This is a genomic window from Arthrobacter sp. HY1533 (assembly GCF_027568515.1).
Taxonomy (GTDB): Bacteria; Actinomycetota; Actinomycetes; order Actinomycetales; family Micrococcaceae; genus Specibacter.
In genome coordinates, this window is the sequence record NZ_JANKZF010000007.1 from 1 (window position 1) to 55996 (window position 55996).

Genomic DNA, 55996 nt, shown 5'->3' on the forward strand with positions numbered 1-55996 from the left:
ACCGCCTCAAGGACCACCAAATCGACTCACTACCCTCGACAAGAACCGAGAGTACGGCAGAATAGTTCCATCAACGTGGCTCACAATTCACCCCACAAAACGGCTCACTATTCGACCAGCGCTGACACCCCAACGGCGCCAAGGCTACTGCTTGAATAGGCAAACCAAATTCCGTCCCCAGTGGCAGTTTTGAGCTGCGCCTGAAGAGACGGGCCACAGGCGCATTCTGCCAGGGAGGAATCGCTCATGGTGCCGCAAGCGGTTTGGCCAGATGCTCGGTCGTACCCCACCTATCGCGGCCCAGGAGATTGCCCATCAGCGTCGTCACGTTCGCAACCCCATTCTCGCGAAAAATAATATTTCCTATACTATTGACGCAAGATGCCTCGGGAGAGTTCCCGAAGTGGCCTCATTCCATGATCGGAGACACCCATGGCGGTCCGCCCGCAGTTCAGTCAGTTGCACATCGATTGCCCGGTTGAGGCACCCCGCTGGGCTGTGCTGGAACGCGACATCATGGCCCGGCTGGATGCAGCGTCGGAAGAATTCGTTGCCCGCTACACCCGTGACGACGGCACCCTCATCTGGCGTGACGAGTGGCCCGGCATGGACGGCTCCGACGATCCCTACGAGGCCTTCATGTACCTCGCACTGCTCTACAGCCTCGGCGGCAGCGAGCAGGTGTACGAGACCGCCCGCAAGATGTGGGACATGATCACCTGGCAGTGGACCCAGTACGGTCAGATCGATCGCGAGTTCGACGGCTACTACGACTGGATGCACCACGGCGAGGCCAACCTCTTCCACTACTTCTTTGGCCTGGCCAAGCCGTCATCACTTGTTGATCGCCAGCGTGCCGAGAACTTCGCCAAGATGTACAACGGCGAAGACCCGCTGGCGCCCAACTACAACAAGGAACTCGGCATCATCACCGCCCCGCAGAGCGGCAGCCGCGGGCCGCGCCACGTGGTGACCGAAGAAGACCTGGACAGCCACCGCGGCGTGCTGGTGGACTACCTGCCGCCCTTTGAAGACATGGCGTCAGCCCCCTTCGACGAGGGTCGCGGCCGCGCCAACTGGCTGGACGACGACATCTTCGCCGAGGTCATCGAACTCATGAACAAGCGCACCACGCGCGGCGACGTTCCCCTCAACCTCAACGCCACCGGCCAGTTCGCCCACACCTTCATGTATTCCGGCGAGGAAAAGCACCGCACCTGGGTGCTTGAGTACCTGGGCCGCTGGGCGGCGCGCGCCGAGGCGAACCCCGAGGGCGTCATCCCCGACAACGTGGGGCTTTCCGGCGCGGTGGGGGAGTACCAGGACGGCAAGTGGTGGGGCGGCCACTACGGCTGGCGCTGGCCGCACGGCTTCCTCACCATCATTGAGCCCATCGTCAACGCCGGCATGAACGCCTACCTCCTGACCGGCGACGACGCCCATCTGGATCTGGCCCGCAAGCAGCTCGACATCAACTTTGGCCTGGGCCGCGAGGAGAACGGCAGCTGGGTTGTCCCGCACAAGCGCTTCGACAGCGGCTGGGGCGACTACCGCCCGGCCACGCCGTTCTACCCCGTGCACATGTGGGCGCGCACACTTTCTGCCGAGGACCAGAAACGCGTCGAACGCGTCCCGCGCTCAACTGACTGGGCCGAGGTTCTCGTCCCGCGCATTCCCTTCTCCGTCAAGCACTACAACGTCAACACCCTGGCCTGGTACGAGTACGCCCAGGGCCGCAACGCCGGCTACCCCGAGCGTGTGCTCGACGCCAACATCGAGCTGATCGAGCAGCAGCTCCACCGCATGCGCTCCACCGACGGTGACCCGCGCGGCTGGGACACCATGACCCACATCCAGGGCTACCCCGACACCGTTTCCTTCCAGGTGGACGGCTACGCCATCCACGCGTGGATGGAATTCAACCCCGTCTACTTCGAATCCCTCATCCAGCTCATGTGGGGAGCCCCGATGCACATCTCGCACGGCGGCTTCCAGCATGCGACGGTGCGCTATTACGACGGCGTGCTGAAGCGGCCGGGCCTGCCCGCCGACGTTGCCGCGCTGGTAGGCAAGATCGAACCTGAGGCCGTGACTCTCGAGCTGGTCAACATTGGCACCGAGACGCGCAGTGTTGTCATCCAGGCCGGCGGCTTTGGCGAGCACCAGTTCACCACTGCTGCCATCGTCAACGCGGACGGCTCGCTCGGTGAGGAAACCGCCGTCGACTCCCAGTGGCTGGAAGTGGTCGTTGAGCCGGGAAGCGGGGCCACACTTCGGCTCGGCACCGCGCGCTACGCCAACGAACCCAGCTACCAGACCCCGTGGTCGCGCCGCGAGGATTGGGCGCCGCTCATCAAGGGCCGCAAGCGCTCGTAGCCCCGTGCGCACGGAGCCACTGGAGTGCCCGCGGAGCTTGCGAAAATCGAAGCAATTAATATTGGCGCATAGGATATAGGAATCGCCGAGATTCGTGTATGGTCAAGAACACACTAGGAGCGAAGGAGCCTTTCTTTCGTTCACTCACGGAACGAAAGGAAGCACCATGAAGAAACGTTTTGCACTTGCTCTTCCGGTCGCGGCAGCGCTCATCCTCGGACTGGGTGCTTGCAGCCCGGGCAACGGTGGCGGCTCCGCCGGCGGCGACGCAGCCGGCAAGCCCGAGATCCTGGTTTGGGTGGATGCCACCCGCGAGCCTGCGGCGAAGACCTACAAGGCCGCCGTCGAGGGCAAGGTTGACGTCAAGATCGAGGTCATTGACCCGACAACGCTCATCTCGAAGATTCAGCTCTTCAACACCACCAAGAAGGGCTGGCCGGACGTGGTGTTCTCCGGCGCCCCTAACGACTTCGCCACCTGGGCGGACCCGGCCAACGGCTACGCAGCCCCGCTGAACGAGACCGTCTCCAAGGAAGTCCAAGACGGCTACGGCACGGCAAACGACTGGTGCAAGATCGACGGCAAGATCTACTGCCTGAAGAACGACCTCGCCCAGAACGTCCTCTGGTACGACACCAAGACCTTCAAGGAACTGGGACTCACCGTTCCCAAGACCATGGAGGAGTTTGCCTCCACGGCCATGAAGCTCAAGGGCACCGGCTACATCGCCGGCACAGTGGCCAACAACGCCCTCTTCAACGGCTTCCTGTGGCCCGCCGGCTGCTCCATGGCCGACGTCGTCGATTCCGGAACCATCCGCATCGCCCCCGGCTCCAAGGAATGCACGGAAGTCACAGACCTCCTGCAGCCCCTCGTTGACGCCGGCGTCATGGAAACCCAGGATCCCTTCGATGCAGGCTTCCTGAAGAAGTACCCGCAGGCCGGCAAGGTCGCCATGACCGTTGGCCCGTCATGGTTCGGCGAGTTCGTCTTCAAGCCCGCAGATTCCTGGGGCATCCCCGAAGGCCGCATGACAGCAGCCGAAATGCCCAAGTGGGCCGGCCAGGACAAGGCCTACTCCGGCGAATGGGGCGGCGGCGTGTGGGTCGCCTCCTCGCATGCGAAGTTCCCCCAGGCCGCGGCTGACGCCGTGAGCTTCCTCGCCACCGATGACTCGATCCAGAAGGATGCAGTCACCTACCCCGCCTACGGCCCCGCGCTGAAGGTGTGGAAAGAAAAGATCAGCGCCGACAAGTACTACGCTGCCGATCCCATCCCCGCGATGGCCGCCCAGGCCGAGCGCATCAGCCCGGCCGTGAAGCCGGTTCGCTTCAACGCAGACGGTGCGGTCACCTCCGTTCTGTCCACCCAGGTTATTGGTGGCGCAAAGCTCGCCACCGCCGTTACCGACTTCCAGAAGAACATGGCACAGCTTGCCGAGGCTTCCGGATACAAGGTAGTAGCCAAGTAACCACCCCCGGGCACGTTTCTGGAGGGCATGGACCAGCTCCATGCCCTCCAGGCCCGGGATTTTTCTTCTGGAAGGCACGTATTTGATGGCACGCTCACGAGTCAAATGGCAAGGGACCCTTGCCGGTTCAATCATGTTCGCCCCGTATCTGATCCTCCTGGTGGCATTCGGCATCGTCCCGGTGGTGATGGCGTTTGCGACGTCGTTGGGATCATCCCGGGCCAACCCCGCAGGTGGCCTGGCGAACTACCTGACAGTGGTCACGGATTTCCGGTTCATGCCGGCGCTCATCAACGTAACCGTGTTTGTGCTGATCTACGTGCCGCTCATGGTGGTGGTTGTTGCCATCATGTCCCTGCTCCTTGACGCCATCCGCACCAAGTGGACCGTCAGCCTGCGCGCCGCCTACATTGTGCCGGCATCAATCTCCGGCGCCGTTTCCATCATGGTCTGGTACTTCATGCTGGAACCCACCTACAGCCCCTACCGCGACCTGCTGCACGCAGTGGGCATCACGCAGGGCTCCCAGATCTGGGCCAAGCCCAACCTCATGGTCATCTTTGTGCTCATGGCCTTCGCCACCGGCGCAGGAAACTGGATCATCGTCCAGTACGGATCTCTCCAGTCCATCCCGGACGACATCCTTGAGGCCGCCAGGATCGACGGCGCGAACGGCCTGCAGATCGCACTGCGCATCAAGTTGCCCCTCATCCAGAAATACCTGGTCTACATGGGCATCCTCACCTTTGCCGCCGGCCTCCAGGTGTTCGTTGAGCCGTACCTCATCTCCAGCAGCGTCTACACAGGCCTTGCCAAGGACTGGTCGCTGAATCAGTTGAGCTACGCCTTCGCCTTTGAATCCGGTGACCTTGCGGCAGCCAGTGCCCTCTCACTCATGCTGCTCCTTGTATGCGTGGTCTTTGCGCTCGTGGTCATCTTCAAGACCGACTTCTTCGAGGAATCAGGAGTGACCAAGAAATGACGACGTCGACCCCCACCACGGAGCTGTCGGATGTACGCGCGGGGCTGGCCCCGGTGACGGCACGCGCCCCCAAGAAGATCCGGTTGGGCGCCCTCTCGGGCCGCACCGTTGTGTGGATCTTCCTGATCGGCTTTGCCCTGCTCAGCGTGATCCCCATGATTTGGCTCATCCTGGCGCCCTCCAAGACGTCGGTTGAGATCACCACCCTGCATCCCTTCGCCTTCGGATCGTTCCAGGGCTACGCGAACGCCTGGAACAACCTCATGGCGTTCCAGGATGGGCAGGTGCTCCAGTGGCTGTGGAACTCGGTCTGGTACACGGCGTTGATCGTTCTGATCTCCTGCGTGACGGCAATCCTGGCCGGCTACGCGCTCGCCACGGCACCCCTGCCGTTCCGCCGCGGGCTGTTGATCATCACGCTGATCGCCATGATTGTTCCGCCCGTTGCCCTGGTCCTCCCGCTCTTTCTGGAGATCACCGCCATTGGCCTGTATGACTCTCCATGGGCCATCATTCTCACGAGCTCGTTCTACCCCTTCGGCGTCTTTCTTGCTTACATCTACTTCACGTCCTCGATTCCCAAGGACCTGTATGAAGCAGCACGCATCGACGGTTGCGGAGAATTTGGCACCTTCATCCGGATCGCCCTCCCGCTGTCCAAGGGCCTGATGGGGATGCTGGCCTTCTTCAGCTTCACGGCGGCATGGGTCAACTTCTTCCTGCCCTACGTTTTTGTGAGCTCGGGCGAAGTCATGCCGCTGCCCGTTGGCCTGGGCGTGCTGTTCAGCTCCACACCGGCGCTGAACCCGGCCGTGGGCGCCACGATCCTGCCGATCCGCCAGCCCGAGATCGCCCTGGTGGGCCTGCTGGTCGCCATCCCGATTCTCCTGGTGTTCATCGCATCGGCGAAGTTCCTCACGCGCGGCGTTCTGGCCGGCGCCGTCAAGAGCTAGTCTGCACTTGCACGCCAATGGCCCCCTCTCTCCGCAAGGAGGGAGGCGGCCATTCGCTTTGTGTCTAGGAACCGTTGCGCGCCCAGGAGCCGTTGAGCAGGCGGGCGCCCTGGAGGTTGCGCTCACGGGAGCCCTCAATGTGGGCCAGCATGAGGGCCTGTGCCCTGTCCGCGTCGCCGGCCAGGATGGCCTCGGCAATGTTGCTGTGTTCGCGGAATGCGTGGAAGCCCGTGGCCGGCTCGTAGTAGAGCCCGAACAGCTCCTGATCCCCGTTTTCCGGGGCGGCATCTGAGGCGGTCTTGCGGTTTTGGTACAGGCGGAACAGGTGCAGGTGGCAGTGCATGCGCTCAAAGGCATCGCGGGCATAGTCGCTGCCGGAAACCTGCGCCACCAGTTCATGGAAGCGCTTGTCGTGCTCTGACATCTTGGCGTAGGCCTGTTCGACGTCGAGCTTCATGTACTCTTCCCCGCGCGCCAGCTCGGCCCTGATGGCCTCGGCGTCCTCAGGGGTGTGGCGTTGCGCGGCGTGCGCGGCCGACCACGGCTCGATGAGTGCACGGAACTGAAACAAGTCATCGACCTGCTCTGCCGTCAACAGCGCCGTCGCGGTGTAGCCGCGCAGCGGCTTCTTGGCCACGAGATCCTCGGACTCGAGCCGTGCCAGCGCCTCACGGACGGGTGTGCGGGAGACGTTGAGTTGCTTGGCGAGGGCATCGATGTTGATGTTCTCGCCGGGGGCGATCTCATGGGTGAGCAGCAGTTCCATGATCTCGGCATGGATTTCATCCGAGAGCACCGACCGGGCCGGCAGTTTCACGGGTGTTGCGCCTGATTTGTAGCTGTTGATCATGATTGTCTCTTCCCCTGTTCGCCGCGCTGCACGGCTTAGGCGGTGCCCATCAGCTCTACTGCCGGAGCATTGCGGATCCGGGATCCTTCGATGTGCTCGTACATCAATGCGTGTGCCATCTTGGCGTCGCGGGCGAAGATGGCCTGGGCGATCTTCGTGTGGCCCACGACGGTAAGGAACCCCGTCTCCGGGCTGTAGAAATCCTTGAAAACAGTGGCCACGAACTCGGGGTTGGTCTGCTGCTCGATGGAGAAGCTCTTGCGCGCCTGGTAGAGGCGGGCCATGTGCATGTGGCAGTGCATGCGGGAGAGGGTGTCCTGCAGGTATCTGCTGCTGGATGCCTTGGCCACCAGCTCGTGGAACCGGGCGTCGTGGGCGCCCATGAGGTCATAGGCCGAGTCAAAGTCGGCCGCATCAATTTGCCTGGCCACGTCCAGTTCGGCCTGGATTGCCGCCGCGTCGGAGTCGGTGTGGAGCGTCGCTGCCCGCGATGCGCCCCACGGCTCGATGAGGGCCCGGAACTGGAACATGTCGTCCGTCTGCGCCGGGGTGAGCAATGGTGTTGCCGTGTAGCCGCGGAGGGGTTGCTTGACGACGAGGTTTTCCGACTCCAGGCTGGCCAGGGCCTCACGCACGGGAGTCTGGGAAACGTTCAAGTCGCGGGCCAGTGCATCAATGTTGATGTGCTCGCCCGGGGCGATCTGGTGGTTGACGATCAGGGCCAGGATGGCGTTGTGCGTCTCATCGGTGAGCACCGTCCGGCTCGCACGACGCGGCGGTTTCTCGCTTGCCATTGAGCCTTTCCCCTGCCTCGGGGCAACGTCAGCCCGTAACGATCCAAATACTATATTTTAGCATCCGGGGTGCGGAGAACTCAGTTGGGAAGGGCCGGACACGGTGATTGAGCCTGTCGAAATCCGGGTCTCGATAGGCTCGACCACCGTGGGTCTCGACGGGCTCGACCACCTGGGTCTCGACAGGCTCGACCACCTGGGTCTCGACAGGCTCGACCACCTGGGTCTCGACAGGCTCGACTACCGCTACGCCGAGTACAGCGACTGGATTCCTGAATCGACCGACAACGAAACGCCGTTGGTTGAGCCGGCCAGGGGGTTGGCCAGGTAGACAATCGCGTCGGCTACTTCCTCCGCGGCCACGAGACGACCGTGGGGCTGGCGCGCCTCCAACCTGCGCCGCTCCTCCGCCGGATCCGCGGCCGCAGCCAGCAAGCGCCCGATCCAGGGAGTCTCGGTGGTGCCCGGGCACACGGAGTTGAAGCGCACGCCGTCCTTGAGGTGGTCGGCGGCCATGGCGCGCGTCAGCGAGGTGATGGCACCCTTGCTGGCGCTGTACAAAGCACGGTTGGGGAAGCCCGTCACCGCCACGGCGGAGCCCATATTCACCACAACGGCCGGCTGGGACTCGATGAGGTGGGGCAGCACCGCGCGGGTGACGCGGACCGTGCCCATGACGTTGATGTCCAGGACGCGCTGCCACTCGGAATCGTCGTTTTCGAGCACGGTGCCTGCGGCGCCGATGCCGGCGCCGTTCACCAGGATGTCGATCCGTCCCCAGCGTTCCAGCGTTGCCGCCACTGCCGCATCGATCGCGGCCTGGTCCGTGACGTCCACGCTGTGGCTGGCAACGGCGTCGGGCGCGTGAGGAATGGGCGTGAACTCGTCGCGGTCAAAAACCGCAACAAATGCGCCGTCGTCCACCAAACGTTCAACCGTGGCGCGGCCAATGCCCGATGCACCGCCGGTGACAACTGCAACCTTGCCTGAAAACTTGCCCATGGGTCAGTCCTTCCTAGTTCGCTGCAACAACGCGCTGGCTCTGGCGACCGAGCTGCTCGATCTCCAGTTCCATGACGTCGCCGGGCTGAAGGTACGGGAAGCGGCCGGACAGGGCAACGCCCTCGGGGGTGCCGGTCAGGACAACGTCGCCCGGCTCCAGGACCGTGAACTGGCTGAGGTCGCGGATGATCGTGGCCACGTCAAAGATCAGGTCCGAGGTGCGGGAGTCCTGGCGGTGCTCGCCGTTGATGCGGCACTGCAGGCGCAGGTCGGCAGGATCCACATGCTCCGCCGGCACCAGCGCCGGGCCCAGGGGCAGGAAGCCCGGGCCGCTCTTGCCCTTGGACCACTGGCCGCCGGAAATCTCCAGCTGCCACAGGCGCTCGGACAGGTCGTTGGCCACCGTGTACCCGGCAACGTAGTCCAGCGGGTCAACATCGGCGCCGAGCTGCCAGGCGTGCTTGCCGACGATGACAGCCAGCTCCACCTCCCAGTCCAGCTTGGGCATGCCCGACGGCGCCACGAAGTCGTCGTCCGGGCCGGCCACGGTGTGGGAGGGCTTCATGAACATGACAATGCGCTCCGGCGGCAGCGAACCACCCTCAAGTGCGTGGGCTGCGTAGTTCATGCCGATGCAGTAGATGGCGCCAGGCCGGGCAATGGGGGAGCCCACGCGCAGCGAGGCCGCGTCCTCAATGACTGGCAGGGAGGCCAAGGCGTCGGTGACCGCCTGGACGGGGTTTCCGCCCAGGAAGGCGCCGTCAATGTCGGCCGTCAGCGGGCGGAGGTCGTAGGCGGTGCCGTCAACAACGGCCACGGGGATCTCGGAGCCAACGGGGCCGAGTCGTTTGAACTGCATGGGGATTCTCCTTGGAATTACACAATGGTGGTGTAGCTGGGGGTCAAAAAGGGTGCACGTGTGGCAGGAAAGGGTGCTTTGGGGGCCTGTTTCTAGGGCAGCGGAACCCGGCTGAGGGTGACGGTGGAGACCAGGCTTTCGCCGCCGGCGATGGACACGCCGGTGCCGCCGCGGGTGTGCCCGCTGGCGCTTTCTCCCTCTCCAGGGATGACGTTCACGGGTTCCACGGCCATTGAGAATAGCCGCTTGAACCAGGGCCAGCCGGCACCCGCGTTCGCCTCCATCCACAGCCAGGCGTTCGGGTAGATTTCCCGGTCCCAGCCAAGGCGCATGCCAAATCCGTGGGTGGGGCTGGCAAAGGTCGCCGCCGCCTGGGCGTCCGGGAAATCGGTCAGTGCCCCGAACAGGCCCTGGCCGGAACCGGGTGCCGGAATCGCAAGACTGTTGGGAACAGGGCCTGCCGGCAATACCTCACCTGGGTGGCCACAGGAATCGGCGGCTGCCAGCGTTCCGGGGGCAACGGCGTCGGCCATGAACGTCCCGGCATCGACAGTGACGTAACTGTGCTCGTCCAGGAACGGCGTGCCGAAGGCTGGGTGCTGGCCCAGCCGGAAGCTGCACGCATCGGGGGACTGGCTCACCACCAAGTCCCGGACGGTGAGCTCGGCGCCGTCGAGGGTCACCGTGCGTTCAAGCAGCAGGGGAGCTGTGAATAACTGGGTGGTCAGCACGGCCCGCGAAGAGGTTTGTTCCAGGACCTGCCACTGCGCCAGTGATGCCTCGCCGTGGTAGCCCTGCATGATTCCGTCGTGCAGCCGCGCGGGGCCGGCGTTGGGGACCATGAGCTGCCAGCCGCCGGGGTAGCCGTTGGTCCAGTTCACCATGGAGTCGCTGAACTGGCCGGGGCCGCTCGTGACCTGGCCGGTGGCGGACACTGCCAGTGTCTGGATGCCGGTGGCGAGGTCGGTGACGGCGACAATGTCTGCGCCGCGCTCGGGCGTAATGACAACTTCCAGCGCGCTGGAGCGAAGGGTGATGGGCATGGTCTATCCCTCGAAATTCGGGACGGGCTGGCCGGAGGTGCCGTGGCCGTCCACCAGGAAAATGGAGCCGGCCAGCGGGTCGGTTTCAATGGATAGTCCGGCGGCTGCGGATGTCACCCAGAGCTGGTCCAGCTCCGGTCCCACAAAGGCGCAGGATGTTGGCTGGGCGGTGGGGATGGCAATGCTCTGCAGCAAGGCGCCGTCGGGCGAGATCTCGTGCAGTGCGGAGCCGGCGAATTCTGCCACCCACAGGTGGCCCCGGGCGTCGACGGCCAGGCCATCCGGGTACCCGGAAAAGGTGCCGGGCGCCGTCAGGACCACGGGTTCCGGCGACAAGGTGGACGTGAGGGGGTCAAAGTCGAAGCGCAGGATGGTGCGGTCCTGGGTCTCCACGAGGTAGAAAAACGTTCCGTCGGGGCTCCAGCCCAGGCCGTTGGGCTGGGTCAGCCCGGGCAAGACCAGGGTGGGCTCCCAGGAGGCGTCCAGCATCCACAGCCCGCCCGCCCCGGCGGCGAAGTCCATGGCGCAGCTGCCTGCCCAATAGTGGCCAGCGGGGTCCACCTTCGCATCGTTCATGCGGATGCCCTCCGGCAGGCAGTCGACGCGCTTGGTGATGTTGCCATCGCAATCCATCCCCACAAAGCCCGAGGTGACAGCGGCAACCACGCCGCCGCCTACACGTGGTGCGGCTGCGCCCACCATTTCCGGGTAGTCAATGCTGGTGGTTTCCCCGGTTTCCAGGTGCGTGTGGAAGACCTGCCCGCGGACAATGTCCACCCAGAGAACGGATTCACTCGGGGCATGCCACACCGGGCCTTCGCCGCATTCGGGGCGGGCTGAAACGGCAACGCTGACGTTTTCTTGCAAGGCTTTCCTTCCGATGGCGCCCGGATTAGGGGGCGAAGTAGCTGGGGTTCTCCGCGCGGTGCTTCTCCACCGTGACAAGAATGCGTGAGGCGTGCCGGTTGATGACCTCCAGGCCGGCCTGTTCATCGCGGTTGCGCAGGGCGTCCACAATGTCCTGGTGCTCGTCCAGAAGTTCCGGGGCGGCGAGGGCGGAGGCAAGGTTGAGTCTGCGGAGCCGGTCCAGCTGCACCTTGGTGCCCCGGACCAGGTCCCACAGACGGGGCATGCCGGCCAGGATGAAGACGTTGGCGTGCAGCTGCTCGTCCGTGTCGAAGAAGGCGTCGGCGTCCTTTGCCTCGGCGGCCGCGCGGTTGGCGGTGGCCAGCCGCTGGATTTCTGTGGTGTCCGGCTGCCCGGTGGCGATGGCCCGCTGGAACGCGCGGGTTTCCAGGGCGCTGCGGATGAACACCGCTTCCTCCACCTCATGCAGGGAAATGGGCGCAATGTGGCTGCCCACCTGCGGCACCACCGTGATGAGCCCCAGATCCACCAGACGCGTGAACGCCTCCCGGACAGGGGAGCGGCTCACCTGCAGCCACGTGGCAATGCCCGGCTCGGAAATGGGCATCCCCGGCGGCAGCTGCAGGTTCCTGATCGACTCGCTCAGCTGCTCAAAGACGGCGTCGGAGATTCGGTAGCGCTTGCCGGGCTTGACCAGCGAGGGGAGGAGGGCAGGCGCGGGCAGGCCGGCGGACGGTGCTGCAGTGTCGGTGCTTTGCATGCTTGTCATCATTCCATCCTTTCACCCTGTTCAACTTGAATACTTGTGCACTAGTATACAAGTCGTTAGAGTGATTCGCAACGGTACAAAAGTGAATGTCAAAGGAGATATGACCATGAAGCTGTCCAAGAACATCGCAGCGCTTGCCTGCGCGGCGGTGCTTGCCCTGACCCTTTCCTCGTGCAGCGGGGGCGCCGGCGCCGCAGGTGAAAGCGGCGGAAGCGGAGCCGGGGCGGGCAAGAAGATTGGCCTGATCATGCTGCAGGGCGACACCTACTTCCAGGGCATCCAGACCGGCCTGGAGGAAGCCGTCAAGGCCGACGGCGGCTCCGTCACCACGGGCCTGTCCAACAACGACCCCGCCACGGAAAACCAGGTGGCGCTGAACATGATCCAGGCCAAGATGGACGCCGTGCTGATCCAGCCCACAGCCGATGAGGCATCGCTGGCCACCATGAAGGCCATCAAGGACGCCGGCATCACGCTCATTTGCTACGGCAACTGCGTGGGCGCCACGGCCGACCCCGCCAACGTTGACGGCGTGATCCAGTCCGACAACACCGCCCTGGGCACCGGAACGGGCGAGGCCGCCGCGAAGTACCTGAAGGAGAAGGTGGGCGACACCGTCAAGCTCGCCATCCTGAACTGCGACGTGGCCTCCGCCTGCAAGCTGCGCAAGACAGGCTTCCTGGACGCACTCAAGGCCGCCGGCATCAAGGTGGACGTGGTCACCGACCAGGAGGCCTACCTGACCGACAAGGCCACCCCCGTGGCCGAGAACATCCTCACCGCCAACCCCGACGTTGACGTGTTCTGGGCCTCGAACGACGGCGGCACCGCCGGCGCCGTGATCGGCACCAAGGGCTCCAAGAAGCCCGTCTTCGGCACCGACATCTCCACGCAGATCGCCGGCTTCATCCTCGAGGCCGACGGCAACCTGCAGGCCACCACGGGCCAGGACCCGGTGGGCACCGCCAAGGGAGCCTACGAAATGGCCAAGAAGGTCATGGCCGGCGAAAAGCTGGACAAGCACAGCGTTGAACTGCCCGGCATTGTGTACGACCGCGCCAACCCGGAAACCACCAACAAGTTCCTGGGCAAGTAGCCACTTGAACCCGTGGTGCATGGCGGGCCCGCACGGGCCCGCCATGCACCGGAACCAAGGATGTGACGGGCAATGAACCATGTAATTCTCAAGTGCCGGGGGCTGACCAAGCGTTTCGGCACTGTCACGGCACTGAACGCCGTGGACTTTGAACTGCACCGCGGCGAGGTCCGCGCCCTGCTGGGCAAGAACGGTGCCGGCAAGTCCACCATCGTGAACCTCATCTCCGGATCGCTCACGCCGGATGAAGGAACCATTGAACTGGACGGCCAGAAGGTCAGCTGGTCCGGCCCCCGGGCAGCGCAAGCCGGCGGGATCGCCGTCGTGCACCAGGAATTCTCCCTGGTGCCCGGGCTCAGCGTGGCAGAGAACATCACCCTTGGCCGCTGGCCCAAAAAGGGCGGCTTCGTGGACCAGTCCGAACTGAAGGCCATGGCGCGCAAGGCGCTGGCCCGGCTCGACGTGCCCATCCCGCTCACCGCCGAGGTGGGCCTGCTGCCGCTGGCAGACCAGCAGCTCGTGGAAATTGCCAAGGCGCTCGTGGACGAACCCCAGGTTCTCATCCTGGACGAGCCCACCAGCGCGCTCAACACCCACGAGGTCAACGCCCTGCTGGCGCTGATCCGCCGCCTGGCCGCAACCGGGATGTCCATCATTTACGTCTCGCACCGCATGAAGGAGATCCCGCTCGTGGCCGACAGCCTCACGGTGCTGCGCGATGGGCAGGAGATTGGTACGCACGACGTGGCCAACATCAGCTCCGACCAGGTGGCCGAGCTCATCAGCGGCGAGGACAAGAGCGCCAGCGACGTCACCAAGCGCGACCGCACTGCAGCCCCCGCGGTCCTGGAGGTCCGGGACATCAAGGTGCCGCACCGGCTGGGTGGCGTCTCCTTCTCCCTCCACGAGGGCGAGGTGCTGGGCATCGCCGGCCTGCTGGGCTCGGGACGCACGGAAATGCTCGAGACCATCTTCGGCCTGCGCGACGACGCCACGGGCGAGGTCCTCATCAAGGGGCAGGCCCAGCGCCGGCGCAGCCCGCGCAAGATGCTCAACCTGGGCGTCGCCTACACCTCCGAGGACCGCAAGGGCTCGGGCATCGTGCCGCTGCTGGGGATTGCGGAGAACCTGCTGCTCTCGGCCCGCGGCCGCGTGCTGCCCAAGTTCTGGCTGCGCTCGCGGGAGGAAGCCAAGATTGTGGACACCGTCATGAACTCCATGTCCGTCCGCGCCTCCTCGCCGCAGCAGGAGATCGGCACACTGTCCGGCGGAAACCAGCAAAAGGGCGTGATCGGACGGGCGCTCGCCGCCGGCATGCAGGTACTGCTGCTGGATGAACCCACCCGGGGCGTTGATCTCCACGCGAAGGCCCAGATTTACGGGCTCATCCGCGAGCTCGCCGACTCCGGGGTGTCCTCGATCTTCGTCTCATCCGAACTTGAAGAAATCGCAGAAGTCTGCGACCGCGTGCTCATCCTCCGCGACGGGCTCGTCCACGAAGAACTTATTGGTTCGCAGGGAACCGCCGAACGCATTCTGGCACTGGCCATGCGACAGGAGAACAACAAATGACCAACGCACTGAAAGACAGAAGCCTCGCCGCATCGCCGCGGGCCAGCTTCACCGAAACCCTGGGGCGGATCAAGAACTGGCAGAGCCTGGGCCTGCTCATTGTCCTGGTCCTGTTCTATGTGGCCCTCTCCCTGGCCTCGCCGCTGTTCCTGACGGTGGGCAACCAGCTGGCCATCCTGCAGAACGCCGCCTTCTTCGGCATCGTGGCCTTCGCCATGACCCTGGTGATTGTCTCGGGCGAGATCGACATTTCCGTGGGCTCCATGGCCGCGCTCTCCTCCTCCATGCTGGGCGTCCTGGTGGTCAAGCAGGGGGTGCCGTTCTTCGTAGCCGTCATCCTGGTCATGGTGGTCGCCGTGGCCTTCGGCGGACTCACAGGCGTGCTGCGCTCCTACTTCGGCGTGCCCACCTTCATCTCCACCCTGGCCCTGTTCCTGGCACTTCGCGGCCTGGCCCAGCTGCTGACCAACAACTTCCCCATGCCGATCCCCAGTGAGGCGTTCTTCTACTGGGGCACCGGCAAGCTGTTCGGCACCATCCCCGTGGCCGCGGTCTACTTTGTCATCGCCGCGATCATCATTGGCGTCGTGGCCCAGAAGACCGTATTTGGCCGCTCCGTCTACGCCGTCGGCGGCAACGCCAAGGCCTCCACACTCTCCGGCATCCCCGTGCGCCGCGTCAAGATCGTTGTCATGATGATCTCCGCGCTCGCCGCCTCCGTGGCGGGCCTGCTGCAAAGCGCCCAACTTTCCTCCGGCAACAGCACCATCGCCATGGGCCTTGAGTTCGACGCCATCGCCGCCAGCATCATCGGCGGCACAGTCCTCTCCGGCGGCAAGGGCACCATTGTTGGCACGCTCATCGGCGTGGTCTTCATTGCCGCCCTGCTCAACGGCATGGTCCTGCTCGGCGTGAACCCCTACGCGCAGCAGGTGGTCCGCGGCGCCGTGGTCCTCATCGCAGTCCTCGTCAACGTGTGGCGCACGCGCCGCGCACCCATCAGCTAAACCGTCCGCATTCCCATGGAAACAACAGCCACGAAAGGCCATCCCATGACCTCCCGTACCGATCCCGAACTCTTCGAGCTCATCAACACCAGGCTCAACACCTCCGTCATCGGCGACATCCTCGATGCCATGGGCCGCACCATCCAGTTCCTGCCGCCGGAGATCCGCCCCATGCGCCCGGGCATGCGCCTGGCCGGACGCGCCATGCCTTCCGTGGTCTCGGATGTGCACGGCCCCCAGAAGAAGCCCTTCGGCTACCTGACCGAGGCCCTGGACCAACTGCAGCCGGGCGAGGTCTACATTTCCCCGCGCATCGTCCAGCCCGTGGCAACGTGGGGCGAAATCCTCACCGCCACCTCCCAGCAGCGCGGTGCCGTCGGTGCCGTGGTTGACGGCTACTACCGAGACACCAAGCAGGTGCTCGACCGTAACTTCCCCGTGTTCGGTTGGGGTTGCTACGGCCAGGACTCCTCGGTCCGCACAGTGGTGCGGGACTACCGGGTTCCCGTGCGGATTGGCGGGGTCCTGGTGACCCCGGGCGATCTCCTCATCGGCGACATTGACGGTGTCCTGGTCCTGCCCAGGGAAGTTGAGGCCGAAGTCATCGAGGCGGCAGTTGCCAAGCTCTCCACGGAGAATGTGGTGTGCAAGGCAATTGATGCGGGCATGAGCGCCACGGAGGCGTTTGCCCGCTTCGGCGTGCTGTAAATACCACCCCCGCAAGATTCTGGACAGAGAAGGTAGTAGAACAAAGATGAGCCGCAAGCATGAAGGCCGCGTAGTAATTGTGACCGGGGGATCGGCCGGGATTGGCAGGGGCGCCGTTGAGGCGTTTGCCGAGGACGGCGCCTCCGTGGTGGTCCACGGGCTCACCGCGGACGACGTCGAAACCACAGTGGGCGCGATCCTCGCCTCGGGCGGCAAGGCAGTGGGCGTGCACGGCGACGTTGCCCTGGAGGAGACCCACCGCCGCATGGTGGAGGTGGCACTGGCCGAGTTCGGCCGGATCGACCACCTGGTCACCTCCGCCGGCATACAGACCTACGGCGACGCCGAAACCACCACGCCGGCGGACCTGGACCGGGTCTACTCGGTCAACGTCAAGGGCGTCTTCATGGCCGTCCACGCCGCCATTTCCGAGATCCGCAAGAACCGCGGGACCGTGACACTGGTGTCCTCCGTGCAGGGCGTGGCCACACAGAACAACGTGGTGGGCTACACCATGACCAAGGGCGCGCTGAATGCAATGGCCCGCGCCATGGCCGTTGACGAGGCCGCCCATGGGGTCCGCGTCAACGCCCTGCTGCCCGGCTCCGTGGACACCCCCATGCTGCGCACCTCCGCGCGGGCATGGTCGGACGGAACCGATGCGGGGGAGGATGCGCTCATCGCCCAATGGGGCACCATGCACCCGCTGGGCCGGGTGGGGCAGCCGCGGGAGATCGGCAACGTCTGCTCCTTCCTGGCGTCGGAGGCGGCCAGCTTCGTCACCGGCTCGGAAATCCGCGTGGACGGCGGCCTGCTGGCCCGCATCGCCGCGGCCCTGCCCGCCAAGGACTGACCCCGCCGCCCCTGCACCGCATGCACGGGCACATTTACTTTTGAAAACACCAAAACAGGAGTTATGCAGCAATGATCCAACTCAGTGAATTCCTTCCGCCGCGGCCCGAGAACTCGTGGAAGCTCATCCGCCAGGCTGGCGTCAGCAACGTGGTGGGCGTCCTCAATGGCGCCGAGCAGGACCAGCGCATGTTCGCCTCGGTGGGCAGCGCCGGTTGGAAGGCCGACGACCGCAACGAGGTGCCGTGGAGCGTTGCCGCGATCAAGCGCAACATTGAGATCTACGAGCAGTGGGGCTTCAAGCTCATCGCCACCGAGGACACCGCGCCGATGGACAAGGTGCGCCTGGGCCTGGACGGGCGCGACGAGCAGATCGAGAACTTCATCGAGCAGATCCGCTCGCTGGGCCAGCTGGGCATCCCCACCATGGCCTACAACTGGATGGCGCTGAGCAGCTGGGGCCGCACCGACAACGCCATCGTGGACCGCGGCGGCGCCCTGGTCACGGGCTACAACCGGGCCGTGGCGCAGGGCGGCGAGCAGTTGGCCGAGGCCGGCCTCCACACCCCCGAACAAATGTGGAGCGCGCTGGACTACTTCCTGCAGGCCGTTGTCCCCGAGGCTGAAAAGGCCGGCGTCCGCCTGGCGATGCACCCGGATGACCCGCCGCAGCTCATGGACCGTGGCGTGCCGCGCATCATGAGCTCGGTGGGGAACTTCCGCCGCTTCCTGGAGCTGTACCCCTCCGACTACAACGGCACCACGTTCTGCCAGGGCAACTTTGCCCTCATGAACGAGGTCATCAGCGGCGAGACCTCCATCCCGGCACTGATCCGCGAATTCGGCACGGCAAAGATCCCGTTCGTGCACTTCCGCGACGTGCGCGGCACCGTTGAGCAGTTCCAGGAAACATTCCACGACGACGGCCAGACGGACATGGCCGAGTGCATGCGCGCCTACGCCGAAATCGGCTTCGAAGGTGCCATGCGCCCTGACCACGTTCCCACCATGGAGGGCGAAAGCAACGGCCGCCCGGGCTACGAAACCCTGGGCCGGCTCTTCGCGATCGGTTACATCCGGGGCCTGGAGCATTCCGCCTACGGCCACCCGTCCACGCGCTAATGCCTGCACCCAACACTGTGCTTGACGCTGAGCTGGCCGAGGCCAGGACCATTCTGGAACGAATGGGCCTGGCCCGGCCGGGCGAGGCGCTGGACATTGAGCCGCTGACCGGCGGGGTGTCCAGCGACATCTGGCGGATCCGCAAGGCCGTCGGCACCTTTGTGCTGAAGAAGGCCCGCGAGCAACTGAAGGTCGACGCCGAATGGCACGCACCCATTGACCGCGGCGCGGCCGAGGCAGCCTGGCTGGCCTTTGTGGCCGACGTTGCTCCCGGCCACGCGCCTGCCGTTCTGGCGGTGGACGAGCCGAGCTTCGCCATGGCGTTGGAGTACCTTGACGCTGACACCTTCGCGAACTGGAAGAACCAGCTCCTGGCCGGACACGTCGATCCGCGCGCAGCCGCAGCCGTGGGCCGGACGCTGGGGCGCATCCACGCCGCCAGCACCCGCACGGCCGGCCTCGCGGAGCAGTTCGCGAACCAGGAACTGTTCGAGTCGCTGCGCATTGAGCCGTACCTGCGGCGCACGGCCCAGGCCGTCCCCGAGGTGCGGGAGGAGCTTGGGCGCATCATTGAGGGGCTGGAATCCACCCAACTGGCGCTGGTGCACGGCGACCTCAGTCCGAAGAACATCCTGGTGGGGGAGGGCGACGGTGTTCCTCACCCCGTGATTCTCGACGCTGAATGCGCCACCTGGGGTGATCCGGCCTTTGACGCGGCGTTCTGCCTCACCCACCTGGCCATCAAGGAACTCCACCTGCCGGCCCACGCTGCGGATCTGCGCACGGCGGCCCTCGCCTTCGAGGCGGCGTACCTCGCCGAAGTCACCTGGGAAGAGGTGGAATCCACCGGCTCACGCATCGGCCGGATCCTTCCCGCACTGGTGCTGGCCCGGATGGCTGGGGCCTCGCCCGTTGAATACCTCGAGCCTGAAGAACGCGCGGCACTTGCGGCATTGGCCATCGCCGCCCTCCGTTCCGGGGACAGCCTCTGGGACACCATGGACAACACGACAGGAAACAAGCAATGAGCAGCAACATCACGGCCGTGCGCGGCCGCGAAGTGTGGGACTCCCGGGGCCTGCCCACGGTTGAGGTCGAGATTGAAACGAAAAACGGCACCTTCGGCCGCGGCATCGCACCGGCCGGGGCCTCAACGGGCAGCCGGGAGGCCGTTGAACTGCGCGACGGCGGAACCCGGCTGGGCGGCAGGGGAGTCTCCCGCGCCGTCGAACTCGTCAACACGCTCGTGGCACCGGCCCTGTTGGGGCACGACACCGCCGACCAGGCCGGTATCGACGCGATCCTGGACGGCCTGGACGCGGACCCGGCCCGCAGCAACATTGGCGGCAACACGGTGACGGCGGCCTCGCTCGCGGCCCTCCATGCCGCGGCGGCCGTGCGCGGCATCCCCAGCTGGCAGGTGCTCAACGAGGCGCCGACGCAGATCCCGCGGCCGCAGATCCAGATCATGGGCGGCGGCGCGCACGCCGCGCACCGCACGGCCGTGCAGGACTTCATGGTCTATCCGCTCAGTGCCACCAGGATTGCCGATGCGCTGGCCCAGGTGGCCGAGGTGTACCTCTCGGTGGGTGAGATCATGGCCGCCCGCGGGCCCCGGCACGGCGTGGCCGACGAGGGCGGGCACTGGCCAGATGTGTCCGGGACCGAGGACGCCCTGGACGTGCTGGTGGCCGGCATCGAGCGGGCGGGGCTGCGGCCCGGGGTGGACATGGGCATCTCGCTGGACATTGCCGCAAGCCAGTTCCAGTCCAACGGCCTGTACCGGGTGGGCGGGGTTGACCACGGCACGGCCGAATGGATCGAAAAGCTGCTGGCCATCTGCCGCGCCTACCCTGTCATCACCATGGAGGACCCGGCCGACGAGGACGACTCCCACGGCATGCGCCTGGCAGTGGCGGGGGCCGCCACGGTGATTGTGGGCGATGACTACCTGGTGACCAATGCCCAGCGGGTGCGCGATGCCGCGGCCGCCCGTGAGGTGGATTCGGTGCTGGTCAAGGTCAACCAAGTGGGCACCGTGACGGGCGGGGCGGCGGCCGTGGTGGCCGCCCGCGAGAACGGGCTGAGCGTCATAGTCTCGGCCCGCTCCGGCGAAACGGAGGACACCTCCGTGGCGCACCTGGCCACCGGCTGGGGTGCGGACATTGTGAAGGTTGGCTCCATCACCCGCAGCGAGCGGACAGCCAAGTGGAACGAGTTGATCCGCATTGACGAGGCATTGGGTGGGCTGCCGCTGGCACCTGTGGTGACGCGGCGGGCGCAGCCCTAGGCGGCCGGCTCAGGTCCAGAGCACCGGAACGGGAAGGCGCTCACGCTTTTCGCTGCTGACGCCCAGGATTCCCTGGCGGCCCTGCTCGTGGGCAGCGGCCTGGGCCGCACCGATCTGGGCCACCAGCCTGTCCATCGCCATGCTGCCCAGCAGCTCGCCGTCCACGTTGATCGACGGCGCCCGGCTCATGCCCAGGGAGGCGATCAGCACCTCGTCGGCACTCACCACGATGTCCTCGGGCACCCGGACGCCGCGGGCCTGCAGGCCGTGCATCAGGCCCAGGGAGATGGCCGAGGAGTAGGAGATGACGGCGGTCGCCCCCGAGCGGACAACGGCGTCGACCACGCCGAAGCCGGCCGCAAAGGTTGGATCGAAGGTCCCGAACTCGCTCAGCTCGGCACGGTCGGCCAGGGCGCCGCGCACGGCACGCGTGCGCTGCTCGTTTTGCCACGAGTTGTCCGGCCCGCCGATGAAGGCGATGTTCCTGTGTCCCTGCGCGGCAAAGCTCTCGGCCAGGGCCCGGAAGGCGCCCTCGGTGTCGGCGACCACGGAAGGGACGGTGTCAATCTCCCTGTCGATGAGAACGCTGGGCTTCAGGGAGCAGATGTCCAGGATGGTTGCGTCATTGCCCTTGGGGGCCGCGATCAGGAACCCGTCAACCTGCCTCGAGAGCAGCCGCAGTGCCTCCGCGTCGGCCTCGGTGGCGACGCCGTTGACCACAATGGTCAGGTGCAGTTCGGATTCGTTCGCCCGGATTTGGGCACCCCGCACGATGGGGGTGAAAAAGCTGTTTTCCAGCGTGGGAACCACCATGGCCACCAGCCCGGAACGGCCCGAGGCCAGTGCCGTCGCTGCCCGGTTGGGGAAGAAGGCGAGCGTTTCGGCAGCCGAACGGACACGGTCGGCTGTTGACCTGGCCACGAGTTCCGGCTTGCCCAGGGCGCGCGACGCCGTGGACTTTGAGACGCCGGCCAATTTCGCGACATCTTCCAAGGTTGCCAATGCTTTCCCCAATCCGTTCCGCATGCCCGCTGTACGGTCACATGCTGTTCCGCCTTTGCGATTCTGACACAACCTACTCTATGCTTCTTGCAACCGGTACCACAACCGGTTCCACAACCGATTGCAATCATCCATCAACGAGGATCTCATGTCAGCCATGTCGCGAAAACCCTTGTTCCTGCTGTTGCCAGGACTGATCTTCATCCTGTTGGGGTTCGCGATTCCCTCCGGAATCATGCTCTTCGCCCCGCCGGGGGTGGGCACGGGTGAGATCTTTGTCCGCCTCGGCGAGATGCTCACCGACCCCTTCGAACAGGCCATCATTCTGCGCACCTTGGGCCTGGGCTTGATCGTCATGGCCATTTGCCTCATCCTCGGCTTTCCGATCGCCTACCTCCTGGCGCGGTCCACCTCGCGGTACGCCGGCGTGTGGCTTGCCCTGGCCATCTTTCCGCTGCTGCTGAGCAACGTGGTGCGCACCTTCGGCTGGATCGTGATCCTGGGCAGCAAGGGTGCCCTGGGGCAGCTCATCGTCTTCCTCGGGTTCGCCGACGAAGCACCCCAGCTGCTGTACACCGAACTTGCCATTGTGCTTGGCCTGACCCAGCTGTTCCTGCCGCTGGCCATCATTTCCTGCTACTCCGCCGTGGCCCAGGTTGACGCCGGCCTCGACGACGCCGCCCGCGGCCTCGGCGCCAGCAAGACCCGGACATTGTGGACCGTGGTGATTCCGCTCTCCGCCCCCGGCCTGGTGGTGTCAGCCACGCTCGTGTTCGCCGGCTCCGCCACCGCCTACACAACCCCGTACCTGCTTGGCGGCTCCGCCAACCGGATGCTCTCCACCGAGCTGTTCTCCTACTCGGCCGTCACGGTCGACTGGGCCTCCGCATCGGCCACCGCCTTGATCATGACGATCCTCGTGTTCCTCGTTTCCGGCGTTTCCTCCCTGGCCACTCGCAGAAAGGGGATGGTTTCGTGAAAGGCCGCCCACTGATCGGCACCTTAGCGGTGCTGGGCTACATCATCATGATCGTGCCCATCCTCTTCGTTGTGGCAATCTCGTTCACCGACAGCCAGACGCTGAGCTTCCCGCCCAAGGGCTTCACCCTGCGCTGGTTCGGCGAGGCAGCCTCCTACGCGCCGTTCACCTCGGCGCTGCTGAACAGCCTGGGCCTGGCCATTGTCTCCACGGCGTTGGCACTGGCAATCGGCATCCCCGTCACGCTCGCCATCCAGCGCGGCAAGATCCCCGGCAAGTCACTTGTCGAGGGACTGTTCCTCTCACCCCTGGTGGTCCCGGAGCTGGTGGTTGGCCTGGCCCTGTACCAGCAGATCATGGTGGGGCTGCAGCAAACCTCGCTCGTGGCGCTCGTCATTGGCCACACCATCATCCTCATGCCCTACGCGGTCAGGGTGACCGGGGCGTCCCTTGCCCTGGCCGACCCCTTCGTGGAGGAGGCCGCACGCGGCCTTGGCGCATCCCCGTTCAAGACCTTCATGACCGTGACACTGCCTCTGCTGCGTCCGGGCATCTTCTCGGCGGCACTGCTGAGCTTCATCACCTCGTTCAACAACGTGCCCATGTCGCTGCTTCTGCAGAGCCGGAAGTTCCACACGCTCCCCATCAGCATGCTCGATTACATCCAACAGTCCTATGACCCGATGATCGCTGCCATGTCGACACTTCTTCTCGCCGGAACCATTGTGATCGCCATTGTGGCTGAACGCACGGTCGGCTTCGCCAAGATCTTTGGAGGCATCAACAAATGACCATTGCAGCGGAATTCATCGGCGTCAGCCAGTCATTCGGCGACTTCCTCGCCGTCGACAACCTCGATTTGAAGATCGAGGAAGGCAAGCTGACAACCCTCCTGGGCCCCAGCGGCTGCGGCAAGACCACCACCTTGCGCATGCTGGCCGGCTACGGAACCCCCACCAAGGGCCGCATCACGATCGGCGGCAAGGACGCAACCACGCTGCCGCCGGAAAAGCGCAACCTGGGCATGGTGTTCCAGTCCTACGCCCTGTTCCCGCACATGACAGTGGCCGAAAACGTGGCGTACGGCCTGAAGATCCGCAAGGTGGCCCAGCCGGAGCGCACCAAGCGCGTCATGGAAAGCCTCGAGCTGGTGGGCCTGGCACACCTTGCCGGGCGCCGCCCCAAGGCACTCTCGGGCGGGCAACAGCAGCGCGTTGCACTGGCCCGCGCCATCGCCATCCGCCCCGCCCTCCTGCTGCTCGACGAGCCGCTCTCCAACCTCGATGCACGCCTGCGCGTTCAGATGCGCAGCGAGATCCGCCGCATCCAGGCCGAGACCAGCCTCTCGGTGGTGCTCGTGACGCACGACCAGGATGAGGCACTGGAAATGTCAGACACCATGGTGCTGATGCGCGAGGGCAAAATCATGCAGCAGGGCGCCCCCGAGCAGGTGTTCCCGGCCCCGGCCAACCGATTTGTGGCCGAGTTCCTCGGCTACGAGAACTTCATCGTCGACCCCACGCGCGGCCTGCTCACGGTCCGGCCCGAGCACCTGCGCGTGGCCTCCGGCGAGACCGAGCCTGCGCTCGCGTCCGCCGGGCTGGCGCTGCCCGCCACCGTCACCAGCTCTGCCTACCGCGGCGTCGACCTGGTCATCACCACGGCGGTTGTCAATGCCGCCGGTGAAGAAGTTCCGCTCGTTTCCACGGTGCGCCGCGACTCCCTGGCCGCCGGCTTCGCGGGCCACAACCGCGGTGACAAGGTCACCGTCTACACGCGCGAGGTAGACCTCGTCTCGCTGCCCGGCTGACACACGGCCCCGCCGCTGCGCACACCCTGCAACACCCCCCCCGGCACGACCCACCTGCAAGTTAGGAAAAGCACAATGTTCAAATCTCGACTCACCCGCACGGGTGCGATCCTTGCGGCCTCCGCCATCGTCGCAACCGTCGCCGGCTGCTCGGCAACCGCCCCCGACGCCGGCGCAGGCGCCGACGATGCGGCCGGCACCACGATCGTCGTGAGCACCTTCCCCTTCGGCGTTGAAGAGATGAAGAAGGCCATCGTCGAGCCGTTCGAGAAGTCCACCGGAATCAAGGTTGAGATCGACACGGGCAGCAACAGCGAGCGTCTGTCCAAGCTGGAACTCAATGGCAAGAACTCGGACATTGACGTCATGCTGATCTCCGACTTCTACGCCGCACTGGGCCAGGAAAAGGGTGTGTTCCAGCAGCTGGACGCCAATGCCGTCCCGAACCTCGCCACGATCCCCGACTTCGCCAAGGACCCGCAGTTCATGGGCCCGGCCTACAGCTTCCAGCTCAACGGAACCTTGTTCAACACCGAAAAGCTCACCGCCGCCAAGGCTGCCGACTGGGCACTCTACGGCGACAAGGCCAATGCCGGCCGCACGGCCCTGCCGGACATTTCCGTGACCGCCGGACAGCTCACCGTCTCGGCTGTTGGCGAGAGCTACGGCTCCGGGCCCTACGATGTTGACGCAGCCTTCAAGACCATGGCCGGCTGGGCCCCCAACACGCTGCAGTTCTACAAGTCCTCCACCGAGGTGACGAACCTGCTGCTGCAGGGAGAGATCGTGGCAGCACCGACCCTCAGCGGCTTCGCCACCAGTCTGGTCGCCGCCGGTGAGCCGATCGCCTGGACCGCACCCAGCAAGGGCCGCTACATGGCCACCAACCGGGCCATGGTTCCCGCCGGCGCACCCAACCTGCCCGGCGCGCAGAAGTTCATCGACTACCTGCTCTCGGTTGAGGCCCAGACCGCTTCCGCTGACGTGGTGGGTGACCTTCCGGTGAACCCGGGCGCAACCGTTCCCAAGCAGCTCACCGACATCGTGGGTCCGGCAGCAAAGGATCCCGTGGCGGCCGGCTACAAGACGCTGGACATGAAGACCATCGTTGCGAACCGCGATGACTGGACCAAGCGCTTTGCCCGCGAGGTCACGGCCCGCTAGGGCTGCCTGCCATGACGATAAACACCAATAGTCAGTTGAATTCTTACCTGGCACGCATCCCGAAGACAGATCTCCACTGCCACCTCATCGGCACGGTCCGGGCATCGACATTTGCCGAACTTGCCGTGCGGGAAAACCTGCCGCTGCCGGATGACGCCAAGCGCATCTTTGCCGACATCAACTCCCTGCCGCCGGACCCGGCGCTCTACCTGAACACCCGGGTCCCCGTCCCTCAGGGCCGCAGTGCGGACGAGCCCGAGGTGTCGTACTCGCTGTTCCAGGCCTCCAAATGGGTTGTCGAGTGCCTGCGCAGTGCCGATGACCTCACCCGCATCACCTATGAGGCCTTCGAAAGCGCACATTTGACCAGCTCCACGCGCCACCTCGAGCTGTTCTTCGATGCGGTTTCCCCGCAGACAGCCCACCTAGGCTACCGGGGCGTGACCGAGGCATATGCCGACGGAATTCGCATGGCCGAGCGGGACTTCGGAATGACCGGCCGGATGATTGCGGGCATCGACCGCAGCCAGAGCGGTGAGCATGCACTCTCCCTGGTGCGCCAGATGGTGGACAACCCCAACGACTACGTTGTGGGAATCGGCCTGGACAACCTGGAAACTGCGGGCCCGCCCGAGCGTTTCGAGGCGGCCTACAAGCTGGCCGGTGCGGCCGGGTTGAAGCGGACGGCGCATTCCTCCGAACACGCGCCCGTCGCCGTCAACACGACCACTTGCCTGGACGTGCTGGGCTGCGACCGGATCGACCACGGCTACTTTGTGCTTGAAGACGACGCCGTGGTGGAACGGTGCCGCGAGGAGCAGGTGGCATTCACGGGTGTCTTCACCACGTCCCGGCGCTCGTGGCGGCCGTGGCGCCGTGACTCGATCAAGGCCATGCTCGATGCTGGCCTGAACGTCATCCTCGCCTCCGACGATCCCGGGATGTTCCCGACGACGCTCGCCAACGAGTACCAGATCGCTTCGGACCAGCTCGGCCTTGGCCGGGAGAAGCTGCGTGCCATGTCAATGGCCGGCATTGAAGCCTCATGGGTTTCCGAGGAAGAGAAGGCCGCGATGCGGGCCCGTTTCACGGCCGAATTCGACGCCCTTGAGCGGGAGTTCTTCGCATAACCGGCACGGCTGCCACCCAGGCGGCATTGCGGATTGAACAGAAGAAGGCGGGTTGCCGGCCAATGTGGCCGGGAACCCGCCTTCCTGTGCTTGCCGGGGCTACTTGCCTTCGTTGCCGATGGCGCCGTCGATGGTGTCGCGGACCCCGTCGATCTGGCCTTCAAACTTGCCGCCGGTGACATCGTTGGCCAGGCCCGAGGCCTTGTCCAGGACGGTGTCGCTGATCTGCTCGCCCTGCTCGGAACCCAAGAGGTCCTTGGCCTTGTTGATGATGTCGTCAATTCCCATAGCAATATCCTCCGCAAACGTTGAATGTCTCCCCCCAATGAAGGTGACATTTTGATTCTGCACCAGCGGGCCCAATGGCGTCCAGAACGTTGCTCGTGTTTCGGCCTCCATTTTGCGCAATGCCCAAGTTCTAGCCAAGTGGCCAGTGGGTACTTGCCCCGCCGGAACGTCAGCGCATGCCCTCGCGGCGGATTGCCGTGGCAATGGCTGCAGCCCTGGTTTCCACTCCGAGCTTGGCGTAAATGTGGGCCAAATGGGTCTTGACGGTTGCCTCGGAAATGAACAGGCGCTGGCTCAGCTCCTTGTTGCTCAGGCCCTCGATCAGCAGGCTCAGCAGCTCGGCCTCCCGCGGCGTCAGCACCTCCCCGGGGTTGCGCAGCTGCTGGAACAGCCGCGATGCCACGGGCGGGCTCATGACGCTTTTCCCCTGGACGGCACCCCGGACAGCCGAGAAGATCTCCTCCGGCGCCGCATCCTTGAGCAGGTACCCCATGGCCCCGGCGTCCACCGAGCGCACAATGTCGGCATCGGAGTCGTAGGTGGTGAACACCAGCACAGCCTGCCGGCCGTTGATCCGCCGCACGGCCTTGATGGCCTCAATGCCGTCCATCCCGTCACCCATGGCCAGGTCCATCATGACCACCGCCGGACGGTGCACCTGAAAAGCCTCCAGTGCAGCCTCTCCGGAGGCCGCCTCCGCGACAACCTCGATGTCCGGCTGGGTGCCCAGGAGTGCCTTGAGCCCGCTGCGCACCACCAGGTGGTCGTCCACCAAAAGCACTGAAATCTTAGTCATTTTCGAATTCCCCCGTCGGAAGTTGGGCCGCAACAATGGTCCCCTCGCCGGGTGTGCTCTCCACCGAGAAGACCCCGCCCAGCTGTTCCACCCGCGCCCTCATGGCACGCAGACCGTAGCCCCCGGATTCCGACGGCGGGGCCGTGCGCCCCAGCTCGAAGCCGGCGCCGTCGTCGTAAATGTCCAGGGTGACGGCGCCGGGCAGGAAGCCAAGGGTGATGGTTGCCTGTGCGGGCCCGGCATGGAGCTTGATGTTTGCGCAGGCGCTCTGGACCATGCGGACCAGGGCATGCCGCACATCGGCGGCAACGGGCTGCTCGTCGCCTGTTTCCTGCACATGGACTTCGGGCACGTAGATCGAGGCGGCCTGCCGCAGCGCCTCGGCGAGCGGCACGCCGTCGGGCACGGGGGTGGCCAGGTCATGCACCAGGCTCCGGGTGTCGGCAAGGTTCTGCCGCAGCATGCTGCCGGCCCTGGCCACGTCTTCCTTGGCCTGGGGGCCGGGCCAGGACCGGCTCGCCGCCTCCAGCAGGAGCACGCTGCTGGCCAGCCCCTGGGTCACGGTGTCGTGGATTTCCCGGGACACCCGCTCACGCTCGGCCACGGTGCCGGCGCGGCGCTCGCTGGCGGCCAGCTGCGCCTGGGCCGCGGAAACCTCTGCATGCAGCCGGCGTTGTTCCCGGGCACCGTGTTCAATGCTGTCGAAGATCAAGGCCAGCATGGCGCCCAGCGCCAGGGGGCCCAGCAGCATGGCGACGTCGGTGCCTCCGCTGAGCCGGAACAGCCCGATGGAGGTGGCAACGGCCATGGCCCCTGTGGCAACATGCGCCACGGGACCCGACAGCGCCGTCCGGCACAGAAAGAACAGGGCGAAGGAGCCCCACGCAAAACTCGGTGCCAGCAGCACCAGCGCCGACCACAGCCCCACCAGGGCGAACACCCACAGGGTGCGCGGCCGGCGTCGCCGGGCCAACACCGCAATGACGGCGTAAATGGCGCACACGGCCACACCAAGGGCCAGGACCCAGAGGTTTTCCGCCGGCCTGTGCCGCATGGTGTACCTGACGGCCGACGCCACCATGAGCAGGGCAAAACCAATATGCACGACGGCGTCGATCCTCCCGGCAAGGCTTGCGGGTGCCGGCGCCTGGGCCTGGTGTGTTGCGCTCATGGTCCCTTTCCGGGGCAGTTTGGTGCGTTCCCTCCATGCTAGGGCCTGCGCCATTGCCGGGGCCTCAGCCATTTGGCTGACACCGCCAGCCCCAGGGATGAGCACGCCCTCGACAAAGGCCCGATGCCCCCGGCCGCGGACCCCGGCACGATGGATTCATGGCCGCAGCACAGGCTGCCGGCCGCCTGCCAACCCACCAAGGAGCCACCGTGAAGAAGTCCAAGACCGTCCTGTCCATTGCCGCCGCTGCGGCGTTGCTGCTCACGGCCGGCGGCACGCTGGCAGCCAACGCCGTGGTGCCTTCCGCGGCACCGGCCGCGCAGCCCGCGGCAGAGGTCCAGGTGTCAGCCGCCAACGCTGTGGCCCAGAACCGCGTTTCGGTGGGGGCTTCGGCCAAGGCGGTCGGGGCCGCGCTGGCCAAGTGCCAGGCGGACAAGCTGCCGTTCGTGACGGTGGCGCTCGTGGACCGCTTCGGCACCGTCCAGGCCATCCTGCGCGGCGACAACGCCGCCGAGCACACCATCGAGGCCGCCAAGCAGAAGGCGTACACGGCCGCCGCGTTCGGCGCCCCCACCAGCGAGCTGGCCAAGCGCATCAAGGGCAACGGCCCCAGCATCGCCGACCTGCCCGGCACCCTCTTCCTCCCCGGCGGCGTGCCGCTGAAGGTCAACGGCGTCTCCGTGGCCGGCATCGGTGTGGGCGGCGCCCCCGACGGCATGCTGGATGAGGCCTGCGCCGCTGCCGGCGCCGCGGCCCTGGCCAACTAGGCTAGCCCCATGGTGACCACCAAACCCAGGGGCGGCCGCGCGGCACTACTGGCCGCGGCCGCCCTGCTGGCCCTGTCCGGTTGCTCAGCGGTTGGCGGGACGACGGCGGGACCTTCCGTGCCGCCGTCGTCCGCGGCCACGAGCCAGGCGCCGGCAACCAGTCCCAGTGCAACACCCACCCCGCCGCCAACCACGCGGCCGGCACTCTCCCAGGAGGAACAAATGGACCTGGACCAGCAACTGGTTCTCGCCGCAAAGGCCAACGATTTGGCCCGCGTCACGGACCTCATCGAGGCAGGCGGAAACGTCAACGCGAAGGACTCCATCCAGGACTCGGCCTTCCTGTACGCGGGTGCCGAGGGCTTCAACGAGATCCTGGAACTCACGATCGCCAAGGGGGCCGACGTTTCGAGCACCAACCGCTACGGCGGGACGGCGCTCATTCCCGCCAGCGAGCACGGGCACGTTGACACGGTGCGGATCCTGATCGCCGCGGGTGTCCCGGTCAACCACGTCAACAACCTGGGCTGGACGGCCATGCAGGAGGCCGTGCTGCTCAACAACGGCGGGCCCAGGCAGCAGGACGTGGTCCGGCAGCTGCTGGATGCCGGCGCCGACCCGGACATCCGGGACCCGCAGGGGCGCACGGTCCTGGAGAACGCCCGCATGCTCGGCTTCGGCGAAATCGCGGCAATCATCGAGCAGCACGGCTAATACGGCCCGGCGGCCCGGTGCCGGTGGCAGCCTAGGCGGGATCGTCCTGGAAGGCGCGGAGCTCGACCTGTCCGGCGCAGGCCCTGGAGGCGGCCTTGGCCCACTCCAGGGCGGCGTCGGGGCCTGCCGCCTCGATGACCCAGAAACCGCCCAGGTACTCCTCAGGCAGGGTGGCCGGACCATCCGTGACGACGGCGGACTCGCCTGTGTTGTCCACGGTGGTGGCCGTCTGGATGGGCTGCAGGCCGCCGGCAAAAACCCAGGCGCCTTCGGCGCGGAGCTTGTTGTTGAAGGCCTCCACGGCGTCGATGATGGGCTGGATGACCGCCGGGTCCATGTTTTCCATGGTCGGCGCCTCGGCCGTGTTGTGGCTTACCGAGATCAGGTACTGCGTCATGCTGCGCTCCTGTTTTGCCTGGGTTTGGGTGGCTTGCTGCCACTCTACCGAGGGGCCGGCGGCCGCGGATAGGGTGTTGGCGCCTCAGCTTCGGGGCTGTGCAAGGTAGGCCCGCAGGCCCTCCTCGCCGCGGCGCATGAGGCCGTCATGGGCGTGCTTGAACACGGGGCCCGCCACCGGATCGAGAAGCCGCATCCACCGGGGCGTGGGCCGCACCCGCCACTCGATGTCCAGCCGGGTGCTGCCGTCGGCGAGGCTCGACAGGGTGACGCGGCCCCGGCCCGCCAGGTCGCCGGTGGCGTCGAAGGCAATCCTGTCCGGGCGCTCGACCAACGTGGGGTGGCAGGCGACTTTCAATGTGTAGCCCAGCGCCGCCTTGAAGTTCAGGGTGGCCGTGGTGGCCAGCAGCCGTTCCCGTGGATCGGTGCTGGGCGGGGCGGTTTGCGTGTTGGGCTTGCCCCGGGAGCAGCCGGGCCACCAGAGCTGCCACGACATGGCAGGATCGGCAATGACTTCCCAGACCTCCTCCCTGCTGTTCGGAATGGTCCAGGTGGAGCTGAGGTCATAGAGCCGGGCTGCCATGGGGAAATTCTTGCACAGCGCAGCCGAGCAGGATCCAAGAAGCCCGGACGGCGGCCGGTGCCTAGAGTGGACCTTGTAACCGACCCAAGGATGTAAGGATCTCGCCATGACCAACACGACGTTCAGCAAAGAGGAAAAGGCCGCCATGCGGGCGGCCGCAGCCGAAGCCAAGGCCGCCAAGGCCGGTGCCGACATGGAGGCTGCCTGCGCCGCCGCCATTGCCGAGATGACAGGCACCGACAAGGAACTTGCCGAGACCCTTGACCGGCTCGTCCGCGAAAACACCACCCTCACGGGCAAGACCTGGTACGGCATGCCTGCCTACGTCAACGCCGCAGGCAAGGTGGTGGTGTTTCTTCAGCCCGCCGGAAAATTCAAGGCCCGCTACGCCACGATTGGCTTCCAGGAGGATGCACAGCTGGACGAGGGCAACCTTTGGCCCACCTCCTTTGCCGTCACCAAGCTGGACGCCGCCGAACAGAAGCAGCTGGCCGCCCTGCTGAAGAAAGCGGTCGGGTAGCGTCTTGATCAGCGTCATGGTGGGCAGCCGCAATGAGCGGCTGGCACCCGCCCTGGTCTACACCTCGGTGGCGTAGCCCGGAGCTGCCGGCATCACTTCCAGCCGCATGTAGACACTGTGCGGGTCCAGCGCGTAGTCCCCAAACGGTGGGCATTCGGTGAAGCCGTGCCGCAGGTACAGCCGGCGTGCCGGAGCAAAGAAACTGTCGCTGCCGGTCTCCAGCAGCAGCTGCCCGTAGCCGCGTTGGCGGGCCTCTTCGACCACCCGCGACAGGAGCAGGCCCGCAACACCGCGGCCGCGGGCGGCCGGTGCCGTCCGCATTGACTTGATCTCGCCCTGGCCGGCATTGAGTTCCTTCAAGGCCGCGCTGCCCAACAGCTCACCGGACTCGCGCGCCGTCCAGAACGTGATGCCCGGCCGCGCCAGCGCCGAATGGTCCAGGGCATGCACGCTCTCGACCGGCGAGGTGGCGGCCATGTCCAGCAGGTGCTCATCCAGCAGGCGCCGCACATCGTCCCGCAACGGGCTGTCTATTTCTATCGAAACCATGCAATCAATTTAGTTGCTCAACCACCGGGGGTTTCGACGGGCCCAGCCACCGGGGCCGGGCGCACGAATCCCATCGGGTGTATATTTCAAAAAACCGCCCGCCACCCGCGGGCGGAATTCCGCGAGGGAGCATCCGATGGCTCACGATGGGCTCGGAATTCAGTCATGGCCGCCCGCGGCCGCCGCCCAGCTGCTCAACCAAAGCGCCGACCTGGCCTGCGTCCTGGCGCCAGACGGCACCTTCCGGGAGGCCACCGGGGACTGGGTGGCCCTGCTCGGCTGGGGCGTGGATGAACTGCGCACCCGCAGCCTCGGTGACCTCATGCACGACGGCGGAGCTGCCGCGGCACTGGCGGAACTCGGCGGCGCAACGGGAGGGCCCGGCGTCGTCCGTTTCCAGGGCAGGGCCCTGGCAAAGGACGGCTCCAGCCGGTGGCTGCTGTGGACCGCGGCGGCCGTGCCGGGGGAGGCCGCCATCCGGGCCGTGGCGCGGGACGCAACGCCGGGGCACGAGGCCGAGGCGCTGGCCCGCGAGAGCGAGCGGCGCTACCAGGACCTCATTGAATCGGCCCACGACATTGTGCAGAGCATCCTGCCCGACGGGCACTTTGAGTTCGTCAACCGGGCCTGGCACAACGCGCTGGGCTACACCCCGGAGGAACTGCCGGGGCTCACGCTGTTCGACATCGTGGACCAGGTGGACCACGACCACTGCACGCTCATGATTGGGCAAATCATGAGCGGAAAGTCGTTCGACCGTGTCGAAATCACCTTCGTGACCAAGGGCGGGGAAACCTTCCCGGTGGAGGGAAACGCGACGGGCCGCTTCCGCGAGGGCGAGTTCGTGGCGACCCACACCTTCTTCCGGGACGTCAGCGACCGTAAGCAGGCCGAAGCCCTGCAGGCCGCCTACCAGCGGCAGCTCGAGGACGAGGTTGCCGAGCGCTCCGCGGCCCTGGTGCAGAGCGAAAAACTGGCCACGCTGGGCCGGCTCAGCGCCGGCATGGCCCACGAGCTGAACAACCCCGCCGCCGCGGCACGGCGCGGCGCCGCGCTCCTCGAGGGCGCGTTCGCCAAGACGTGCGAAGCCCTGCTCAGCCTGGCCCGCGCCGCGCAAAGCCCGGCCGAGGCCGAGCTGCTGGCCCGGCTCCTGGACCATGCCGGCGAGGCCGAAGGGGAAGCCGAGACCGGGGGCGGGCGCCCGGAAACGGCGCCACTTGATCCCTTGCGCCGCGGCGACCTTGAGGCCGACGTTGAGGACTGGCTGGAATCGCACGGACTCAGCACGCTGTGGGATGCGGCGGGCCCCTTGGTGGACCTCGGGATGGATGGTTCGGGCCTGGACGAGCTCGCCGCAACCACCGAACCCGGCCACCTCGGCACAGCCATCGCCGCCCTGGCTCAGGCGCACACCGCCTACGGGCTCATCGCGCAGATTGGGCACGGCTCGGAACGGATCTCGCAGATCGTCGCCGCCCTCAAGGACTACAGCTACATGGACCGGGCACCCGTGCAGGACGTTGACATCCACGACGGGATCGAGGGAACCCTTGTCATGCTCGCCTCCAAGCTGCGGCTGGGCATCGAGGTGGTCCGCGACTACGGCCCCGGCGTGCCCCGCATAGAAACCCTGGGCAGTGAACTGAACCAGGTCTGGACCAACCTCATCGACAACGCCGCCGACGCCATGGGCGGGCTCGGCCGGCTCACGATCCGCACCCGGGCGGAGGAGGGAGGAGTGGCCGTTGAAATGGAGGACGACGGCGGCGGCATCGCACCCGACGCCGTGGGCAAGGTCTTCGAGCCGTTCTTCACCACCAAGCCGCCAGGGCAGGGGACAGGGCTGGGCCTGAACATCGTGTTCAACATGATCCGCGGCATGGGCGGCACCATCGAGGTTCAGTCGGCCCCCGGCCTCACCGTGTTCCGCGTGTGGCTGCCGCTGCGCCGCCCGGACGGCAAGGAGTCCACGCCATGAGCGAAGCGGCAGCCACCCCGCAACGCCCCGTCATACTCGCCGTCGACGACGATCCCGCAGTGCTCAGCGCGGTCCGCGGCGACCTGCGCGGCCGCTACGGCCGGCACTACCGGGTGCTGACCGCGTCCGGCGGGGCCGAGGCCATTGAGTCGCTGGAGCGGCTGAAAGTCAGGGGTGACCCGGTCGCGATCGTGGTTTCTGACCAGCGCATGCCGGAGGTGACAGGCACACGAGTGCTCAGCGCGGCCCTGGCCCTGTTCCCGGAGGTGCGCACCGTGCTGCTGACCGCGTACGCCGACACCGAGGTGGCCATCGGCGCCATCAACCAGCTGCACCTGGACTACTACATCCTCAAGCCGTGGGACCCGCCGGAGGAGCGGCTGTTCCCGGTGATCGACGACCTCCTGACGGACTGGCACGCGCACAACCAGCCCAGCTACGCCGTGACGCGCGTGGTGGGCAGCCGCTGGTCCGAGCCCACGCACCGGATCCGCGACTTCCTCCAGCGCAACCAAATCCCCATGAAGTGGTTCGACGTGGACGCCAGCGAGGAGGGGCGGGCCCTGCTGGAGGCGGCAGGCGACGACGGGCTGCCGCTGGTCATCACCCCCGACGGCACGGCGCTGCACATGCCCGACGTCGCCACGCTCGCCGCGGCGCTGGGCCACCGCACCCAGGCGGATGCCGAATCGTTCGACCTGGCCATTGTGGGCGCGGGGCCGGCGGGCCTGGCCGCCGCCGTCTACGGTGCCAGCGAGGGCCTGCGGACCGTCTGCGTTGAGCAACTGGTGGCGGGCGGACAGGCGGGGCAGTCGTCCCGGATCGAGAACTACCTGGGCTTTCCCGCGGGCATCTCGGGCTCGGACCTGGCCCGGCGGGCCGTGACCCAGGCGCGGCGCTTTCACGTTGACGTCCTGGCCCCGGCCTCCGTGGCAGGCCTGGACCTGGGCGGCCCGTACCCGCGGCTGGAACTGGCCGACGGTTCCACCATCAACTGCGGTGCCGTGATCCTGGCCTGCGGTGTGGCCTACAGCAGCCTGAATGTCCCCGGCAGCTCGGGGCTGGAAGGACGGGGCGTCTTCTATGGCGCCTCCCTGGGCGAGCGCGACACCGTGGCAGGGGAGGACATTGTTGTGGTGGGCGGGGCGAATTCGGCCGGGCAGGCCGCCGTCTACTTCTCCGACTACGCCCGCACGGTGACCATCCTGTGCCGCGCCGCGGAACTTGGCGCCAAGATGTCCGCGTACCTCGTTGACCAGATTGCCGCACGCCCCAACATTGTGGTCCGCTGCGGCGTGGCCATTGACTCGCTGGGCGGAGACGGCCGGCTCGAGTCCGTGGCCATCCGTGACGGCGCGGGCCCTGTGGAGGAACTTCCGGCGTCGGCCATGTTTGTGTTCATTGGGGCCTCGCCCCGGACCAATTGGCTGCCGCCGCAGATCGCCCGCGACGAACGCGGCTTCATCCTGACCGGGCCCGCCCTGGGCGGCCAGCGGCACAGCACGGCCGACGGCGACCGCGACCCGTATCTGTACGAAACGAGTGCGCCGGGCGTCTTTGCCGTGGGCGACGTGCGGGCGGGCTCGCTCAAGCGCGTGGCCTCGGCCGTGGGCGAGGGATCGGTTGCCGTGCAGTTCGTGCACCAGGTGCTGCGGAGCTGACCCTTGCGTTTTGCACAACCACAACGGAATGGAGCGAGTCATGGCGGTAACGCCACAGAAGGAACTGGTCCAGGAGTACTTTGAGGGATTCTCCGCCAGCGACCACCCGCGCATCCTGGCCACTCTGGCAGACGGCGTGGAATGGGTCATCCATGGCCACCGGACCACGCGCGGCAAGGCCGAATTTGACTCCGAGATTCAGGCGCCGGGGTTCTCCGGCAGCCCGGAACTGGCCATCGAGCAGCTGTTTGAGGACGGTCAGGTGGTCGTGGCAACAGGCATTGGCCGGGGCAACAGCGACGGGCACGGGCCGTTCCGCTTCGCCTTCAACGACGTCTTCACCTTCGACGGCGGGCTCATTGCCCGCGTCGAATCGTATGTGGTGCCGCTGGGCTGACGCCCGACGGCGGCAGAGGGGGTCTCGACAGGCTCGACCACCGACTGCCGCCGCCGACTGCCGCCGTGGGGGCCGTGGACTACGCCGTGACGGAGTACCCGGCGCCGGAGACGGCCGCGCGCACGGACTCGGCGCTGGCCGGACCGGCAACGGTCAGCGTGGAGGTGCCGCCGGCGACCAGCGCCACCGTGGCGGAGTCAACGCCGTCGAGCGCGGCCACGGCCTTCTGGACGGTTTGGACGCAGCTGCCGCAGGTCAGGCCCTCCACGCCGTAGGCGGTGCCTTCGGCGGGCGCGGATGCGGCCGGCGCGGGGGTGCAGCAGCCACAGGAGCTTTCGGCGGCCGGGGTCAGGGGGAGGTCGTTACGGATGTCTGTTCCGCACATATCGGTTTTCCTTTGAACGAAGGTGATGGTGTGCGTTGGGGCTGAACGGCCGTGGCGGCGGGATGGATCCGGCCGGGACTAACTTATTCACTGGCAACGTCCTTCAATATACCCCAAGGGGGTATTTATGCGCGCATTGGTGGCCCGGAGTGGCTGCGTGGCGGGAAGGCGGTGCGTCTGGAAACAGCCACGATGGCAAGGGCGATGGCGCCCAGGCCCACCATGGGCAGCGGCAGGCTGCTTCCCTCGAATGGACCCAGCAACACCGCCCCCAACACCCCTGCGGCAAAGATGGCCAGATTGAAGGCAACGCCAAGCAGCGAATTGGCCATGTCGGCATTCTCCCCACCGGCCACACTGATGGCCGTTTGCAGCTGCGGGGCCGCGCCGCCAAAGGAAACACCCCACAAAGCCAGTGCCAGCAGCACCGCCGCGGGCGAATGGGACCCCGTGAAGAAGATTCCGCCGGCCGCCAGAAACAGGAGCAGGCTGGCCAGCACCAAAAGCCTGGGTGCGCGGTCGATCAAAGCCCCGGTGATCCCCAACCCCAGCAGTGCACAGGCGCCAAAGACAGCCAGCGCCACGTCGACGGTGACGGGCACGCGGGCCGAGCCCAGGTAGGCCGCAAAATACGTGTAGACCGTGTTGTGGGCCAGCATCCAGGCGAAAATGACAGCCAGAATCGCGGCCACGCCGGGGATTGCCAGCACGCGGGCCAGGGAGATCTGGGATTCGGCGCGCTGCCCGGGGGCGTCGGGCACCAGGACTGCCGCCAACACCAAGGCCAGGAGCGTGAGGGCGGTCAACGCACCGAACGACCAGCGCCAGCCGAAGCCGGCCCCCAGCCACGAACCAATCGGGGTCCCCAGTGCGAGCCCCAGCGGCGTGCCAAGGGAGGCAATGGCCAGGGCGCGGCCGGCGAGCCCCGGGTCCGTGATGCGCCGGGCGTATCCGGCCAGCATGCCCCACAGCAGGCCGGAAAATGCCCCGGCAACAAAGCGGGCCGCCAAGGTCAGCGCAATGTCAGCTGAAAGTGCGGCCACCGTGTTGACCAGCAGAAACCCCACGATCCCCACCAGGAAAACGGGCTTGCGCCGCATGCCGCGGGTCAAGGCCATGGCGGGGATGCTCAGCAGCACCGTGCCCAGGGCGTAGGCACTGACCAGCTGCCCGGCCGTGCCAAGGGAGACATCCAGCCCTGCTGCGATCTGGGGCAGCAAACCGGCCGGCATGGTCTCGGTCGCAATGAGGATGAACCCCATTAGGGCCATGACCAACAGGGCGGGCAGGGGCAGGCGTTGCCGAACTTTCCTCGGCGCGGACGGTGCGATGCTCGCCCGGCCGGACGGTCCGGCGTCGTGCGGGGCCGGCAGCGCGGGCGCTCCACCGGGGCTGGATTGTGGGGACAAGGGGCTTTTCCTTCTGTTGCGGGGTGTCTCCAACCAGCCAACAGGGAATCCGGGGCATGGGGGAGTCCCGCTTGAGAGGGGCACCGGCAGGGACTCCCCGCGGCGTTCGCCGTCAGCTAGCGTAAGTGGCATGGACAATCGAGCGGATGTGCGTGAATTCCTCACCACGCGCCGGGCCCGCATCGCCCCGGAAAAAGTGGGGCTCCCGGCCGGCGGAAACCGGCGCGTGGCCGGGCTGCGGCGCAGCGAGGTGGCCGCCCTGGCAGGGGTGAGCATTGAGTACTACATCCGGCTGGAGCGCGGCGCCATCAGTGGTGCGTCCCCGGAGGTCCTGGACAGCATCGCCCGGGCGCTGCAGCTTGACGACGCCGAACGGGCGCACCTTTTCGACCTGGCCCACGCCGCCAACCCCGTGGCGCGCCCGCCCCGCCGCCGCACCAAGGGATGGGTGGCGCACGAAAGCCTGCAATGGGTGCTTGATGCGGTCACCGCCGGCCCGGCATTTGTCCGCAACGGGCGCATGGACCTGCTGGCGGCCAACAACCTGGCCCGGGCGTTCTACAAGGACGTCTACGAGATGCCCGGCCAACCGCCAAATCTGGCCCGGCACACTTTTCTTGATGAGCGGGCGCATGATTTCTACCCGGATTGGGAGCTGTTTGCCGAGGTGAATGTGGCGATCCTGCGCACCGAGGCGGCGCGCGATCCGCACAACAAGGGCCTGCACGATCTCATCGGTGAGCTTTCCACACGCTCGGAGGAGTTCCGCAGCCGCTGGGCCGCGCACAACGTCCGCCACCACGGAACCGGTTCAAAAACGTTCCGCCACCCGATCGTGGGCGAGCTGACGCTGGCCTATGAGGGCCTGGAGCTGGCTGCCGAACCTGGCCTGACCCTGACCATCTATGCCGCCGAACCCGGATCCGCCTCGGAGCAGGCGCTGCGGCTGCTGGCGTCCTGGGCCGCAACGGAATACGGCGACCCGGCGCGGGGCCTCACCAGGTGGACGCCACAGTCCGGGTGATGAGCTGCGGGGGAGGGGCCGGCTTAACAGGTAACAGCAGGCACTCCCTGGCTTCTCCAGCCGCGCGTAGCGTAGCCAACATACGCAAGGAGAAACCATGGAATACACACGATTGGGCCAGTCAGGCCTGAAAGTCAGCCGCATCGCCCTGGGCTGCATGAGCTTTGGCGACACGAGCCGCGGCTTCAACGAATGGGCCCTGGACGACGCCGGCGGCGAACCGATCTTCCGGCAGGCAGTGGAGCTTGGCATCACCTTTTGGGACACCGCGAACGTATACGGCTTCGGGACCTCCGAGGAGATCGTGGGCCGCGCCATCACCAAGTACTCCCGGCGCGAGGACATTGTGCTGGCCACCAAGGTGCACTTCAAGATGCACGACGGACCCGGCGGCTCCGGCCAGTCCCGCAAGGCCATCATGGAACAGGTGGACGCATCCCTGAAGCGTCTCGGCACCGACTACATAGACCTGTACCAGATCCACCGCTTCGACCCCGAGACGCCAGTGGAGGAAACCATGGAGGCGCTGCACGACGTGGTCAAGGCCGGCAAGGTGCGCTACCTCGGCGCCTCCGCCATGCACGCCTGGCAATTCAGCAAGCTGCAGTACACGGCATCGGCCCACGGCTGGACACGTTTTGTCTCCATGCAGGACCAGTACAGCCTGCTGTACTGGGAGGAGGAACGCGAAATGTTCGGACTGCTCGCCGACCAGGGCGTGGGCAGCATCCCCTACAGCCCGCTCGCCAAGGGCCGCGTGGCCCGGCCGCTGGGCGAACACACCAAGCGTTCCGACAATGACCCCGTGGGCAGCGCCCACTTCGCCAACGAGGAAGCCGAGCGCCCTGTCATTGAGGCCGTGGCCAAGATTGCGGGGGAGCGCGGCGTGCCCATGGCGCAGGTGGCCCTGGCCTGGGTGTTGAACAACCCCGTGGTCAGCGCCCCCATTGTCGGCGCCACCAAGCCGCACCACCTGCCCGATGCCGCCGCCGCCCTGGACATCAAGCTCAGCGACGAGGAGGTGGCCCTGCTTGAAAACGCCTACACACCCCGCCAGCCCGTGGGCTACTGACCCCCTGGCCACAACCGACCCGGAACTCGCTGAATATTTCGAGAACTTCGCCTTCGAGGAGGTGCCCCGCCACTCCGCCATGGCCCCGGAAACCCGGCTCATGGTCCAGCTTGCTGCGGCCATCGCCGCCCAGGGCCTCAGCCAGTTCAGGGCCCTGGCCGGTGCCGCGCTCGCCGCCGGCGTCACGCCAGTGGAAATCAAGGAGATCGTGTACCAGTCCGTGCCCTATGTGGGCATGGCCAAGGCGCTGGACTTCATCCATGCCAGCAACGAGGTGCTTTCCTCCCACGGCATTGAGCTTCCCCTGCCGGGCCAGTCCACCACCACGCCGGAAACCCGGGCGGAAGCTGGGGTGGCCGTACAAACGCTCATCGTGGGCACCGACCGCAAGGCCGCCATGCAGGCCGCCGCGCCCGCGGACCAGCAGCACATCCAACGCCTCCTGGAGGCCAACTGCTTCGGCGACCACTACACCCGCACGGGGCTCGATGTCCCCACCCGGGAACTGCTGACCTTCGCCACGCTCGTGGCCCTGGGCGGCTGCGAGCCGCAAGTCGCAGGGCACGTGGCGGCAAACGTCACCGTGGGCAACACCCGCGCCATGCTGGTGGACGCCCTCACCCAACTCCTGCCGTTCATCGGCTACCCCCGCACCCTCAACGGGCTGCGGATCGTCAACGAAGGAACACAACTTTCATGAACCTGACCCTGAACAACGGCGTCACCATGCCGGCCATCGGGCTTGGCGTCTTCCAGACCCCGCCCGAGGCCACCACGGAGGCCGTGGCCGCGGCCCTGAAAACCGGCTACCGCCACATCGACACAGCCGCCGCCTACGGCAACGAGCGCGAGGTGGGCGAGGGCATCCGCCGCTCCGGCGTGGACCGCTCCGAGATCTTCATTGAAACCAAGGTGTGGATCAGCGACTACGGCTACGAGGAGACGCTGCACGCGTTTGAGAAGAGCGCAGCCAAGCTTGGCGTGGAGCAGCTGGACCTGTTCATCCTGCACCAGCCGCTCTCCACCGCCTTCGAGAAGACCATTGCCGCCTACACGGCCCTGGAGAAGCTGCTGGCCGACGGCAGCGTGCGTGCCATTGGCGTCAGCAACTTCATGCCCAAGCACCTGCTCAAGCTGCGCGAGCAGACAACAGTTGTCCCGGCCGTCAACCAGGTGGAATTGCACCCCTACTTCACCCAGCCGGAGGTGCAGCAGGCAAACGCCCAAATGGGCATCCTCACCCAGGCGTGGTCGCCCATCGGCGGCATCACCTCCTACCGCGGCGACAACGCCAGGACCACCTTCAATGACCCCGCCATCCTGGCCATTGCCGGTGAGCATGGAAAGAGCGCTGCCCAAGTCATGCTGCGCTGGCAGCTGCAACTGGGCCACTCCGTGATCCCCAAGTCGGTGCGGCCCGAGCGCATTGCCGAGAACTTCGACGTCTTCGACTTTGAGCTGACCCAAGCCCAGATGGAGGCGCTCGCAGCCCTCGACACTGGCGTGCGCGGTGGCCCCGACCCCGACGCCATCACGCTCGAGGCCTTCGGCCGCCCCATCCCGGAAGCGTAGGGGACCAACACCATGGCAGGATTCAACGGTTCACCCGGCACGGTGCTGCGGCAGCGGTAGGCGAGGAACGACGTCGAGCATGGCACCCCCGCAGAATCCGCGGGTTCTGGGGCTACTTCTGCAGCTTCCGGGCGATTGCGCCCGCCTCACGGGCGGCCAGCCGCTTCTTCAGGAACAGGATGGGCAGCAGCCAGGTGCCCAGCGTGGTGGCAACCCACACCACCAGCGTGCCCAAGATCCAGGTTGTCACGCCGTCGATGCTCAGCCCGCCCGGGAACAGCTGCGCCACGAACAGGGCGATGAGGGTTGAAATGAGCCCGAAGCCGCCAATCGCCGCCGGGGCGTAGCGGTTGGTCATCCGGAAAACGAAGGGGCCTAGCACTGACTGCGCCACGGCGAAGACCACCACGGCCACGAGGAATCCGCTCCAGGCAAGGTTGAAGTCGGCCAGGACCCACGAGGCAACCAGCAGGCCCAGGGCTGAGGTGGCGATGTAAATGGCGGCACGAATGAGGAAGATGATCATGGCCTGAGCCTATGCGGGACACCCTGCAATCCGGCAGGGGCGCGGCGCAAACGTTGGCACATCGTTGCGCCGGGGCCCGCCAGGCGCCGCTCAGGCCCGGTTTTCGTCCATCAACCTGGCCACGTGCAACGTCAGGTACGTGGCCTCGTCCTCGGTCATGGCGTCGCCCAGGCGCAGCTCCAGGACGCTTTGCAGGCGCAGTGCCGTGGCGTACGCCTCGGGGTAGGAATCCCGGATGGCCGTGCTGAGCTTGCTGGCTCCCTCGTCGAGCTGCTTGCCGGAGGTGGCCCGGACAAAGAAGTAGCGCAGGTGCGTGATGAAGCGGGCTGAATTGACCGAGTCCCGGCCAATGGGCCGCCCCGACGCCTGTTCCAGGACATCGAACAGCTGCGCAAAAACACCTGTCATTTGATAGGTGAATGACAAATCCCCGGCGGCGAACCCGGCGTTGACCAGGTGCATGGCAATCGAGACGGCCTCGCCCTCGGCCAGCGTGACGTCCTGGGCTGCATTGACGTGGGCCAGGATCCGCCGGGCCGCGCGCAGCTCGGACGGGTAGAGGTGGGAGACCTCGGCCTCGAGCGGGTACTCAAAGTCGATGCCGTTCAACTGGCGCTTGATGGCAAAGTTGAGGTGGTCGGCCAGGGCCACTGTGAGGACAGTGCTGCGGCGGATGTCCAGTTCGGCGCGCCCGGCCTCGAGGGCCGCATCGGCCAGGGCCAGGACTTCCGGCGGGATGGAGGCCACCATGGAACCCAGCGAATCCGGGCTGCGCCCGTCCTCCGGCACGAAGGTGCGCACAATCTTGGCGGGGTCCACGGGCTGGCCGGGCTTCACCTGGAAACCCAGGCCGCGGCCGGTCAGGATGACCTCGCTGCCGCCGTCTCCGCGGGCAAGGACAACGTTGTTGTTGAACACTCGCAGGATTTCCATGCCGCTGCCTTCCCTCATTGGATGAATTGCGTGTCGGTGTGGGGGGCGGGGCCTGCACGGCCCCGCCCCGATGGAGCTAGCTTAGCGCTGCGCCGTTGCTGCCGATGATGCCGGCGTACCAGTCAAAGGACTTCTTCTTGTACCGGTTCAGGGTGCCGGTGCCGTCGTCGTTGCGGTCAACGTAGATGAAGCCGTAGCGCTTGCTCATCTGCGCGGTGGAGGCGCTGACCACGTCGATGCAGCCCCAGGACGTGTATCCGGTGACGTCGACGCCGTCGGCAATGGCCTCGCGGACCTGCACCAGGTGGTCGTTCATGTACTGGATGCGGTAGTCGTCCTCCACGGTGGGCACGCCGTCGACCTCAACGAGCACGTCCTTGGCACCGATGCCGTTTTCCACGATGAACAGCGGCTTCTGCCAGCGTTCCCAGTAGTCGTTCATGACCACGCGCAGGCCCTGCGGATCAATCTGCCAGCCCCATTCGGAGGCTTCCAGGGTGGGGTTCGGCACGCCGCCCATGATGTTGCCCGGGCCCTGCTCGGCCGACGGATCGGCCGTTTCGCAGATGCTCATGTAGTAGCTGAAGGAAACGAAGTCCACCGTGTTGGTGAGGTCGGCCGTGTCCTGCTCCGTGATGTCCAGCTCGATGCCGTTGTCGCGGAAGTAGCGCAGCATGTAGCCGGGGTAGGCGCCGCGGCAGTGGATGTCGCCGAAGGCGTAGCTGCCGTGGGCGGTGTCCATGGCCTTGACCACGTCATCCGGATGCGGGGTGAGCGGGTACACCGGCAGGGCCAGGATCATGCAGCCAATCTTGGCCTCCGGCATGATGGTCCGGGCCATCTTGGTCACGCGGGCCGAGGCCACGAGCTCGTGGTGGATGGCTTGGTAGAGGTCAGCCTCCGTCAGCTCGTCCTTCGGGGTGGGGATGCCTCCGGAGAGGAAGGGTTCGTGCAGCACCGAGTTGATCTCGTTGAACGTCAGCCAGTACTTGACCCGGCTGCCGAAGCGCTCGAACAGGACCTGGCAGTAGCGCTCGTAGAAGGCGATCATGGCGCGGTTGGTCCAGCCGCCGTACGTGCGCGCCAGGTTCAGCGGCGTCTCGTAGTGGCTGATGGTGACCATGGGCTCGATGCCGTGCTTTTCCAGCTCGTCCAGCACCCGGGCGTAGAACGCCAGGCCTTCCTCGTTGGGTTCCGCGTCGTCGCCGTTGGGGAAGATGCGGCTCCAAGCGATGGAGAAGCGGTAGACCTTGAAGCCCATCTCGGCGAAGAGGGCAATGTCCTCCTCGTAGCGGTTGTAGAAATCAATCGCCACCTGCTTGAGGTTGTCGGCCGTGGGGCCCTCGGTGGGCCGTTGGGTGATGCCCTTGGGCATGACGTCCTGGATGGACAGGCCCTTGCCGCCGGTGGCGTAGGCGCCCTCAACCTGGTTGGCTGCCGTGGCGCCGCCCCAGAGGAATCCCTCGGGGAAGGCTCCCGTGGCGGGCTTGAACGTTGCGTTGCTCATGGTGCTTTGGTCCTTTCGCTGCTGCGAGTTCGTCAGTCTTAGAGTTCAATGTCCAGGGCCGGGACGCCGTGGTCCAGGTGGCCCTGGCCCACGGGCACAACGGCCGTGAGGGTCTTGGTGTTGGTGACGACCATGATGGTCATGTCGCTGAAGCCGGCGTCCTTGATCTTGGCGCGGTCAATGGTTGCCAGCAGCTCGCCGGCCTCCACGCGCTGCCCGCGGACCACGGCGGCCGTGAAGCCGTCACCCTTCATCTGCACCGTGTCGATGCCGATGTGCACCAGGACCTCCACGCCGTCGTCGGTCTTCAGGCCGTAGGCGTGGCCCGTCTTCATGGCGACCTGGACGGTGCCGGAGACGGGGGAGTGGACGGTGTCCTGCTCGGGGATGATGGCCAGGCCGGTGCCCATGGCGCCGGAGGCGAACACCTTGTCCGGCACCTCGGAAAGGGCGACGGCGGTTCCCGTCACCGGGGCCAGGACCACAACGTTGCCGGTGGCGTTTGCCGAGGGTGCCGCGGGTGCGGCGGCGTCGGCTGCCTGGCCGGGCACGCCGGCGTCGGCCGTGTCAGGGGTTTCACGGGGGCCAAAGAAGAAGGTCAGCAGGAAGGCGATGGCGATGGCAACGCCGGTGCCCAGCAGGAGGATGGCGAAGCTGCCAATGGAGGTGAAGGCGGGCAGGCCAATCAGTGAGGGGAACACGAAGGCGCTGGCCGCGCTGCCGCCGATGCCCACGATGGCGCCGCCCACGGCACCGCCGGCGATGCCGCAGTAGAACGGCTTTTTCAGGGGCAGGTTCACGCCGTAGATGCCGGGCTCGGTCACACCGGCCAGGAAGCCGGAGAATGCCGCGGGGGCGGCAACTTCACGGCGCTTGGCGCTGTGGCTGCGCAGGGCAACGGCCAGCATGGCGGCGGACTGTGCCAGGACGGCGGGCAGGAGGGGGGCCATCATGATGGAGGAACCGGTGGTGGCGATGTCGTTGAGCATGACGGGGACCAGGCCCCAGTGCAGGCCGAACACCACGAAGACCTGCCAGAAGCCGCCAATGACGGCTCCGGCCAGCCACGGTGCGAAGCCGAACATGGCGGTGATGCCGGAGGACAGGCTGTTGGCCAGGAAGATCGTGGCCGGGCCCACCGTGAGCAGCGTCAGCGGAACCATGATGGCCATGGCCAGCAGCGGGGTCATGAAGTTGCGAATGGCCGAGGGCAGCACCTTGAGCAGGAAACGCTCCAGGTACCCCAGCAGCCAGACGGCGACAATGACGGGGATGACGGAACTGGTGTAGTTCATGACCGAGAACGGGATGCCGGCAAAGTTTGCCTGGCTGCCGTTCAGCGCCACGATGGACGGGTACACCAGTGCGCCGGCGATCGCCATGGCGGTGAACTGGTTGGCCTTGAAGCGCTTGGCGGCCGTGATGGCCAGGAACAGCGGCAGGAAGTAGAACAGGGCGTCGGCGGCCGCGTTCAGGATGACGTACGTCGAGTCCTCGGCAGCCAGCCAGCCGAACGTCGCGGCCAAGGTCAGGAAGGCCTTGAACAATCCGGCGGCGGCCAGCGGCCACAGGATGGGCTGGAAGATGGAGGAGACCATCTGGATGAAGCGGTTGAAGAGGTTGCCCTGGGCGGGGGCCTGCGCGTCGGCGCTGTCCTCGCCGCCGAAGCGGCTGATCTTGCCAAGTTCCGCGAACACGGTGGGGACGTCGTTGCCGATGACCACCTGGTACTGGCCGCCGGCCTTCATCACGGTGATCACGCCGGGGAGCTTCTCGACGGCGGCCGTGTTGGCCTTTGCGTCGTCGCGCAGCGTGAGCCGCAGCCGGGTTGCGCAGTGGGTGGCCGATGCCACGTTGCCTTCTCCGCCGACACCCTCCAGGATGTCTTGGGCCAATGTTCGGTAATTCACGGAAACCATGGCAGTCCTTTCTGTCCAGTCCGTCTTTCGGGCACAAAAAAAGACCCGAGAGCCACGTCGCCGTGGGCCTCAGGTCTTGCCTCGTTTCCGAGTAACAATCCTTACAGGCAGCATTGCCTGCAAGGGAGAGCCTACCCGTGATTGACGTCACGGGCAAGTTTCTTTTTGTTGCGGGACTGTTTTGCGAGGGCGGCCCTCGGGATCAGATGAGGCCGAGTTCGGCGAACGCCACCGCGATCCCATCCCGGTGCGGGGGCAGGGCGGTGCGCTGGGCCACGGCCAGAAGCTCGGGCGAGGAGCCCTCAATGGCCACGCCAATGCCGGCGTAGGCCAGCATTTCCAGGTCGTTCTGCCCGTCCCCGAAGGCGATGGAGTCCTCCCGCGCGATGCCCAGGCGTTCGATGGTGGCGGCAACGCCGTCGGCCTTGCTGATGCCGCGGCGGAACAGCTCCCCGGCGTGCGGGCCCTCGGCGGCAATGGAGTTTCCCACGACGTCGATGTCCCCTCCGATCTCGGCCACGAGCTGCTCCATGGGCACGGGCGACTCAAAAACGGAGATCTTCGCGAAGGGCACATCCGCGCCGGGCTGCAGTGTTCTGAGCCCGCCCAAAATGGCCGAGGAACCTGTGGGGCGGCCCTCGGGGGCACTGGCATAGTGCGCCTCGACGTGGGCGCGGAACCTGGCCTCGGCGGCGGGCGGGACATGGATGGCGTCCTGCGCTTCGAGGATGTAGACGGCGTCGTGGGCGTCAAGGGAGGCCAGGGCCCGGGCCGCCAGATCGGCAGGGAAATGGCGGTTGACCAGCACCTCCCCGTCCACTTCCACGTAGGAGCCGGCGCTGGCCACCACGCCGTCGAAGCCCGCGCCGAGGATGCTCTCGGGCAGCATGGGCATGGGGCGGCCCGTGCAAATGAAGACCTTGTTTCCGGCCTTGCGGGCTGCCCGCACGGCCTCTGCATGGGTGGCGGGAACAACCCCGTAGTCCGCGTAGGTGCCGTCAACATCGAGGAAGACGGCCCGGGTGGTTGGGGTGGTGGTGGGGGATTCGGCGCTCATGATCTGGGAGTCTACATGCGCCCGCCCGCCGCCCCGGCCGCCGGCGGATTTGACGCCAGTCACAGTCATTGCGCACACTGGGGGAAGGATATGTAACTGGTCAGCCAGGCAGGATTCGATCGTTGAGCTCATTTTGGGCCCAGGGTTCGGGTCCTTTTTTATTTGCCGCAAAGCCCTGGAAACGGGCCGATTGGCACCTGCGAAGGAGAAGAAATGAACAACGGCGTCTCAACGGCAGCAACCCTGCCGGTGCAATTCTCAGGTGTCGGCGTTGCCTCCGGCCGCGTGGTGGGTCCGGTGCGGCAGATGCCCAAGCCCGTGCAGGAGCCGGCCGCGCCCGGCCATGGCGTTGCGCCGCTGCCTGCCGGTGCCACGGCGGAGTCGGAGGGCCTGCGCATCAAGGACGCCGCCAAGTCGGTCAAGGCCGAACTGCGCGCCCGTGCAGAGACCGCCAGCGGCGAAGGGCGCGAAGTCCTGGAGGCCACGGCCCTGATGGCTGCGGACCCCATGCTCATCAAGTCAGCCATCAAGCTGCTCTCGGCCGAGGCCGACGGCGGTGCCCGCACCGCCGAGCGCGCCGTGTGGGAAGCCGGCGCCGCGGTGGCTGCGAAGCTGACCGCGCTGGGCGGCTACATGGCTGAACGCGCCACCGACGTCCTGGACGTCCGGGCCCGGATCGTCTGCGAACTGCGTGGCCTGCCCGCCCCCGGCATCCCCTCCGCAGACGCCCCGTTCATCCTGGCCGCCGAGGACCTGGCCCCCGCCGACACCGCCACTCTGGACCCCGCCAAGGTGCTGGCACTGGTCACCTCCAGCGGCGGCCCGCAGTCGCACACCGCCATCCTGGCCCGCGCCCTGGGCCTGCCCGCCGTGGTCGCCGCCCCCGGCGTGGATGAAATCGCCGACGGCACCGAAATCTACGTGGACGGTGCCGCCGGAACCATCACCGTGGAGCCCGGCGACGAGCTGCGCGCGGCTGCCGAGGCGTGGTCGGTGCAGGCCTCCGCACTGGCTGCCTTCAACGGCAGCAACACGCTGGCCGATGGTTTTGTCCTGCCGCTGCTGGCCAACGTTGGCACGGGTGCCGACGCCGTCAAGGCCGCCGCCGCCGGGGCCGAGGGCGTGGGCCTGCTGCGCACCGAATTCTGCTTCCTGGACCGCTCCGAGGAGCCCACGGTTGCCGAGCAGATCGAAGCCTACGGGGCAGTGTTTGCCGCATTCCCGGGCAAGAAGGTTGTGGTCCGCACGCTCGACGCCGGCGCCGACAAACCCCTGCCCTTCCTCACCAACGCCGACGAGCCCAACCCTGCCCTGGGCGTCCGCGGCTACCGCACCGACCTGACCAGCCCCGGCGTCCTGGCCCGCCAGCTCGAGGCCATCGCCGCCGCCGAGGCTGCGCACAGCGCCGAGGTGTGGGTCATGGCCCCCATGATCTCCACCGCCGAGGAAGCCGCAACGTTCGCGTCCATGTGCACCGCTGCCGGGCTCAAGACCCCCGGCGTCATGGTGGAGGTCCCCTCCGCAGCGTTGACCAGCGCCCACATCCTGCGCGAGGCCTCCTTCGCCTCACTGGGCACCAACGACCTCACCCAATACGCCATGGCCGCCGACCGCCAGCTCGGCCCACTGGCAACCCTGAACGATCCCTGGCAGCCGGCCGTCCTGGCGCTTGTGAAGCTCACGGCCGACGGCGCCTCCCTCGCCAGCGCGGCCACGGGACTGCCCAAGCCCGTGGGGGTGTGTGGTGAGGCCGCCGCCGATCCGGCCCTCGCCGTCGTGCTTGCCGGACTGGGCGTGGCGAGCCTGTCCATGAGCGCCCGCGCCCTGGCGGCAGTGGCCGCCGTTCTGGCCACCGTGACGCTGGCCCAGGCGCAGGAGCTTGCCGCCGTGGCCCTGGCCGCACCGTCGGCCGCCGTCGCCCGTGCCGCCGTCCGCGACGGGCTGCCCATTCTGGCCGAGCTCGGCCTCTAACTTTCCACAACCGCAACACCGCAAGGAGCACCAATGTCAGAACGCACAGCAACCATCGCCAGCAGCGTGGGCCTGCACGCCCGCCCGGCCGCCATCTTCGCCGAGGCTGCAGGCGAGCTGGACCTTGAGGTCACGATCGCCATGGAAGGCGAGCCCGCCGACGAGGCCATGGACGCCGCCAGCATCCTGACGCTCATGAGCCTGGGAGCAGCGCACGGCGACCGCGTGGTGCTCCGTGCCGAAGGCGCCGGCGCCGACGAGGCCCTGGACCGCCTGGTGCAGATCCTCGAAACAGACCACGACGCCGCATAGCCTGATCATGATCAAGGGGCCACTCACTAAGAGGGGCCCCTTGTTTCGTGCCGCAGCGTTTCAAACCCCCGGGGGTATAGACTGGGGGCAATTTTCCGCGGACAAAGGGGCGCCATGCAGCTGGATGCAGACGATGTGAAGCCGGCCATCAACCGGCTCAAGCGGGCGCAGGGCCAGCTGAATGCCGTGATCCGCATGCTGGAGGAGGGGGCGGACTGCAAGGCCGTTGTCACCCAGCTGGCCGCCGCCTCCAAGGCCGTTGACCGCGCCGGCTTCTCCCTCATTGCCACCGGGCTCGAGCAGTGCCTCGCCCAGGAGGACTCCGCCGCCGACCGCGCCGAGCTCGAGAAGCTCTTCATGTCCCTGGCCTAGGGTTTTCCCGCCGCGCTTTCCGGGCCAAATCCGGGCCCGCGCCCTTGCGTGACAGGTCCGCCAGCATCCAAACCGCAGATCACGCGGTTTCCGGGCGGTGCGAAATTCCAGACTGCAGATCACGCGGCAAAAACGTCCCAATCATCGCGTGATCTGCGGGTTGGAATCAGGGAATCACCTCAGGCCAGCGCTATCTGCGGTTTGGAATCCTGCCGGTCCCATCGGCGCCGGGTGCCCGCAGCCAACGGCCGCGAAATTGTCGTCGCCATGTCCAGTGGGCCGACGGAAAATTCGCCGTAACATCCGCAGCTCACGTCGGCGCCTGCATGCCCGCCGCCGCGCGGCAATGGCCACCACGAGCCGTATGACACATTTGTCAAAAACTTCGTTAAATTTACATTCTTTGTTTGCAAAATTAACAAAGCCCCATGGTCTGTTCGCGACCCGAGCCCATTTTTTGGTGCTCCAGCTCACAGCAATGAGGCTGTGTGAGCCACCCCCGCGCGATTCCCATCGCCACCACCATTCTTCTGACTGCCGGATTGCTGGGCGGTGCACTTGCGTCGGCCACCGCCACCCCGGCAACGGCGATGGCCCGGACGGGGCTCGTGGGTGCCGAGCTGGATGCCGCCACTGCCGCCGCGGACAGCACCTTCGGCAACGGCGGCATCGCAGGAAACTCGCCCCACTCCGGCAGCAAGCTGGCCTACCTGGACGGCGGCAGTGCCAACTCCCTGGCGCAGCGCTTCACCGTCACCACGGCCGGCACCTTCCTGGCCACGGCCTGGATCACCAGCGAACGAGCCGGCGGAAAATTTGGCATCCGTGCCATGGGCGGCGAGGTTCTCAGCTCGGTTGGCGTCCCGGCCAACGGCTCCTGCAAGCTTTACTCCCTGCCGTCCTTCGCAGTGGATGTGAACGCCGTGCTCGAGGTGTACTTCACGGGCGGCGCAGGCTGGACCAACATTGACGACGTCGCCATTTCGCGCGACGCGCGGACCCTGCACGGTTTCACGGTTGCAGGCCAGCAGGGCGATGCCCAGGTGGACCAGGTGAAGCGCACGGTCACCTTCCAGATGCCGTACGAGAGCCGGCTGTCAGCACTCACGGCCACGGCAACGCTTCCGCAGGCCCTGTAACGAATCCCGGTCCGCAGAGAGTATGTGCCCCGGTTGCCCCACAAGATCGGTATGCTCGTGCCATGGAGGACTACCCCATGGATCCGGCACAGGACCAGCTCGTTACGGCGGCGGTCGTTGCCCTGGCGGGCACCCTCGGCGTCGACACGTCGATGGTCGAGGTGGTCTCACAGGAGGCCGTCACGTGGCGCGATGGAAGCCTCGGTTGCGCACAGCCCGGCATGCTCTATACGCAGGCCTTGGTTGAAGGCTCACGCGTGGTGTTGCGCGTCGACGGAGCCGACTACGAGTATCACTCGGGCGGCCACGCAGAACCCTTCCACTGCCCTGCGCCCACCGAATAGCTGGGGCCCGGAGCGCTGGAACTCAGATGTCGGACCGTTCGCGCAAGATATCGCGGACGGCTCGTTCCGGCCAGCCGCGGCGCCCGAGTTCGAGCCCTGCCTGGAAGCGGCCACTCACCTCAAGCGTGGACAGCAGGGCTGCGATGCGACGGCGGACAGTGGGCACCGACAGGCCAAGGTTACGGGCGATCGCCTCGTCCTTGAGCCCTGCCGTGAGCAGGCTGACGAGCGCATCGGCACCAGCGCCATCCTCCAGCGCAGACGCACCCAAGGCAAACGGCGCCCCGCGCTGCCAGTACAGGTCGAAAAGCGCGATGAGCGCATCGAGTAGACCGCTGCGGTGGACCACGAGGGCAGCCTCGTCGGCGGGTCCGGACTTGGACTCGGTGGGCACGAGGGCCATCGAGCGGTCCACGATGATGAGCTTCATGGGCAGGTCAGGGACCAGCCGAGCCTCCTCCCCGAACGACCGGGTCATGAGTCGGACGTGCTCGAAGAGCCCGCGCATTTCAAGGATGGACTCGTCATAGATCGCACGGACCTGAACCCCCGGTGCATAGGGAGGCTTGGCCAGTGAAGCCGCCTCGCCGGGATCCAGCTCGGCGAAGGGGGGCCGGACGAAAACATCGAGGCTGACGCGGGCTGCCCTCTGAAACTGGACCGAACGCTCTACGACGGCAGCGCGGCTCGTGAGTACCTCGACGATCTCGGTGACCTCGAGCTGGTCAGTGGCGTGACGGACGAGCGCCTCGAGCTGGGGGATCTCCAAGCGGGCCCGGGTAACACGCTCCTGCGCGGTCGCGGCGAGGGCCTCGACAACGGCAGCCGGGGGCGCCGCCTGGAATCGCAGGGCGCGGCCACCGCGGCGGCTGATCATTCCCTTGTGTTCCAACGACGCCAGGACGCTACGCAGACGCGTGGGTGCCAGGCTCGACTGTTCGCTCAACACGGTGGTGGAGCCCCCGGGGTGGCTAAGGATGAGTCGATAGACCGCTTCCTCGTCGGCGGTGACACCAAGGCCGGACAACACCTGTCCTTCTGCCACAGACACCACCTGATCACTTCTGCTCAATGATACCCATCCACCAGCTCAATTCATTGTTTCTGCTCGAACCCAATGCGAGAGTACTACTGGCCACGATTGGTGGTCACGCCGCTGAGAATGCGATTGCGGCACAAAGAACACGCGGCTCAATGAAGAGGAACCCACCCCATGCACATACCCACAGCTTCCGCGAGGAGCATGGTTCGCGGATCGCGATGGTCGCGAACCGGCCTGATCGCCGGCGCCACGCTCCTGCTGGCCTCGGTGGCGGCGGCGCCAGCACTGGCAGTACCAGGCAACGCAGGCGCCAGCGTTGCACCGTTCACCTCCGTGAGCGAGAACCCTTCCGCAGGAGGCCCCGTCATCGTCGACGGGACCGGCCTCAAGGAACAGACGTTCAAGGACGGACCCCACCTGGTCGTCCTCCGGGATGCCCCGTCGGCGGCATACAAGGGTGGCAAGAGCGGGCTCCCCGCCACCGCAGCCACGCCGGGCAAGCACCTCAACCCGCAGGCCGCCGAGGTGGCCAAATACGAGAAGCACGTCAAGGACGAGCAGGTCAAGGTGGCCAAGGGCAAGGGCGTCAAGGCCACCCGCCAGCACGGTCGCGTCATCAACTCTTTCGAGGCAGACCTCACCGCCGCGCAGGCCAAGGCTCTGGCCAGCGACCCGGCCGTGTTCGCCGTAGTGGAGGACACCCTGCTCAAGCCCGACTACGCCTCAGTCGACTTCCTGGGCCTGCCGGGCAAAAAGGGCACCTGGGCATCGACATACAAGGGCGAGGGTAATGCCGGCAAGGGCGTCGTCGTCGGCGTCATCGACAGCGGAATCAACCTTGCCACCCCGTTCTTGGCAGGCAAGCCGGTTCAACCGCTCGCGCCGGGCAAGAAGCCGTCCGTGGGTGAGCCCTACCGGATGCAGAACGGCCGCATCGCCATGCTTAAGGCAAACGGTGAGACCTTCATCGGCGACTGCGAATCGGGCCCCGATTTCCCCGCCAGCTCGTGCAACACCAAGGTCATCACGGCCCGCGCCTTCACCGACGGTTACGTCCAGTACGTTCCCGCGGACCAGCGCGATCCGGCCGAGCGCCTGAGCCCGCTCGGCGTCTTTTCGCACGGAACGCACACCGCCACGACGGCGGCCGGCAACGCGAACGTGGACCAGAAGATTGGTGACCGCTCGTTCGGGATCGGATCTGGCGTCGCACCGCAGGCGGCCCTCGCGACGTACAAGATCTGCTGGGCAAACAAGGTCCCAGGGTCGGGTGGCTGCTACACCTCGGACGCTGTGTCCGCGATCGAACAGGCCGTGACCGACAACGTCGACGTCATCAACTACTCGATCTCCGGCAACAGCGACTCAATCGTCGACCCGGTCGCCGTAGCCTTCAAGGGCGCCGCAGAGGCAGGTGTGTTCATCACGAACTCGGGCGGCAACTCCGGGCCTCGCGCCGGGACGGTCAACCACTCTTCCCCATGGGTGACCACGGTGGCGGCATCGACGTTCTCAAACGAGCTCACGGGCACTGTCGAATTCGCAGACGGCACGAAGTTCCGTGGCGCCTCCTACACGAGCACAGGGGTCGGCCCCGTCGACATCGTCGCCTCCAAGGAGGTCGGGGCTGTGGGGTGGCCCGCGCCCCTCACCGCTCTCTGCTACCCCAACGCGCTCGACCCGGCCAAGGTGGCCGGCAAAATCGTGCTCTGTGAGCGGGGCCAGAACACCCGCACCGACAAGTCCGCGGCCGTCAAGGCTGCCGGTGGCGTGGGCATGATCCTGTTCAACAAGGGTGTGGAGTCCGAGGACGCCGACAACCACAGCGTTCCCACCGTGCACCTCTCGGACGCGGCCGTGCTCGCGAAGATTACGACCACCGACCAGAAGGCCAGCATTGTTCCCGGTGACACCACGGGCCTGCCTGCGGTCGCGCTTCCGCAGATCGCTCCGTTCTCATCGCGCGGCGCGTCCACCGCAGTTGGTGGGGAGCTGCTCAAGCCCGACATCACCGCGCCGGGCGTCAACGTCCTCGCTGGCGTCTCTCCGCTTGACCCTTCATACGGTGGCGGCAACATGGGCCTCATGTCGGGCACGTCGATGTCCTCACCGCAGGTCGCTGGTCTGGGCGCACTGCTCTCCGCAGCCCACCCGGACTGGAGCCCGATGCAGATCAAGTCGGCGATGATGACGACCGCCGGTGCCGTCAAGAACGCCGACGGCTCCACGAACGTAGACAACTTCGCGGTAGGTGCGGGCGAGGTCGACGCCGTCGACATGTCCAACCCTGGCCTGACGTATGAGTCCGACTCCGAGCAGTGGGACGCAGTCATGAAGGGGACCATCCCCGGCCGCGACGTCAACCTCCCCTCGGTGGCCATCCGCGATGTGCTGCAGAGCCCGACCGTCACTCGTCGCGTCACGGCGCTGACGGCAGGCAAGTGGACCTTCTCGGCGAACGTCCCCGGCTACACAGTCCAGGCCAACCCGGCCCAGCTCACCCTCAAGAGCGGCCAGTCCGCGGACTTCACCTTGACGTTCACCCGGACCACCGCTCCGGTTCAGAAGTGGGGCCACGGATCCTTCACGTGGACTCATGCCAAGGGTGCGACGGTCACGTCCCCGGTGACGCTTTCCTCCGAGAACATGCTGGCTCCGCAGATGGCCACGGGCACGGGCGCCAGTGGCTCGATTGACCTCGAGATCCTCGGCGGCATGGACTTCACCATCAAGCCGACGGTGGCGGGCCTGGTGCAGAGCACCAGGTGGCCCTCACCCGACGAGTGGGGTGTTCCCGGTGTGGCGACCTTCGAGAAGACGCCCGGGGCTTACCAGATGTTCACCAACGACGAGCACAACTTCGCGTCGTTTGTGAACCTGATCCCGCCGAACAA

General features: G+C 66.4%; 55 protein-coding genes (1 of these 55 cut by a window edge). 33 read left to right on the top strand and 22 right to left on the bottom strand.

All coding sequences use genetic code 11. The annotated features are described in order from the left end of the window. The first annotated feature begins 432 nt into the window (after positions 1–432). From PCK14_RS07630 to PCK14_RS07645, 4 genes are all read left to right on the top strand, one after another. Positions 433–2376 (top strand): hypothetical protein, encoded by a 1944-nt coding sequence (locus PCK14_RS07630; protein WP_269937875.1) that lies wholly within the window; start codon positions 433–435, stop codon positions 2374–2376. 166 nt (positions 2377–2542) lie between these two features. Continuing rightward, positions 2543–3847 (top strand): sugar ABC transporter substrate-binding protein, encoded by a 1305-nt coding sequence (locus PCK14_RS07635; protein WP_269937876.1) that lies wholly within the window; start codon positions 2543–2545, stop codon positions 3845–3847. An 85-nt stretch (positions 3848–3932) separates the two neighbouring features. Then, on the top strand, positions 3933–4829 hold the full coding sequence (locus PCK14_RS07640; protein WP_269937877.1) for a carbohydrate ABC transporter permease: 897 nt from the start codon (positions 3933–3935) through the stop codon (positions 4827–4829). Continuing rightward, on the top strand, positions 4826–5782 hold the full coding sequence (locus tag PCK14_RS07645; RefSeq protein WP_269937878.1) for a carbohydrate ABC transporter permease: 957 nt from the start codon (positions 4826–4828) through the stop codon (positions 5780–5782). The genes PCK14_RS07640 and PCK14_RS07645 overlap by 4 nt, the downstream gene beginning before the upstream one ends. A 64-nt stretch (positions 5783–5846) precedes the next feature. Here the strand turns inward: PCK14_RS07645 and PCK14_RS07650 are convergent, their stop codons facing one another. From PCK14_RS07650 to PCK14_RS07680, 7 genes are all read right to left on the bottom strand, one after another. After that, positions 5847–6632, bottom strand: coding sequence for a GntR family transcriptional regulator (locus PCK14_RS07650; RefSeq protein WP_269937879.1), 786 nt, complete (start codon positions 6630–6632; stop codon positions 5847–5849). 35 nt (positions 6633–6667) lie between these two features. Further along, positions 6668–7426 (bottom strand): GntR family transcriptional regulator, encoded by a 759-nt coding sequence (locus PCK14_RS07655; protein WP_269937880.1) that lies wholly within the window; start codon positions 7424–7426, stop codon positions 6668–6670. A 246-nt stretch (positions 7427–7672) separates the two neighbouring features. After that, positions 7673–8428 (bottom strand): SDR family NAD(P)-dependent oxidoreductase, encoded by a 756-nt coding sequence (locus tag PCK14_RS07660; protein ID WP_269937881.1) that lies wholly within the window; start codon positions 8426–8428, stop codon positions 7673–7675. Positions 8429–8441: 13 nt separating this feature from the next. Further along, on the bottom strand, positions 8442–9287 hold the full coding sequence (locus PCK14_RS07665) for a fumarylacetoacetate hydrolase family protein (RefSeq protein ID WP_269937882.1): 846 nt from the start codon (positions 9285–9287) through the stop codon (positions 8442–8444). A gap of 92 nt (positions 9288–9379) precedes the next feature. Further along, positions 9380–10330 carry a DUF4432 family protein gene (locus PCK14_RS07670; RefSeq protein ID WP_269937883.1) on the bottom strand — a complete coding sequence of 317 codons (951 nt, stop codon included), beginning with the start codon at positions 10328–10330 and terminating at the stop codon, positions 9380–9382. Between the two features lie 3 nt (positions 10331–10333). Continuing rightward, positions 10334–11197 carry an SMP-30/gluconolactonase/LRE family protein gene (locus tag PCK14_RS07675; RefSeq protein WP_269937884.1) on the bottom strand — a complete coding sequence of 288 codons (864 nt, stop codon included), beginning with the start codon at positions 11195–11197 and terminating at the stop codon, positions 10334–10336. A 25-nt stretch (positions 11198–11222) separates the two neighbouring features. Then, on the bottom strand, positions 11223–11966 hold the full coding sequence (locus PCK14_RS07680; protein ID WP_269937885.1) for a GntR family transcriptional regulator: 744 nt from the start codon (positions 11964–11966) through the stop codon (positions 11223–11225). 100 nt (positions 11967–12066) lie between these two features. Here PCK14_RS07680 and PCK14_RS07685 point away from each other — a divergent pair, with 100 nt between their 5' ends. From PCK14_RS07685 to eno, 8 genes are all read left to right on the top strand, one after another. Next, a complete protein-coding gene (locus tag PCK14_RS07685) occupies positions 12067–13062 on the top strand; it encodes a substrate-binding domain-containing protein (protein WP_269937886.1) in 996 nt (331 codons plus the stop codon). A gap of 72 nt (positions 13063–13134) precedes the next feature. Further along, positions 13135–14634 (top strand): sugar ABC transporter ATP-binding protein, encoded by a 1500-nt coding sequence (locus tag PCK14_RS07690; protein WP_269937887.1) that lies wholly within the window; start codon positions 13135–13137, stop codon positions 14632–14634. After that, positions 14631–15641, top strand: coding sequence for an ABC transporter permease (locus PCK14_RS07695; RefSeq protein WP_269937888.1), 1011 nt, complete (start codon positions 14631–14633; stop codon positions 15639–15641). Before PCK14_RS07690 ends, PCK14_RS07695 begins: the two co-directional genes overlap by 4 nt. 45 nt (positions 15642–15686) lie before the next feature. Continuing rightward, entirely contained in the window at positions 15687–16349 is a 663-nt protein-coding gene (locus tag PCK14_RS07700; RefSeq protein ID WP_269937889.1) for an RraA family protein, read from the top strand. Positions 16350–16395: 46 nt separating this feature from the next. Next, positions 16396–17202: an SDR family NAD(P)-dependent oxidoreductase gene (locus PCK14_RS07705; RefSeq protein ID WP_269937890.1), complete on the top strand. Its 807-nt coding sequence runs from the start codon at positions 16396–16398 to the stop codon at positions 17200–17202. A gap of 71 nt (positions 17203–17273) precedes the next feature. Then, positions 17274–18323 carry a mannonate dehydratase gene (locus PCK14_RS07710; RefSeq protein ID WP_269937891.1) on the top strand — a complete coding sequence of 350 codons (1050 nt, stop codon included), beginning with the start codon at positions 17274–17276 and terminating at the stop codon, positions 18321–18323. Further along, positions 18323–19351, top strand: coding sequence for a phosphotransferase family protein (locus PCK14_RS07715; protein WP_269937892.1), 1029 nt, complete (start codon positions 18323–18325; stop codon positions 19349–19351). The genes PCK14_RS07710 and PCK14_RS07715 overlap by 1 nt, the downstream gene beginning before the upstream one ends. Beyond that, complete coding sequence (eno, locus tag PCK14_RS07720; protein ID WP_269937893.1) at positions 19348–20613, top strand: phosphopyruvate hydratase; 1266 nt, start codon at positions 19348–19350, stop codon at positions 20611–20613. The genes PCK14_RS07715 and eno overlap by 4 nt, the downstream gene beginning before the upstream one ends. A gap of 9 nt (positions 20614–20622) precedes the next feature. Here the strand turns inward: eno and PCK14_RS07725 are convergent, their stop codons facing one another. Then, entirely contained in the window at positions 20623–21615 is a 993-nt protein-coding gene (locus PCK14_RS07725) for a LacI family DNA-binding transcriptional regulator (RefSeq protein WP_269937894.1), read from the bottom strand. Positions 21616–21772: 157 nt separating this feature from the next. On the opposite strand from PCK14_RS07725, the gene PCK14_RS07730 reads away from it, so the two are divergent. The 5 genes from PCK14_RS07730 (at position 21773) to PCK14_RS07750 (ending at position 26698) form a co-directional block, all read left to right on the top strand. After that, positions 21773–22594 carry an ABC transporter permease gene (locus PCK14_RS07730; RefSeq protein WP_269937895.1) on the top strand — a complete coding sequence of 274 codons (822 nt, stop codon included), beginning with the start codon at positions 21773–21775 and terminating at the stop codon, positions 22592–22594. Continuing rightward, complete coding sequence (locus tag PCK14_RS07735) at positions 22591–23385, top strand: ABC transporter permease (protein WP_269937896.1); 795 nt, start codon at positions 22591–22593, stop codon at positions 23383–23385. Before PCK14_RS07730 ends, PCK14_RS07735 begins: the two co-directional genes overlap by 4 nt. Then, positions 23382–24404 (top strand): ABC transporter ATP-binding protein, encoded by a 1023-nt coding sequence (locus PCK14_RS07740; RefSeq protein WP_269937897.1) that lies wholly within the window; start codon positions 23382–23384, stop codon positions 24402–24404. The genes PCK14_RS07735 and PCK14_RS07740 overlap by 4 nt, the downstream gene beginning before the upstream one ends. A 75-nt stretch (positions 24405–24479) precedes the next feature. Further along, entirely contained in the window at positions 24480–25568 is a 1089-nt protein-coding gene (locus PCK14_RS07745; protein WP_269937898.1) for an ABC transporter substrate-binding protein, read from the top strand. 11 nt (positions 25569–25579) lie between these two features. Further along, entirely contained in the window at positions 25580–26698 is a 1119-nt protein-coding gene (locus PCK14_RS07750; protein ID WP_269937899.1) for an adenosine deaminase family protein, read from the top strand. A 99-nt stretch (positions 26699–26797) separates the two neighbouring features. Here PCK14_RS07750 and PCK14_RS07755 read toward each other — a convergent pair whose 3' ends face one another. From PCK14_RS07755 to PCK14_RS07765, 3 genes are all read right to left on the bottom strand, one after another. Next, the gene (locus PCK14_RS07755) at positions 26798–26986 is read right to left on the bottom strand and encodes an antitoxin (protein ID WP_269937900.1); all 189 of its coding nucleotides are present in this window, start codon (positions 26984–26986) and stop codon (positions 26798–26800) included. A gap of 169 nt (positions 26987–27155) precedes the next feature. Continuing rightward, positions 27156–27782 (bottom strand): response regulator, encoded by a 627-nt coding sequence (locus tag PCK14_RS07760; RefSeq protein ID WP_269937901.1) that lies wholly within the window; start codon positions 27780–27782, stop codon positions 27156–27158. Next, on the bottom strand, positions 27775–28953 hold the full coding sequence (locus PCK14_RS07765; RefSeq protein ID WP_269937902.1) for a sensor histidine kinase: 1179 nt from the start codon (positions 28951–28953) through the stop codon (positions 27775–27777). The genes PCK14_RS07760 and PCK14_RS07765 overlap by 8 nt, the downstream gene beginning before the upstream one ends. A 209-nt stretch (positions 28954–29162) precedes the next feature. On the opposite strand from PCK14_RS07765, the gene PCK14_RS07770 reads away from it, so the two are divergent. Together PCK14_RS07770 and PCK14_RS07775 are read left to right on the top strand one after the other, a co-directional pair. Further along, on the top strand, positions 29163–29720 hold the full coding sequence (locus tag PCK14_RS07770; protein WP_269937940.1) for a GlcG/HbpS family heme-binding protein: 558 nt from the start codon (positions 29163–29165) through the stop codon (positions 29718–29720). 9 nt (positions 29721–29729) lie between these two features. Further along, entirely contained in the window at positions 29730–30434 is a 705-nt protein-coding gene (locus PCK14_RS07775; RefSeq protein WP_269937903.1) for an ankyrin repeat domain-containing protein, read from the top strand. Positions 30435–30465: 31 nt separating this feature from the next. Here PCK14_RS07775 and PCK14_RS07780 read toward each other — a convergent pair whose 3' ends face one another. Together PCK14_RS07780 and PCK14_RS07785 are read right to left on the bottom strand one after the other, a co-directional pair. Continuing rightward, positions 30466–30831 carry a YciI family protein gene (locus PCK14_RS07780; protein ID WP_269937904.1) on the bottom strand — a complete coding sequence of 122 codons (366 nt, stop codon included), beginning with the start codon at positions 30829–30831 and terminating at the stop codon, positions 30466–30468. Between the two features lie 84 nt (positions 30832–30915). Beyond that, positions 30916–31413 carry an SRPBCC family protein gene (locus PCK14_RS07785; protein ID WP_269937905.1) on the bottom strand — a complete coding sequence of 166 codons (498 nt, stop codon included), beginning with the start codon at positions 31411–31413 and terminating at the stop codon, positions 30916–30918. Between the two features lie 106 nt (positions 31414–31519). On the opposite strand from PCK14_RS07785, the gene PCK14_RS07790 reads away from it, so the two are divergent. Then, positions 31520–31933 (top strand): hypothetical protein, encoded by a 414-nt coding sequence (locus PCK14_RS07790; protein ID WP_269937906.1) that lies wholly within the window; start codon positions 31520–31522, stop codon positions 31931–31933. Positions 31934–31990: 57 nt separating this feature from the next. On the opposite strand, the gene PCK14_RS07795 is transcribed toward PCK14_RS07790, so the two are convergent. Next, on the bottom strand, positions 31991–32482 hold the full coding sequence (locus PCK14_RS07795; RefSeq protein WP_269937907.1) for a GNAT family N-acetyltransferase: 492 nt from the start codon (positions 32480–32482) through the stop codon (positions 31991–31993). Between the two features lie 136 nt (positions 32483–32618). On the opposite strand from PCK14_RS07795, the gene PCK14_RS07800 reads away from it, so the two are divergent. Genes PCK14_RS07800 through PCK14_RS07810 form a run of 3 tightly spaced genes read left to right on the top strand, consistent with a single transcriptional unit; the run spans position 32619 to position 36518 of the window. Further along, a complete protein-coding gene (locus tag PCK14_RS07800; RefSeq protein WP_269937908.1) occupies positions 32619–34460 on the top strand; it encodes a PAS domain-containing sensor histidine kinase in 1842 nt (613 codons plus the stop codon). Then, positions 34457–36121 carry an FAD-dependent oxidoreductase gene (locus PCK14_RS07805; protein ID WP_269937909.1) on the top strand — a complete coding sequence of 555 codons (1665 nt, stop codon included), beginning with the start codon at positions 34457–34459 and terminating at the stop codon, positions 36119–36121. Before PCK14_RS07800 ends, PCK14_RS07805 begins: the two co-directional genes overlap by 4 nt. A 40-nt stretch (positions 36122–36161) precedes the next feature. Then, on the top strand, positions 36162–36518 hold the full coding sequence (locus PCK14_RS07810) for a nuclear transport factor 2 family protein (protein ID WP_269937910.1): 357 nt from the start codon (positions 36162–36164) through the stop codon (positions 36516–36518). A gap of 79 nt (positions 36519–36597) precedes the next feature. Here the strand turns inward: PCK14_RS07810 and PCK14_RS07815 are convergent, their stop codons facing one another. Beyond that, positions 36598–36903 (bottom strand): heavy-metal-associated domain-containing protein, encoded by a 306-nt coding sequence (locus PCK14_RS07815; protein WP_269937911.1) that lies wholly within the window; start codon positions 36901–36903, stop codon positions 36598–36600. A gap of 125 nt (positions 36904–37028) precedes the next feature. Continuing rightward, on the bottom strand, positions 37029–38312 hold the full coding sequence (locus tag PCK14_RS07820; protein WP_269937912.1) for an MFS transporter: 1284 nt from the start codon (positions 38310–38312) through the stop codon (positions 37029–37031). A 130-nt stretch (positions 38313–38442) separates the two neighbouring features. Here PCK14_RS07820 and PCK14_RS07825 point away from each other — a divergent pair, with 130 nt between their 5' ends. The 4 genes from PCK14_RS07825 to PCK14_RS07840 all read left to right on the top strand — a co-directional run bounded on the left by PCK14_RS07825 (position 38443) and on the right by PCK14_RS07840 (position 41980). Then, a complete protein-coding gene (locus tag PCK14_RS07825) occupies positions 38443–39336 on the top strand; it encodes a helix-turn-helix transcriptional regulator (protein WP_269937913.1) in 894 nt (297 codons plus the stop codon). Between the two features lie 97 nt (positions 39337–39433). Then, positions 39434–40408: an aldo/keto reductase gene (locus PCK14_RS07830; RefSeq protein WP_269937914.1), complete on the top strand. Its 975-nt coding sequence runs from the start codon at positions 39434–39436 to the stop codon at positions 40406–40408. Further along, the gene (locus PCK14_RS07835) at positions 40368–41108 is read left to right on the top strand and encodes a carboxymuconolactone decarboxylase family protein (protein ID WP_269937915.1); all 741 of its coding nucleotides are present in this window, start codon (positions 40368–40370) and stop codon (positions 41106–41108) included. Before PCK14_RS07830 ends, PCK14_RS07835 begins: the two co-directional genes overlap by 41 nt. After that, positions 41105–41980, top strand: coding sequence for an aldo/keto reductase (locus PCK14_RS07840; protein WP_269937916.1), 876 nt, complete (start codon positions 41105–41107; stop codon positions 41978–41980). The genes PCK14_RS07835 and PCK14_RS07840 overlap by 4 nt, the downstream gene beginning before the upstream one ends. A gap of 112 nt (positions 41981–42092) precedes the next feature. Here the strand turns inward: PCK14_RS07840 and PCK14_RS07845 are convergent, their stop codons facing one another. From PCK14_RS07845 to PCK14_RS07865, 5 genes are all read right to left on the bottom strand, one after another. Continuing rightward, positions 42093–42506, bottom strand: coding sequence for a phage holin family protein (locus PCK14_RS07845; RefSeq protein WP_269937917.1), 414 nt, complete (start codon positions 42504–42506; stop codon positions 42093–42095). Positions 42507–42596: 90 nt separating this feature from the next. Beyond that, positions 42597–43439: a PRD domain-containing protein gene (locus PCK14_RS07850; protein ID WP_269937918.1), complete on the bottom strand. Its 843-nt coding sequence runs from the start codon at positions 43437–43439 to the stop codon at positions 42597–42599. A 76-nt stretch (positions 43440–43515) separates the two neighbouring features. Beyond that, a complete protein-coding gene (locus tag PCK14_RS07855) occupies positions 43516–44946 on the bottom strand; it encodes a glycoside hydrolase family 1 protein (protein ID WP_269937919.1) in 1431 nt (476 codons plus the stop codon). Between the two features lie 38 nt (positions 44947–44984). After that, entirely contained in the window at positions 44985–46865 is a 1881-nt protein-coding gene (locus tag PCK14_RS07860) for a beta-glucoside-specific PTS transporter subunit IIABC (protein WP_269937920.1), read from the bottom strand. A gap of 202 nt (positions 46866–47067) precedes the next feature. After that, positions 47068–47922 carry an HAD-IIB family hydrolase gene (locus PCK14_RS07865; protein WP_269937921.1) on the bottom strand — a complete coding sequence of 285 codons (855 nt, stop codon included), beginning with the start codon at positions 47920–47922 and terminating at the stop codon, positions 47068–47070. Positions 47923–48135: 213 nt separating this feature from the next. On the opposite strand from PCK14_RS07865, the gene PCK14_RS07870 reads away from it, so the two are divergent. The 5 genes from PCK14_RS07870 to PCK14_RS07890 all read left to right on the top strand — a co-directional run bounded on the left by PCK14_RS07870 (position 48136) and on the right by PCK14_RS07890 (position 52060). After that, on the top strand, positions 48136–49893 hold the full coding sequence (locus PCK14_RS07870; protein WP_269937922.1) for a putative PEP-binding protein: 1758 nt from the start codon (positions 48136–48138) through the stop codon (positions 49891–49893). Positions 49894–49926: 33 nt separating this feature from the next. Further along, the gene (locus PCK14_RS07875; RefSeq protein ID WP_269937923.1) at positions 49927–50205 is read left to right on the top strand and encodes an HPr family phosphocarrier protein; all 279 of its coding nucleotides are present in this window, start codon (positions 49927–49929) and stop codon (positions 50203–50205) included. Between the two features lie 114 nt (positions 50206–50319). Continuing rightward, positions 50320–50577, top strand: coding sequence for a metal-sensitive transcriptional regulator (locus tag PCK14_RS07880; protein WP_269937924.1), 258 nt, complete (start codon positions 50320–50322; stop codon positions 50575–50577). A 488-nt stretch (positions 50578–51065) separates the two neighbouring features. Beyond that, positions 51066–51716 carry a hypothetical protein gene (locus PCK14_RS07885; protein WP_269937925.1) on the top strand — a complete coding sequence of 217 codons (651 nt, stop codon included), beginning with the start codon at positions 51066–51068 and terminating at the stop codon, positions 51714–51716. A 62-nt stretch (positions 51717–51778) separates the two neighbouring features. After that, complete coding sequence (locus PCK14_RS07890) at positions 51779–52060, top strand: hypothetical protein (protein WP_269937926.1); 282 nt, start codon at positions 51779–51781, stop codon at positions 52058–52060. Positions 52061–52082: 22 nt separating this feature from the next. Here the strand turns inward: PCK14_RS07890 and PCK14_RS07895 are convergent, their stop codons facing one another. After that, a complete protein-coding gene (locus tag PCK14_RS07895) occupies positions 52083–53132 on the bottom strand; it encodes a helix-turn-helix domain-containing protein (RefSeq protein WP_269937927.1) in 1050 nt (349 codons plus the stop codon). A gap of 141 nt (positions 53133–53273) precedes the next feature. On the opposite strand from PCK14_RS07895, the gene PCK14_RS07900 reads away from it, so the two are divergent. Then, positions 53274–55996, top strand: partial view of a S8 family serine peptidase gene (locus PCK14_RS07900; protein ID WP_269937928.1) — the 5' portion only. 409 nt of this gene lie beyond the right edge of the window; 2723 of the gene's 3132 nt are visible here — the first part of the coding sequence; it begins with the start codon at positions 53274–53276; its stop codon lies beyond the right edge, outside the window.

Excerpts from the sequence above, each read along its gene's own strand:
- PCK14_RS07705 (WP_269937890.1), top strand. The coding sequence starts at position 16,396 with ATGAGCCGCAAGCATGAAGGCCGCGTAGTAATTGTGACCGGGGGATCG.
- PCK14_RS07875 (WP_269937923.1), top strand. The coding sequence starts at position 49,927 with ATGTCAGAACGCACAGCAACCATCGCCAGCAGCGTGGGCCTGCACGCC.
- PCK14_RS07645 (WP_269937878.1), top strand. The coding sequence starts at position 4,826 with ATGACGACGTCGACCCCCACCACGGAGCTGTCGGATGTACGCGCGGGG.
- eno (WP_269937893.1), top strand. The coding sequence starts at position 19,348 with ATGAGCAGCAACATCACGGCCGTGCGCGGCCGCGAAGTGTGGGACTCC.
- PCK14_RS07695 (WP_269937888.1), top strand. The coding sequence starts at position 14,631 with ATGACCAACGCACTGAAAGACAGAAGCCTCGCCGCATCGCCGCGGGCC.
- PCK14_RS07685 (WP_269937886.1), top strand. The coding sequence starts at position 12,067 with ATGACCATGAAGCTGTCCAAGAACATCGCAGCGCTTGCCTGCGCGGCG.
- PCK14_RS07710 (WP_269937891.1), top strand. The coding sequence starts at position 17,274 with ATGATCCAACTCAGTGAATTCCTTCCGCCGCGGCCCGAGAACTCGTGG.
- PCK14_RS07650 (WP_269937879.1), bottom strand. The coding sequence starts at position 6,632 with ATGATCAACAGCTACAAATCAGGCGCAACACCCGTGAAACTGCCGGCC.
- PCK14_RS07840 (WP_269937916.1), top strand. The coding sequence starts at position 41,105 with ATGAACCTGACCCTGAACAACGGCGTCACCATGCCGGCCATCGGGCTT.
- PCK14_RS07700 (WP_269937889.1), top strand. The coding sequence starts at position 15,687 with ATGACCTCCCGTACCGATCCCGAACTCTTCGAGCTCATCAACACCAGG.
- PCK14_RS07790 (WP_269937906.1), top strand. The coding sequence starts at position 31,520 with ATGACCAACACGACGTTCAGCAAAGAGGAAAAGGCCGCCATGCGGGCG.
- PCK14_RS07715 (WP_269937892.1), top strand. The coding sequence starts at position 18,323 with ATGCCTGCACCCAACACTGTGCTTGACGCTGAGCTGGCCGAGGCCAGG.
- PCK14_RS07845 (WP_269937917.1), bottom strand. The coding sequence starts at position 42,506 with ATGATCATCTTCCTCATTCGTGCCGCCATTTACATCGCCACCTCAGCC.
- PCK14_RS07815 (WP_269937911.1), bottom strand. The coding sequence starts at position 36,903 with ATGTGCGGAACAGACATCCGTAACGACCTCCCCCTGACCCCGGCCGCC.
- PCK14_RS07825 (WP_269937913.1), top strand. The coding sequence starts at position 38,443 with ATGGACAATCGAGCGGATGTGCGTGAATTCCTCACCACGCGCCGGGCC.
- PCK14_RS07805 (WP_269937909.1), top strand. The coding sequence starts at position 34,457 with ATGAGCGAAGCGGCAGCCACCCCGCAACGCCCCGTCATACTCGCCGTC.
- PCK14_RS07850 (WP_269937918.1), bottom strand. The coding sequence starts at position 43,439 with ATGGAAATCCTGCGAGTGTTCAACAACAACGTTGTCCTTGCCCGCGGA.
- PCK14_RS07775 (WP_269937903.1), top strand. The coding sequence starts at position 29,730 with ATGGTGACCACCAAACCCAGGGGCGGCCGCGCGGCACTACTGGCCGCG.
- PCK14_RS07785 (WP_269937905.1), bottom strand. The coding sequence starts at position 31,413 with ATGGCAGCCCGGCTCTATGACCTCAGCTCCACCTGGACCATTCCGAAC.
- PCK14_RS07765 (WP_269937902.1), bottom strand. The coding sequence starts at position 28,953 with ATGAGCGCAACACACCAGGCCCAGGCGCCGGCACCCGCAAGCCTTGCC.
- PCK14_RS07890 (WP_269937926.1), top strand. The coding sequence starts at position 51,779 with ATGGAGGACTACCCCATGGATCCGGCACAGGACCAGCTCGTTACGGCG.
- PCK14_RS07690 (WP_269937887.1), top strand. The coding sequence starts at position 13,135 with ATGAACCATGTAATTCTCAAGTGCCGGGGGCTGACCAAGCGTTTCGGC.
- PCK14_RS07730 (WP_269937895.1), top strand. The coding sequence starts at position 21,773 with ATGTCGCGAAAACCCTTGTTCCTGCTGTTGCCAGGACTGATCTTCATC.
- PCK14_RS07745 (WP_269937898.1), top strand. The coding sequence starts at position 24,480 with ATGTTCAAATCTCGACTCACCCGCACGGGTGCGATCCTTGCGGCCTCC.
- PCK14_RS07635 (WP_269937876.1), top strand. The coding sequence starts at position 2,543 with ATGAAGAAACGTTTTGCACTTGCTCTTCCGGTCGCGGCAGCGCTCATC.
- PCK14_RS07800 (WP_269937908.1), top strand. The coding sequence starts at position 32,619 with ATGGCTCACGATGGGCTCGGAATTCAGTCATGGCCGCCCGCGGCCGCC.
- PCK14_RS07870 (WP_269937922.1), top strand. The coding sequence starts at position 48,136 with ATGAACAACGGCGTCTCAACGGCAGCAACCCTGCCGGTGCAATTCTCA.
- PCK14_RS07760 (WP_269937901.1), bottom strand. The coding sequence starts at position 27,782 with ATGACTAAGATTTCAGTGCTTTTGGTGGACGACCACCTGGTGGTGCGC.
- PCK14_RS07655 (WP_269937880.1), bottom strand. The coding sequence starts at position 7,426 with ATGGCAAGCGAGAAACCGCCGCGTCGTGCGAGCCGGACGGTGCTCACC.
- PCK14_RS07660 (WP_269937881.1), bottom strand. The coding sequence starts at position 8,428 with ATGGGCAAGTTTTCAGGCAAGGTTGCAGTTGTCACCGGCGGTGCATCG.
- PCK14_RS07630 (WP_269937875.1), top strand. The coding sequence starts at position 433 with ATGGCGGTCCGCCCGCAGTTCAGTCAGTTGCACATCGATTGCCCGGTT.
- PCK14_RS07750 (WP_269937899.1), top strand. The coding sequence starts at position 25,580 with ATGACGATAAACACCAATAGTCAGTTGAATTCTTACCTGGCACGCATC.
- PCK14_RS07860 (WP_269937920.1), bottom strand. The coding sequence starts at position 46,865 with ATGGTTTCCGTGAATTACCGAACATTGGCCCAAGACATCCTGGAGGGT.
- PCK14_RS07880 (WP_269937924.1), top strand. The coding sequence starts at position 50,320 with ATGCAGCTGGATGCAGACGATGTGAAGCCGGCCATCAACCGGCTCAAG.
- PCK14_RS07810 (WP_269937910.1), top strand. The coding sequence starts at position 36,162 with ATGGCGGTAACGCCACAGAAGGAACTGGTCCAGGAGTACTTTGAGGGA.
- PCK14_RS07640 (WP_269937877.1), top strand. The coding sequence starts at position 3,933 with ATGGCACGCTCACGAGTCAAATGGCAAGGGACCCTTGCCGGTTCAATC.
- PCK14_RS07755 (WP_269937900.1), bottom strand. The coding sequence starts at position 26,986 with ATGGGAATTGACGACATCATCAACAAGGCCAAGGACCTCTTGGGTTCC.
- PCK14_RS07740 (WP_269937897.1), top strand. The coding sequence starts at position 23,382 with ATGACCATTGCAGCGGAATTCATCGGCGTCAGCCAGTCATTCGGCGAC.
- PCK14_RS07830 (WP_269937914.1), top strand. The coding sequence starts at position 39,434 with ATGGAATACACACGATTGGGCCAGTCAGGCCTGAAAGTCAGCCGCATC.
- PCK14_RS07865 (WP_269937921.1), bottom strand. The coding sequence starts at position 47,922 with ATGAGCGCCGAATCCCCCACCACCACCCCAACCACCCGGGCCGTCTTC.
- PCK14_RS07855 (WP_269937919.1), bottom strand. The coding sequence starts at position 44,946 with ATGAGCAACGCAACGTTCAAGCCCGCCACGGGAGCCTTCCCCGAGGGA.
- PCK14_RS07780 (WP_269937904.1), bottom strand. The coding sequence starts at position 30,831 with ATGACGCAGTACCTGATCTCGGTAAGCCACAACACGGCCGAGGCGCCG.
- PCK14_RS07670 (WP_269937883.1), bottom strand. The coding sequence starts at position 10,330 with ATGCCCATCACCCTTCGCTCCAGCGCGCTGGAAGTTGTCATTACGCCC.
- PCK14_RS07665 (WP_269937882.1), bottom strand. The coding sequence starts at position 9,287 with ATGCAGTTCAAACGACTCGGCCCCGTTGGCTCCGAGATCCCCGTGGCC.
- PCK14_RS07795 (WP_269937907.1), bottom strand. The coding sequence starts at position 32,482 with ATGGTTTCGATAGAAATAGACAGCCCGTTGCGGGACGATGTGCGGCGC.
- PCK14_RS07680 (WP_269937885.1), bottom strand. The coding sequence starts at position 11,966 with ATGACAAGCATGCAAAGCACCGACACTGCAGCACCGTCCGCCGGCCTG.